Source organism: Xenorhabdus sp. KJ12.1, from assembly GCF_963876495.1.
Lineage (GTDB): Bacteria > Pseudomonadota > Gammaproteobacteria > Enterobacterales > Enterobacteriaceae > Xenorhabdus > Xenorhabdus stockiae.
On sequence record NZ_CAWNQH010000035.1, the window covers coordinates 57,672 to 115,342 of the forward strand.

49 protein-coding genes and 1 pseudogene (2 of these 50 cut by a window edge) are annotated in these 57,671 nt (G+C 43.7%); 20 read left to right on the forward strand and 30 right to left on the reverse strand.

What is annotated here, in order from left to right; all coding sequences use genetic code 11:
- On the forward strand, window positions 1-2,959 hold the 3' portion of the coding sequence (locus AACS92_RS03950; RefSeq protein ID WP_099110047.1) for a TonB-dependent receptor domain-containing protein. The gene continues 20 nt to the left of window position 1, outside the view; the window shows 2,959 of its 2,979 coding nt (coding positions 21-2,979); its start codon lies off the left edge, out of view; its stop codon occupies window positions 2,957-2,959.
- Between the two features lie 8 nt (window positions 2,960-2,967).
- A complete protein-coding gene (locus AACS92_RS03955) occupies window positions 2,968-3,792 on the forward strand; it encodes an energy transducer TonB (RefSeq protein WP_099110048.1) in 825 nt (274 codons plus the stop codon).
- A gap of 182 nt (window positions 3,793-3,974) precedes the next feature.
- Here AACS92_RS03955 and mnmE read toward each other — a convergent pair whose 3' ends face one another.
- The 5 genes from mnmE to rpmH form a co-directional block, all read right to left on the reverse strand.
- Window positions 3,975-5,339, reverse strand: coding sequence for a tRNA uridine-5-carboxymethylaminomethyl(34) synthesis GTPase MnmE (gene mnmE, locus AACS92_RS03960; protein ID WP_099110049.1), 1,365 nt, complete (start codon window positions 5,337-5,339; stop codon window positions 3,975-3,977).
- 99 nt (window positions 5,340-5,438) lie between these two features.
- Window positions 5,439-7,088: a membrane protein insertase YidC gene (gene yidC, locus AACS92_RS03965; protein WP_099110050.1), complete on the reverse strand. Its 1,650-nt coding sequence runs from the start codon at window positions 7,086-7,088 to the stop codon at window positions 5,439-5,441.
- A 2-nt stretch (window positions 7,089-7,090) separates the two neighbouring features.
- A complete protein-coding gene (gene yidD, locus AACS92_RS03970; protein ID WP_086954857.1) occupies window positions 7,091-7,351 on the reverse strand; it encodes a membrane protein insertion efficiency factor YidD in 261 nt (86 codons plus the stop codon).
- Window positions 7,315-7,674 (reverse strand): ribonuclease P protein component, encoded by a 360-nt coding sequence (gene rnpA / locus AACS92_RS03975; RefSeq protein WP_099110051.1) that lies wholly within the window; start codon window positions 7,672-7,674, stop codon window positions 7,315-7,317. The genes yidD and rnpA overlap by 37 nt, the downstream gene beginning before the upstream one ends.
- An 18-nt stretch (window positions 7,675-7,692) precedes the next feature.
- Window positions 7,693-7,833, reverse strand: a complete 141-nt coding sequence (gene rpmH / locus AACS92_RS03980) for a 50S ribosomal protein L34 (protein WP_038267117.1) — start codon at window positions 7,831-7,833, stop codon at window positions 7,693-7,695.
- 760 nt (window positions 7,834-8,593) lie between these two features.
- Between rpmH and dnaA the strand changes: the two genes are divergently transcribed.
- From dnaA to gyrB, 4 genes are read left to right on the forward strand one after another with little or no spacing between them, the layout of a single operon-like run.
- Window positions 8,594-9,982, forward strand: coding sequence for a chromosomal replication initiator protein DnaA (gene dnaA / locus AACS92_RS03985; RefSeq protein ID WP_099110102.1), 1,389 nt, complete (start codon window positions 8,594-8,596; stop codon window positions 9,980-9,982).
- Window positions 9,983-9,986: 4 nt separating this feature from the next.
- Entirely contained in the window at window positions 9,987-11,087 is a 1,101-nt protein-coding gene (gene dnaN, locus AACS92_RS03990) for a DNA polymerase III subunit beta (protein ID WP_099110052.1), read from the forward strand.
- Window positions 11,088-11,117: 30 nt separating this feature from the next.
- Window positions 11,118-12,245, forward strand: coding sequence for a DNA replication/repair protein RecF (recF, locus tag AACS92_RS03995; RefSeq protein WP_099110053.1), 1,128 nt, complete (start codon window positions 11,118-11,120; stop codon window positions 12,243-12,245).
- 39 nt (window positions 12,246-12,284) lie between these two features.
- Window positions 12,285-14,699 (forward strand): DNA topoisomerase (ATP-hydrolyzing) subunit B, encoded by a 2,415-nt coding sequence (gene gyrB / locus AACS92_RS04000; RefSeq protein ID WP_099110054.1) that lies wholly within the window; start codon window positions 12,285-12,287, stop codon window positions 14,697-14,699.
- A 334-nt stretch (window positions 14,700-15,033) separates the two neighbouring features.
- Here the strand turns inward: gyrB and asd are convergent, their stop codons facing one another.
- Window positions 15,034-16,140 carry an aspartate-semialdehyde dehydrogenase gene (gene asd, locus AACS92_RS04005; RefSeq protein WP_099110055.1) on the reverse strand — a complete coding sequence of 369 codons (1,107 nt, stop codon included), beginning with the start codon at window positions 16,138-16,140 and terminating at the stop codon, window positions 15,034-15,036.
- A 466-nt stretch (window positions 16,141-16,606) separates the two neighbouring features.
- On the opposite strand from asd, the gene AACS92_RS04010 reads away from it, so the two are divergent.
- The 8 genes from AACS92_RS04010 (at window position 16,607) to AACS92_RS04045 (ending at window position 27,950) form a co-directional block, all read left to right on the forward strand.
- Window positions 16,607-17,242, forward strand: a complete 636-nt coding sequence (locus AACS92_RS04010) for an NfeD family protein (RefSeq protein ID WP_099110056.1) — start codon at window positions 16,607-16,609, stop codon at window positions 17,240-17,242.
- A 178-nt stretch (window positions 17,243-17,420) separates the two neighbouring features.
- On the forward strand, window positions 17,421-19,643 hold the full coding sequence (locus AACS92_RS04015; RefSeq protein WP_099110103.1) for a flotillin family protein: 2,223 nt from the start codon (window positions 17,421-17,423) through the stop codon (window positions 19,641-19,643).
- A 94-nt stretch (window positions 19,644-19,737) separates the two neighbouring features.
- Window positions 19,738-24,693, forward strand: coding sequence for a DNA repair ATPase (locus AACS92_RS04020; RefSeq protein ID WP_099110057.1), 4,956 nt, complete (start codon window positions 19,738-19,740; stop codon window positions 24,691-24,693).
- Between the two features lie 23 nt (window positions 24,694-24,716).
- Entirely contained in the window at window positions 24,717-25,280 is a 564-nt protein-coding gene (locus AACS92_RS04025; protein ID WP_241537941.1) for a LemA family protein, read from the forward strand.
- A gap of 22 nt (window positions 25,281-25,302) precedes the next feature.
- Complete coding sequence (locus AACS92_RS04030) at window positions 25,303-26,388, forward strand: hypothetical protein (protein ID WP_099110058.1); 1,086 nt, start codon at window positions 25,303-25,305, stop codon at window positions 26,386-26,388.
- A gap of 2 nt (window positions 26,389-26,390) precedes the next feature.
- Entirely contained in the window at window positions 26,391-26,930 is a 540-nt protein-coding gene (locus tag AACS92_RS04035; protein WP_099110059.1) for a LemA family protein, read from the forward strand.
- 9 nt (window positions 26,931-26,939) lie between these two features.
- Entirely contained in the window at window positions 26,940-27,332 is a 393-nt protein-coding gene (locus AACS92_RS04040) for a hypothetical protein (protein WP_099110060.1), read from the forward strand.
- A gap of 33 nt (window positions 27,333-27,365) precedes the next feature.
- Window positions 27,366-27,950, forward strand: a complete 585-nt coding sequence (locus AACS92_RS04045; protein WP_369800388.1) for a rhomboid family intramembrane serine protease — start codon at window positions 27,366-27,368, stop codon at window positions 27,948-27,950.
- Window positions 27,951-27,980: 30 nt separating this feature from the next.
- Here the strand turns inward: AACS92_RS04045 and AACS92_RS04050 are convergent, their stop codons facing one another.
- The 5 genes from AACS92_RS04050 to AACS92_RS04070 all read right to left on the reverse strand — a co-directional run bounded on the left by AACS92_RS04050 (window position 27,981) and on the right by AACS92_RS04070 (window position 34,831).
- A complete protein-coding gene (locus AACS92_RS04050) occupies window positions 27,981-29,429 on the reverse strand; it encodes a flavin-containing monooxygenase (protein WP_099110062.1) in 1,449 nt (482 codons plus the stop codon).
- A 236-nt stretch (window positions 29,430-29,665) separates the two neighbouring features.
- Window positions 29,666-30,631, reverse strand: a complete 966-nt coding sequence (locus tag AACS92_RS04055) for a PDR/VanB family oxidoreductase (protein ID WP_099110063.1) — start codon at window positions 30,629-30,631, stop codon at window positions 29,666-29,668.
- A gap of 10 nt (window positions 30,632-30,641) precedes the next feature.
- The gene (locus AACS92_RS04060) at window positions 30,642-31,763 is read right to left on the reverse strand and encodes an aromatic ring-hydroxylating oxygenase subunit alpha (protein ID WP_099110064.1); all 1,122 of its coding nucleotides are present in this window, start codon (window positions 31,761-31,763) and stop codon (window positions 30,642-30,644) included.
- A 42-nt stretch (window positions 31,764-31,805) separates the two neighbouring features.
- Window positions 31,806-33,419, reverse strand: a complete 1,614-nt coding sequence (locus AACS92_RS04065; RefSeq protein WP_099110065.1) for a BCCT family transporter — start codon at window positions 33,417-33,419, stop codon at window positions 31,806-31,808.
- A 326-nt stretch (window positions 33,420-33,745) separates the two neighbouring features.
- Window positions 33,746-34,831 carry a tartrate dehydrogenase gene (locus AACS92_RS04070; protein ID WP_099110066.1) on the reverse strand — a complete coding sequence of 362 codons (1,086 nt, stop codon included), beginning with the start codon at window positions 34,829-34,831 and terminating at the stop codon, window positions 33,746-33,748.
- A gap of 104 nt (window positions 34,832-34,935) precedes the next feature.
- Between AACS92_RS04070 and AACS92_RS04075 the strand changes: the two genes are divergently transcribed.
- The 3 genes from AACS92_RS04075 to AACS92_RS04085 all read left to right on the forward strand — a co-directional run bounded on the left by AACS92_RS04075 (window position 34,936) and on the right by AACS92_RS04085 (window position 37,553).
- The gene (locus AACS92_RS04075) at window positions 34,936-35,841 is read left to right on the forward strand and encodes a LysR substrate-binding domain-containing protein (RefSeq protein ID WP_099110067.1); all 906 of its coding nucleotides are present in this window, start codon (window positions 34,936-34,938) and stop codon (window positions 35,839-35,841) included.
- A 74-nt stretch (window positions 35,842-35,915) separates the two neighbouring features.
- Window positions 35,916-36,851 carry a LysR family transcriptional regulator gene (locus AACS92_RS04080; protein WP_099110068.1) on the forward strand — a complete coding sequence of 312 codons (936 nt, stop codon included), beginning with the start codon at window positions 35,916-35,918 and terminating at the stop codon, window positions 36,849-36,851.
- A 69-nt stretch (window positions 36,852-36,920) separates the two neighbouring features.
- On the forward strand, window positions 36,921-37,553 hold the full coding sequence (locus tag AACS92_RS04085) for a LysE family translocator (RefSeq protein ID WP_099110069.1): 633 nt from the start codon (window positions 36,921-36,923) through the stop codon (window positions 37,551-37,553).
- 49 nt (window positions 37,554-37,602) lie between these two features.
- On the opposite strand, the gene AACS92_RS04090 is transcribed toward AACS92_RS04085, so the two are convergent.
- From AACS92_RS04090 to AACS92_RS04100, 3 genes are all read right to left on the reverse strand, one after another.
- Window positions 37,603-37,812, reverse strand: a complete 210-nt coding sequence (locus tag AACS92_RS04090; RefSeq protein WP_099110070.1) for a hypothetical protein — start codon at window positions 37,810-37,812, stop codon at window positions 37,603-37,605.
- Window positions 37,813-37,902: 90 nt separating this feature from the next.
- On the reverse strand, window positions 37,903-38,544 hold the full coding sequence (locus AACS92_RS04095) for a CPBP family intramembrane glutamic endopeptidase (RefSeq protein ID WP_099110071.1): 642 nt from the start codon (window positions 38,542-38,544) through the stop codon (window positions 37,903-37,905).
- A 145-nt stretch (window positions 38,545-38,689) separates the two neighbouring features.
- Entirely contained in the window at window positions 38,690-39,109 is a 420-nt protein-coding gene (locus tag AACS92_RS04100; protein WP_339373540.1) for a Fic family protein, read from the reverse strand.
- 218 nt (window positions 39,110-39,327) lie between these two features.
- On the opposite strand from AACS92_RS04100, the gene AACS92_RS04105 reads away from it, so the two are divergent.
- Entirely contained in the window at window positions 39,328-39,624 is a 297-nt protein-coding gene (locus tag AACS92_RS04105) for a TM2 domain-containing protein (RefSeq protein ID WP_099110073.1), read from the forward strand.
- Between the two features lie 70 nt (window positions 39,625-39,694).
- Window positions 39,695-39,769, forward strand: a pseudogene (locus AACS92_RS04110) (SEC-C metal-binding domain-containing protein); the annotation flags it as partial.
- Window positions 39,770-40,884: 1,115 nt separating this feature from the next.
- On the opposite strand, the gene glmS reads toward AACS92_RS04110, so the two are convergent.
- From glmS to asnC, 15 genes are all read right to left on the reverse strand, one after another.
- Window positions 40,885-42,714 carry a glutamine--fructose-6-phosphate transaminase (isomerizing) gene (gene glmS / locus AACS92_RS04115; protein WP_099110075.1) on the reverse strand — a complete coding sequence of 610 codons (1,830 nt, stop codon included), beginning with the start codon at window positions 42,712-42,714 and terminating at the stop codon, window positions 40,885-40,887.
- Window positions 42,715-42,852: 138 nt separating this feature from the next.
- Window positions 42,853-44,283 (reverse strand): bifunctional UDP-N-acetylglucosamine diphosphorylase/glucosamine-1-phosphate N-acetyltransferase GlmU, encoded by a 1,431-nt coding sequence (gene glmU / locus AACS92_RS04120; protein ID WP_099110076.1) that lies wholly within the window; start codon window positions 44,281-44,283, stop codon window positions 42,853-42,855.
- Window positions 44,284-44,516: 233 nt separating this feature from the next.
- A complete protein-coding gene (locus AACS92_RS04125) occupies window positions 44,517-44,939 on the reverse strand; it encodes a F0F1 ATP synthase subunit epsilon (protein ID WP_099110077.1) in 423 nt (140 codons plus the stop codon).
- Between the two features lie 21 nt (window positions 44,940-44,960).
- On the reverse strand, window positions 44,961-46,343 hold the full coding sequence (gene atpD, locus AACS92_RS04130) for a F0F1 ATP synthase subunit beta (RefSeq protein WP_099110078.1): 1,383 nt from the start codon (window positions 46,341-46,343) through the stop codon (window positions 44,961-44,963).
- Between the two features lie 34 nt (window positions 46,344-46,377).
- Window positions 46,378-47,241 (reverse strand): F0F1 ATP synthase subunit gamma, encoded by an 864-nt coding sequence (atpG, locus tag AACS92_RS04135; RefSeq protein WP_099110079.1) that lies wholly within the window; start codon window positions 47,239-47,241, stop codon window positions 46,378-46,380.
- Between the two features lie 72 nt (window positions 47,242-47,313).
- Window positions 47,314-48,855 carry a F0F1 ATP synthase subunit alpha gene (gene atpA, locus AACS92_RS04140; protein ID WP_099110080.1) on the reverse strand — a complete coding sequence of 514 codons (1,542 nt, stop codon included), beginning with the start codon at window positions 48,853-48,855 and terminating at the stop codon, window positions 47,314-47,316.
- A gap of 14 nt (window positions 48,856-48,869) precedes the next feature.
- On the reverse strand, window positions 48,870-49,403 hold the full coding sequence (gene atpH / locus AACS92_RS04145) for a F0F1 ATP synthase subunit delta (protein ID WP_099110081.1): 534 nt from the start codon (window positions 49,401-49,403) through the stop codon (window positions 48,870-48,872).
- A gap of 12 nt (window positions 49,404-49,415) precedes the next feature.
- Window positions 49,416-49,886, reverse strand: coding sequence for a F0F1 ATP synthase subunit B (gene atpF, locus AACS92_RS04150; protein ID WP_099110082.1), 471 nt, complete (start codon window positions 49,884-49,886; stop codon window positions 49,416-49,418).
- 54 nt (window positions 49,887-49,940) lie between these two features.
- Complete coding sequence (atpE, locus tag AACS92_RS04155; protein WP_038266976.1) at window positions 49,941-50,183, reverse strand: F0F1 ATP synthase subunit C; 243 nt, start codon at window positions 50,181-50,183, stop codon at window positions 49,941-49,943.
- 49 nt (window positions 50,184-50,232) lie between these two features.
- Entirely contained in the window at window positions 50,233-51,057 is an 825-nt protein-coding gene (gene atpB / locus AACS92_RS04160) for a F0F1 ATP synthase subunit A (RefSeq protein ID WP_099110083.1), read from the reverse strand.
- A gap of 31 nt (window positions 51,058-51,088) precedes the next feature.
- A complete protein-coding gene (gene atpI / locus AACS92_RS04165) occupies window positions 51,089-51,466 on the reverse strand; it encodes a F0F1 ATP synthase subunit I (RefSeq protein ID WP_099110084.1) in 378 nt (125 codons plus the stop codon).
- A 615-nt stretch (window positions 51,467-52,081) separates the two neighbouring features.
- A complete protein-coding gene (gene rsmG, locus AACS92_RS04170) occupies window positions 52,082-52,696 on the reverse strand; it encodes a 16S rRNA (guanine(527)-N(7))-methyltransferase RsmG (RefSeq protein WP_099110085.1) in 615 nt (204 codons plus the stop codon).
- A gap of 12 nt (window positions 52,697-52,708) precedes the next feature.
- Window positions 52,709-54,598, reverse strand: a complete 1,890-nt coding sequence (mnmG, locus tag AACS92_RS04175; RefSeq protein ID WP_099110086.1) for a tRNA uridine-5-carboxymethylaminomethyl(34) synthesis enzyme MnmG — start codon at window positions 54,596-54,598, stop codon at window positions 52,709-52,711.
- Window positions 54,599-54,971: 373 nt separating this feature from the next.
- Entirely contained in the window at window positions 54,972-55,412 is a 441-nt protein-coding gene (gene mioC / locus AACS92_RS04180) for an FMN-binding protein MioC (RefSeq protein WP_099110087.1), read from the reverse strand.
- 92 nt (window positions 55,413-55,504) lie between these two features.
- Complete coding sequence (gene asnC, locus AACS92_RS04185) at window positions 55,505-55,966, reverse strand: transcriptional regulator AsnC (protein ID WP_099110088.1); 462 nt, start codon at window positions 55,964-55,966, stop codon at window positions 55,505-55,507.
- 166 nt (window positions 55,967-56,132) lie between these two features.
- Here asnC and asnA point away from each other — a divergent pair, with 166 nt between their 5' ends.
- A complete protein-coding gene (gene asnA / locus AACS92_RS04190; RefSeq protein WP_099110089.1) occupies window positions 56,133-57,125 on the forward strand; it encodes an aspartate--ammonia ligase in 993 nt (330 codons plus the stop codon).
- Window positions 57,126-57,152: 27 nt separating this feature from the next.
- Here the strand turns inward: asnA and viaA are convergent, their stop codons facing one another.
- On the reverse strand, window positions 57,153-57,671 hold the final stretch of the coding sequence (gene viaA, locus AACS92_RS04195; RefSeq protein ID WP_099110090.1) for an ATPase RavA stimulator ViaA. The gene runs 939 nt beyond the window's last position; the window shows 519 of its 1,458 coding nt (coding positions 940-1,458); its start codon lies beyond the right edge, outside the window — the gene reads right to left on this strand; the stop codon is at window positions 57,153-57,155.

Genomic DNA, 57,671 nt, shown 5'->3' on the forward strand with positions numbered 1-57,671 from the left:
CGGACTAACTCCCATCACAATCGCTCTGTCACTGGCATTTTCACTGGCAGCGCCTCCTTTGTTTGCTGAATCCAAACCTGCCACTACAACGTCAGACGGCAAAACTGATTTAGGTAAAATCCGGGTGACAGATAACAGAGAGAAAGATGAAGCCGGTTATGATGCGGTTTATGACAAAGATATCTCCAATATTTATATCGGTAAAAAAGAGATAGAACGCTATAAAGGGGCATCCCCTGCTGATGTCATTAAAGGTGCTGTTGGTGTTTACAGTGGTGATGCCCGCAATAGCGGTGCCTTAGATATCAATATTCGAGGTATTCAGGGGCAAGGGCGTGTTCCCGTCACGATTGATGGAACGGAACAGGCGATTACCGTTGGACGTGGCTATAACGGTGCTAATAATCGCAATTATATTGATCCTAACTTAATCAGCAGCATTGAAATTGAGAAAGGGCCTTCCCTGAATCGCAGGGTGAAAGGTTCTGTCGGGGGAGCAGTCTCCATCAAAACACTCAATATTGATGATGTCGTACCGGATGGTGAAACATTTGGTATCAATACCAAACTGGAAACCAGTAGTAACTCAGTCAAAGAACGCACTCCGACTTTGTCACTGGGACAGGATTACCGCGATGTTCCCAATTTTATACACAATGGAATTGAATCTGATCCTGCACTAAAAATCACTCCTCACTCATCAAAAGACAATAAATTGTTCGGCTTCAAAGATAATGCCTTTCGCGTTGCCGTGGGAACGCGGCAAGAGTATTTTGATTTGATGCTGGCCTATGCTTACCGCCATAAAGGTAACTATTTTGCAGGTAAAGGTGGTGCACATCGCTATGATGCAGCAGCAACAGAAGCCGATATAAACTTAATGCTCAACCCAAAAGCGAGTTTAGATCCTTACCTCCCTTTTGCAGCACGCATTTATCGCCCCGGTAATGAAGTTCCCAATACTTCCAGTAAAATGCAATCGGTGTTAATCAAAAACACCTGGCACTTCACCGATGATCAGGCACTACAACTTGCTTTCCGCAATACCCGTATGGAGTTCGGCGATATTATGCCTTCAAGGCTGGCATCGGTGCTTGCTGAGGAAAATAGGGTTCCTCAATGGCCGCTGGCTAACTCTCGCCAACAGGCGGCTAACCTGAATTATAAATGGCATCCTACTGCAAACCCCTACATTGATTTTGATATGAATCTGTGGGCAACCCGCACGACAAGTAACACCAATACTTCAGGTGGATATCCGCGTAGTCCGGTTACCAGAGACTATGATTGGGACGGAGGAAAAGGCAGGAGCACTAATATTGATGGGACCTTAATCAATACAGCCGTCACCAATGCCCAAAATAATCGTTGGGGTGTAGATATTTCCAATAAATTCGAACTGACCCGAAATTTGGATCTTACTCTGATGGGAAATTTCCAACGTGAACGTTTAGGTTCTGATGATGATATCAGCCATACTGATAATCTGTATTTCTTTCAGTCCCCAGCAAGAAAAGGGCAGCGTCAGGAAATCAATCTCGCTTTTAACTTTGACTGGCGTCCTGCATCATGGCTGGCATTGAGTGCTGGTGCTAAACGTGTTTCCTATTGGTCTCAAGATAACTTTCTCAATGAAAGACGTTCTGCCAGAGATGAAAATTATAAAAAAATTGGTGATATCACCGCGCATTCAATGAGTTATTGGCGAACATTGACAACCGAAGAAGCTGATGTAGTGCGAGAAAAAGAGCGCTATATAAAATCTATTGCAGCTTCAAAAATGAACTTCGTGGAGAAATTTAAACTCCTCAGGAAGGTGGATGATAAGTATCCGGAGATTGGTGAAACTTACTCTGATAATCGTGATAAACAGACTCGTAGGATGGTTAAAGAAGAATTCACTTGGTCTTATGATCCCAATAACGGAAAACTCAATAAGAGCAATAACCCCTATTTCAACGGCCAACTAAATATGAATGAAAGGGTTATAGACCCAATCAGTGGTAAAGAAGCCTATAAATATGAGTATAGTGCCGGGGGTTTAGGTCATAAGATATCCACTCAAGATGTTGAGGATCCTTGGGAACCAGCTCCAAAACGTAAATCTCATGCATGGGCGCCAACATTTTCAGCTACTGCCTATATCACTGACGATCTCCGGGCCTATACCCGCTATGCCGAAGCAGTAAGAATGCCCAGTATTTTTGAAGATACTGTCGGTTTTTCTGGCGTTAAAGAAAATTACATCGGTTTGAAATTTAAACCAGAACGAGCCAAAACCATAGAAACAGGTTTCGTTTATGATTTCAGTCAGTTAGTGAATGCTGAGCGTAATGCTGATGTCAAACTCTCCTATTACAACACGGTTATTGAAAATGTGTTCGACCGGAATAATACCTATAATTTCACCCAATTAGATAAACAAAAACTGGCAGGTTTAGAATTGCAGGCTCGCTACGACAACGGCAGTTTCTTTACTGATATGGGTTTGGTCTACAACATGAAAAATAAGGTGTGTGACAATAACTCTGCCGCAAGAATGGATTCTCAGAATCGTTACGGTATTCCCGAATGTATTGATGGTGGTTTCCCGGGCGGTTACTTGCGTACTTCCATTCAACCAAAATATACCGCTAACCTTAATGTCGGCGGACGCCTGTTTGATGAAAAACTGGAACTCGGTAGCCGGATGCTCTACCACAGCAGAGCAGAAAACAAAGATGAAAAATGGTTAATGGATGTTTTGCCGAATGAATATAAAGGGATATCCAACAACCCTATGCGCTGGAACTCCGTCTTCACCGTTGATGCCTATGTCAGCTACCAGATCACCCCTGCGATATCAATGGAACTGACTGGCACAAACTTAACTAACCGCTATTATCTTGATCCACTGACTCGCTCAATGATACCGGCACCGGGCAGAACCTTTAAGCTCAGCCTCACTAGTCAGTTTTAAGGGATAATATGATCAATACAGCCATATCAGATAATTCAGTGAACGGCTTGCAGTTAACGCTCAGTAAGCGTTTTCTGGTTGGTATTATTATCGCTGTTTCATTGCATATCAGTCTGATATGGCTGTTAAACCGACATACAGAGCCGAACGATGACAGTGCCCATTATCTTAATCAGAATTCTCCTTTGACAAGTTTTTCAATCACAATGGTGGCGGCCTCAGCATTAGCAGAAGAGCCGGAGCCAGTTGAATTATCTCAGCCAGTTCTGACTGTTGCTGAATCACCGACAGCTCCGGTAATTGCACTGGATAAAATCGTTCAAACAGAAAAAAAGATCGATACTCCGGCCGAACCAACAAAAACTCAAAAACCTAAAAAACAGCCAAAAGAAAAACCGAAAGAAAATAGAGAAAAGAAATCTGTTCCGTCATCTCAGGCATCCCAAAATACCCCAGAGGAATTTGAAACGGATGGCACTGATCAGGCCAACTCACAAAGTGGAATGAGTCAGGCGACAACTTCTCAACCTTTAGTGGGTCAGGGTAATAGTGAGTCAGATAATTACTATGCAAGGCTCCGGCAGGAAATTGAGAGCCACAAGCGTTATCCCCGCAAAGCAAAACGAATGAAGCAGGAAGGTACAGTCATCGTCAACTTTATACTTCAAGATGATGGTTCAATCACTGCCGCCAAAATCATTCAATCCTCGGGCCATAGTGCAATGGATAATGAAGCACTAAAAGCGCTCAGTCTTGCTAAATCTATTGGCCCGAAACCAACAACACTGGCAGCTGATATCACACTACAAATCAGCTTTGAGCTGGTTCGATAATATACATGCCATAACCGACCTACTGAGCAATAACCAGCCAAATGTCACTGATTGAAAAAATCAACATCCTGTCCTCAGAGGCAATGCTAAGTAGTGCTCCGAAATATCAAAATCGGAGCGCATACGAAGCAGAAAATTTCAAATTTACTCAATGAAATTTACTTTTCTGATTTATCAGAACATCACTTCCCGATACAAAAACTTGAAAAAATCCGTCCAAGCAAATCATCAGACGTAAATTCTCCGGTGATTTCAGTCAATGCCTGTTGTGCCAACCGAAGTTCTTCCGCTAATAATTCCCCGGAACGAGCGAATACCAATTGTTGATGGCCTTCCTGCAAATGTTCTGCTGCGGTATTCAATGCCTGTAAATGACGGCGTCGTGCGAGGAACCCGCCTTCGGTATTACTGTTAAAGCCCATCGCTTCTTTGAGGTGATCACGCAGCAGATTAATTCCTTCATCTGCAAGAGCAGAAAGACGAATTAACGTGTAGCCATTAATTTCTGATATGCCGCTGGCTTCACCTGTCATATCTGTTTTATTACGGATAATCGTTACAGGCAGGGATTCTGGTAGCTTAGCCATAAATTCCGGCCAGATTTTTTCAGGTTCGATGGCATCCGTCGTCGTACTGTCTACCATAAACAACACGCGATCCGCCTGTTCGATTTCCTGCCATGCCCGCTCAATACCAATGCGTTCCACTTCATCGCTGGCTTCGCGCAAACCAGCAGTATCAATCACATGCAGGGGCATTCCATCAATATGAATATGTTCGCGTAAAACATCACGAGTTGTACCTGCAATATCCGTCACAATCGCTGCTTCACGCCCCGCCAGCGCATTCAGCAGGCTGGATTTACCTGCATTCGGGCGGCCAGCAATAACAACTTTCATCCCTTCACGCAACAGGCTACCCTGACGAGCCTGCGAACGAACCTGTTCAAGCTCCGCAATCACTTCATCCAGCTTGGCTTCTATCTTGCCATCAGAAAGAAAATCAATTTCTTCATCGGGAAAATCAATCGCTGCTTCAACATAGATGCGCAGGTTAGTCAGTTCTTCCACCATTTGGTGAACCTGATTGGAAAATGTTCCCTGTAGGGAGTTCATCGCAGAGCGCGCGGCCTGTTCAGAACTGGCATCAATCAGATCGGCAATCGCCTCAGCCTGCGCCAAATCAAGTTTATCGTTCAGGAAAGCACGTTCAGAAAACTCACCGGGATTAGCGATTCGCACACCGGAAATAGTCAGAATGCGTTTCAGTAGTAAATCAAGAATAACCGGGCCGCCGTGCCCCTGAAGTTCCAGTACGTCTTCACCCGTAAAGGAATTAGGGCCGGGGAAATAAAGGGCGATACCCTGATCTAAAACTGAGCTATCTACATCACGAAATGGCAGATAATCGGCATAGCGGGGTTTCGGGAGTTTCCCTAATACCACCTCAGCAACTGCCGCAGCTTTGGGACCAGAAATACGCAGGATACCAACACCACCTCGTCCCGGAGGGGTGGCCTGAGCAACTATCGTATCGGTGGTATTCATGGAATTCTCTCTTTTACCAATTTGCCAATAAATGGAAATAATAAAGGCGGCCAATGACCGCCTTCTACTTATTTTTTAAAAGACCCGTTTCTCAAGAAATTATTTCTTGGTCAGATCGATTTGCTTTTCTTTCTTCTCTTTCTTTTCGCGGGTATGCAGACCGCGTTTTTCCAGACTGCGGAAAATAACCTGCTGCTGGATAATGGTTACCAGGTTACTGACGATGTAGTACAGCACCAGACCAGATGGGAACCACAGGAAGAAAACAGTGAACACGACAGGCATGTAAGTCATGATCTTCTGCTGCATTGGGTCAGTAACCGTCGTTGGTGACAGTTTCTGGATCACAAACATAGTCACACCCATCAGCAATGGCAGAATGTAGTATGGATCCTGTGCAGACAGGTCATTAATCCAGCCGATAAATGGTGCATGGCGCAGTTCAACAGAGCCCATCAGCATATAATACAATGCAAGGAAGATTGGCATCTGAATAACCAGAGGTAAACAGCCGCCCAGCGGGTTTACTTTCTCTGTTTTGTACAACGCCATCATTTCCTGACTCATGCGCTGACGGTCGTCGCCATATTTCTCACGCATTGCAGTGATTTTCGGCTGCAACAGGCGCATCTTCGCCATAGAAGTGTATTGCGCTTTAGTCAGCGGGTACATGATACCACGCACGATAAAGGTAATAGCGATGATGGAGAAGCCCCAGTTACCAATGAACTCGTGCAGGAATTTCAGTAACTTGAACAGAGGCTGAGAAATAAACCACAACCAACCGTAATCAACTGTCAGATCCAGATGTGGTGCAACAGCAGCCATTTTATCCTGAATTTCAGGACCGACCCACAGAGTAGAAGCGATGTTCTGCTTACTATTTGGTGCAATATTGATGGTTTCACCTTTGTACCCGATAATCGCCATTTTCTGGTTTTTCAGGTCAATGGTGTAGAAATTGCTGGTTTTACCTTCTCCAGGAACCCACGCAGTGGCGAAATATTGCTGTAGCATCGCTACCCAGCCGCCTTGTGTGGTTACTGAAAGTGGTTTACTTTCAATTTCATCAAATTTGTATTTTTCGTATTTTTCTTGATCAGATGAGTAAGCCGCACCACGATAAGTATGCAGAGCAAAATTGCTGCTGCCGGTATCGCGATGTTTCGGCAGATCAACACTCTGCTTCAACTGACCGAAGAATGCCATCTGCAACGGCTTGTCAGTCACGTTATCAATGCTGTAATCAACAGAGACAGCATAGTTACCGCGTTTCAATACGAAAGTTTTGACATATACAACACCATCCGGCGCGGTATAAGTCATAGGAATACGCAACTCATCCTGACCTTCAGCCAAAACGTAGTTGTTCTGAGCAGCAGTATAAAGAGGACGTTCAGCCTGATTATCCGGGCCATTAGTGCCTGTTAAGCCACTTTGAGCCTGATAAGTAAATTCTGGGGTTGTTTCCAGAAGCTTGAACGGCATCTTGGAACCGAGGGTATCCGGATAGGCCAACAGGTCAGCCTCTTCGATATCACCACCACGGGTATTGATGTGCAACGAAAGCACATCCGTTTTCACGGTGATCAGTTTACCTTGCCCACTGACTGCTTCATTACTCAGCGTATTGGTTTGCTGCGAGACCTGTACTGTTGGTTGTGGGTTCTTATCATTCTCCCACGCCTGCCAGACCAGGAACGAAACAAACAGCAGAGCGATGAGAAGAAGATTGCGTTGCGAATCCATCGTTAATGTTCTCTGTTATCTTCGTTTTTTTTAGGTGGGACAGGATCATCACCACCTTCGTGTAAAGGGTGGCATTTTAATATGCGTTTCACCGTTAACCAACTGCCTTTCATCATGCCAAACCTACGCAGTGCCTCAATGCCATATTGGGAACAGGTAGGATTGAAACGACAACGAGGCCCCAGCAGTGGACTAATCACTAACTGATAACCTCTGATTAAAGCAATCAAGAGGCGCGAGCCAAGCGACAGTGACGACGCCATAATTTGCCCAACGTTTCCGTTAGCTCACGGTTATCAAGCTCAGCGACCCCTTTCCTCACCAAAATCACAAAATCCATTGACGGTAATTTATGTTGGTTTAAACGAAAACTTTCACGGGCTAATCGCTTAATACGATTTCGCTCATGGGCGCGTTTAACATTTTTTTTGGCGACGGTCAGACCGATACGGGGATGCCCCAGCTGATTAAGGCGTCCAAGAATCGTTATCTCTGCGGAACTTGCCCGTTGTGGCTGCTGGAAAACATAAGTGAAATGCTCGGGAGTTAACAAACGTAACTCCCTCGGAAAAGCGAGCTTAACCACGTGGAATGGTTAGCTTTATTACTTAGAAACAGTCAGACGAGCACGGCCTTTCGCACGACGGCGAGCCAGAACCTGACGACCATTTTTAGTGGCCATACGTGCGCGGAAGCCGTGAGTACGGTTACGCTTCAGTACGGATGGTTGAAAAGTGCGTTTCATAGCGATTTCTACCTAACTTAAAATTTGTAACTGATTCAGCAAATGCGTTGGCGACCAGTGGAAATAAGTAGACACCGATGCCTCAATCGCAACATCAATATATAGAAAGAGGCAGGATTGTAATAAAATGTACTACCCTTAGTCAATTCCAAGATGACGCGAGCCTGACCGCGTTTCAGCGGGCGCCAGACTTGTTGCTACCCAAAGTTTTTGCTATCTAAGGTGTTAATCCTGACTTCCACCAGCCACAGCCGGAAAAAATCGTTTGGCATCACACACAGGGTGCAAGATTATACGGACTGTGCAATAAAGCGCAAGGATCCTACACGGATCCTGCTATTTGAATAGTAATTATACTCTTGCTTTCCTTTTGAATTTTAAACGATAGCTAAATGGAATTTGCTATATACCATGATTCCACTACAGTATCTTCTATGGGCTTTATCTTCTCCGCGTACCAAAGCGTGGTGATCTCCCTGTGGATAAAAAGCATCAAAGCTGTGTAAAAGAATGAGGATTTATGTCGTCTTTTGCGTTATGATCACCGGTCACGATTCCGATCTCGCTGTACGGATCGTTGGGAGAGCGATGAAACTAGAAATCGCCACAAGGTACTGCGAGTCTTCTCATCGATAAATGTTCTCATCGGTAATATTTTTATCGAGAGCACCTTTATCGATAAAGAGTAATGCCTTGTGCCCAGTATAACGCATCTATTATTCCAGTTTCTTTTATTGGTCTTGTTTTAGGGGAGTTCGCCGTGTCACTTTCGCTTTGGCAGCAATGTCTTGCCCGATTGCAGGATGAGTTACCTGCCACAGAATTCAGTATGTGGATACGACCCCTTCAGGCAGAACTAAGTGATAACACTTTGGCTCTTTATGCACCCAACCGCTTTGTGCTGGATTGGGTCAGAGAGAAATATATAAATAATATCAATTTGTTATTAAATGATTTCTGTGGTCCTGAAGTACCGTTACTGCGTTTTGAAGTAGGTAATAAGCCTGTTTCAGCAAGCCAGTCTACATCTCAGAAAATCATTGCTGATATGCCGGTGGTTGCTGCTCCATCCAGTTTATCTGTACGCCCTAGCTGGGATAATGCAAAAGCGCAGCCTGAGTTATCTTATCGTTCGAATGTGAATCCAAAGCATACATTCGATAACTTTGTCGAAGGTAAATCCAACCAACTCGCCAGAGCCGCAGCCAGGCAAGTTGCCGATAATCCGGGCGGAGCTTATAACCCTCTGTTCCTGTATGGCGGCACTGGTTTAGGTAAAACCCACCTTTTACATGCTGTCGGTAACAGCATCATGGCGCGCAAAGCCAATGCAAAAGTGGTATACATGCACTCTGAACGGTTTGTTCAGGATATGGTTAAAGCTTTGCAGAACAATGCGATAGAAGAATTTAAACGCTATTATCGCTCAGTAGATGCCCTGCTTATCGATGATATTCAATTTTTCGCTAATAAAGAGCGATCCCAAGAAGAATTCTTTCATACGTTCAATGCCCTGCTGGAAGGTAATCAACAGATTATTCTGACATCAGATCGCTATCCAAAAGAGATTAATGGCGTTGAAGATCGGTTAAAATCCCGTTTTGGCTGGGGTCTGACCGTTGCCATAGAACCACCGGAGCTGGAAACCCGTGTTGCGATTCTGATGAAGAAAGCAGACGAAAACCAGATTCAGTTGCCGGGAGAAGTGGCCTTCTTTATAGCTAAACGCCTGCGATCCAACGTTCGTGAACTCGAAGGCGCTTTGAATCGGGTTATCGCTAATGCCAATTTTACGGGTCGGGCGATTACTATTGATTTTGTACGCGAAGCATTACGTGACTTATTGGCTCTACAGGAAAAGCTGGTAACGATTGATAATATTCAGAAAACGGTTGCTGAATATTACAAAATCAAAGTTGCCGATCTGCTTTCCAAGCGCCGTTCACGCTCCGTTGCCCGTCCAAGACAGATGGCAATGGCGCTGGCAAAAGAGCTGACAAACCACAGCTTGCCCGAAATCGGGGATGCCTTTGGTGGTCGTGACCATACTACGGTACTTCACGCATGTCGTAAAATCGAACAACTGCGTGAAGAGAGTCATGATATCAAAGAAGATTTTTCTAACTTAATCAGAACATTGTCTTCCTAGCGCTATGAAATTTATCATTGAACGTGAGCAATTATTAAAACCCCTGCAACAGGTCAGCAGCCCTTTAGGCGGCCGCCCTACCCTGCCTATTTTAGGTAATTTATTGTTGCAGGTGACAGAAGGCTCCCTGTTACTGACAGGTACAGATTTAGAAATGGAAATGAAGGCTCGGGTGACGCTCACTCAGCCACATGAACAGGGTGCGACCACCATTCCGGCGCGTAAATTCTTTGATATCTGGCGCGGGTTGCCTGACGGTGCCGAAATCAGCGTTGAGCTGGATGGTGATCGCATACTGGTTCGATCCGGCCGTAGCCGCTTTTCGCTCTCTACTCTGCCTGCTTCCGATTTCCCCAATCTGGATGACTGGCAAAGTGAAGTTGAATTCTCACTCCCGCAAGCAACACTGAAACGCCTGATTGAGTCTACCCAGTTCTCAATGGCGCATCAGGATGTTCGCTATTATCTGAACGGTATGCTGTTCGAAACTGAAGGGGAAGAACTGCGTACTGTTGCCACAGATGGCCACCGTCTGGCTGTCTGCTCCATGAATATTGGACAGAGTCTGCCTTCACACTCGGTGATTGTTCCACGTAAAGGCGTTATTGAATTGATGCGATTACTGGATGGCGGAGATAACCCGCTTCAATTGCAGATCGGCAGCAACAATATCCGCGCCCACGTTGGTGACTTCATATTTACATCAAAACTGGTTGATGGGCGTTTTCCTGACTATCGCCGTGTCCTGCCGAAAAATCCGGATAAGACACTGATAGCAAACTGTGACACGCTTAAGCAGGCATTTTCACGAGCAGCGATTTTATCCAACGAAAAATTTCGTGGGGTTCGCATCTACCTGAGCGAAAATCAGCTCAGAATTACTGCCAATAACCCGGAGCAGGAAGAAGCAGAAGAGATTGTTGATGTCAGCTATCAGGGCACGGAAATGGAAATCGGCTTTAATGTCAGCTACGTACTGGATGTTCTCAATGCACTGAAATGCGAGCAGGTAAGTTTGCTGCTGACGGATGCCACATCCAGTGTAAAAATAGAGAATTCAGCCAGCCAGGCCGCGACATATGTCGTGATGCCGATGCGCCTGTAAATAATACGCCTGTATATTAACTCATTGAACATGATTCTCTCGCGTTTATTGATCCGCGATTTTCGTAATATCGCCAATGCCGACCTGCCATTGGCGACGGGCTTTAATTTTCTGGTCGGGCCGAATGGCAGCGGAAAAACGAGCGTACTGGAATCCATTTACACATTGGGTCACGGGCGCGCTTTTCGTAGCATTCAGGCGGGAAGAGTCATCCGCCATGATAGTGAAGAATTCATTCTTCATGGAAGACTAGAACAGCAATCCCACGAGCGAACGTTATCCGTTGGGCTGAGCAAAAACCGTCAGGGTGACAGCAAAGTCAGAATAGATGGCAGTGATGGGCATAAAATTGCAGAGCTGGCGAAAATGCTGCCGATGCAGCTTATCACTCCGGAAGGTTTTACGTTGTTAAATGGCGGCCCGAAATACCGTCGGGCTTTTATCGACTGGGGTTGCTTTCATAATGAACCGCGTTTTTTTGCTGGCTGGGCTAATCTGAAAAGGTTGCTCAAACAACGGAATGCGGCATTACGGCAAGTCACCCGCTATAGCCAGATCCAGCATTGGGATCATGAGCTGGCACCATTGGCAACTCAGATAAGCCAATGGCGGGCTGAATATATTGCAGGTATTGCGGAAGATATTGAGAAAACCTGTAAACAGTTTTTACCTGAATTCACTCTCAATATCTCTTTTCAGCAGGGCTGGGACAAAGAGAGTGAATATGCAGAACTACTCGCGCGGCAGTTTGAGCGCGATAAAGCATTAACCTATACCGCATCCGGCCCCCACAAGGCCGATCTGCGGATCAGGGCAGACGGCACATCTGTAGAGGATATGCTCTCACGTGGTCAGCTTAAGTTACTGATGTGTGCTCTTAGGTTAGCGCAGGGTGAATATTTCACCCGACAGAGCGGGCAAAAATGCCTGTATCTGCTTGATGATTTTGCCTCTGAATTGGATGCCGGCCGTCGTAAGTTATTAGCCGAGCGTCTGAAATCTACGCAGGCTCAGGTGTTTGTCAGTGCCATTACACCCGAGCAGGTTGCAGACATGATTGACGTAAATAGCAGGATGTTTAGCGTAGAACATGGCAAAATATGCCCTATGGATTTCGAATTCAGCCAACAGAACGACGATTCGAAAGACGAAGGGTAAGAGGTTCAACCACAGGATTAAGATAAGCGAGAAACGTTGATGTCGAATACATATGACTCCTCAAGTATCAAGGTATTAAAAGGGCTGGATGCTGTTCGTAAACGTCCAGGCATGTATATCGGCGATACCGATGATGGTACTGGCCTGCACCACATGGTCTTCGAGGTTGTTGACAACGCTATCGACGAAGCCCTCGCAGGTCATTGTGACAAAATAGTTGTTACTATCCATGCAGATAACTCTGTTTCTGTACAGGATGATGGCCGCGGTATTCCTACCGGCATACACGAAGAAGAAGGTGTTTCAGCAGCGGAAGTCATCATGACCGTGCTGCATGCGGGGGGTAAGTTCGATGACAACTCCTATAAAGTTTCCGGCGGTCTGCATGGCGTAGGGGTTTCTGTTGTTAACGCCTTATCTGAAAAACTGGAACTGACTATCCGTCGTGACGGCAAAGTGCACGAACAGACTTACCAGCATGGGGTTCCACAGTCACCACTGAAAGTGGTCGGTGATACAGAACAAACGGGAACAACCGTGCGTTTCTGGCCTAGTATGGATACGTTCAAAGTTAACACCGAGTTCGAATACGATATTCTGGCAAAACGTCTGCGCGAATTGTCATTCCTGAACTCCGGTGTTTCCATCCGTTTAGTTGATAAACGTACCAATGCTGAAGATCTCTTCCATTACGAAGGCGGAATCAAGGCATTTGTTGAATACCTGAGCCGCAATAAAAACCCGATTCACCAGAATGTCTTCTATTTCTCCACCGAGAAAGACGGTATCGGTGTTGAAATTTCTATGCAATGGAATGACGGTTTTCAGGAAAATATTTACTGCTTCACCAACAACATTCCTCAGCGCGATGGGGGTACTCACTTAGTGGGCTTCCGTACCGCGATGACCCGTACCCTCAACAGTTACATGGATAAAGAGGGTTACAACAAAAAATCCAAAGTCAGCGCGACCGGTGATGATGCCCGTGAAGGCCTGATTGCCGTTATCTCGGTGAAAGTTCCGGATCCGAAGTTCTCTTCCCAGACCAAAGACAAGCTGGTTTCCTCTGAAGTGAAAACCGCCGTTGAAACGCTGATGAATGAGAAGCTGGTGGAATACCTGCTGGAAAACCCGAACGATGCCAAAACCGTTGTCGGTAAAATCATTGATGCAGCCCGTGCCCGTGAAGCAGCACGTAAAGCGCGTGAGATGACCCGCCGTAAAGGTGCTCTGGATTTAGCTGGTCTGCCGGGCAAACTGGCTGACTGTCAGGAACGTGATCCGGCTCACTCTGAACTCTACTTAGTGGAGGGTGATTCTGCGGGCGGTTCTGCAAAACAGGGGCGTAACCGTAAGAATCAGGCAATCCTGCCACTGAAAGGTAAGATCCTGAACGTTGAAAAAGCGCGTTTTGACAAAATGCTCTCTTCACAGGAAGTGGCAACCCTGATTACCGCACTGGGCTGTGGTATCGGCCGTGATGAGTACAACCCGGACAAACTGCGTTATCACAGCATTATCATCATGACCGATGCCGATGTTGATGGTTCCCATATCCGTACTCTGTTGCTGACATTCTTCTATCGCCAGATGCCTGAGATCATTGAGCGTGGTTATGTCTATATTGCCCAGCCACCACTGTACAAAGTGAAGAAAGGCAAACAAGAACAATACATCAAAGATGATGATGCAATGGAAGCGTATCAGATGTCCATCGCACTGGATGGCGCATCACTGTATACCAATCCACATGCTCCGGCTCTGAAAGGTGAAGCACTGGAACAGCTGGTCACTGAATTCAATGCCGCGCAAAAAATCATCAAACGTATGGAGCGTTTGTATCCTCAGGCGTTACTGAGCAATCTGGTCTATCATCCGAAACTGACAGAAGATACCTTAACCGATCAGACCAAAGTGGAAGAGTGGGTCAGTGCCCTGACTATTCGCCTGAATGATAAAGAGCAGCATGGCAGCACTTACAGCTATCAGATCCATGAAAACCGCGAACGTCAGGTTTATGAGCCGGTTCTGTGTATCCGTACCCACGGTGTTGATACCAACTACAATCTGGATTTCGATTTCATTCATGGTGGCGAATACCGTCGCATCAGCAAACTGGGTGAATTGATCAGCAACCTAATTGAAGAAGGTGCTTACATTGAACGTGGTGAGCGCCGTCAGCCTGTGAGCAGCTTTGAACAAGCGCTGGAATGGCTGAGCAAAGAATCACGCCGCGGTCTTTCTATTCAGCGCTATAAAGGTCTGGGAGAAATGAACCCTGAGCAATTGTGGGAAACCACGATGAACCCGGAAACCCGCCGTATGATGCGTGTTACTGTGAAAGATGCCATTGCAACGGATCAACTGTTCACCACCCTGATGGGCGATGCGGTTGAACCTCGCCGTGCATTTATCGAAGAGAATGCGCTGAAAGCAGCGAATATTGATATTTAATATTCATCTATTAACCCAGATAACAACCGTTATCTGGGTTAATGATATAAAAACCCCTACCAATCTGTTATTTCCAGTAAAATTAAAAAACATCAGAATAGATAAACCCCTTCTCAATAAAAAAATGATAATAGTGGATTTTATTTATCCACTATAAAATGAAATCATAATGGATGAAACAATTTAAGCATTCACTGATCATCATGATCTTAATTAATATTCTTCCAATTCTTATTTTTGGAAGATTTGTATTTAGTAGTCACCGCCAATATTATCATTCATCGATTCTATTGGCGGGTTAATCCAATTATCACCTTGGATGATTAAATCACTTCTACAACAAAATACGCAACATACGGCGAAGTGGCTCCGCCGCTCCCCACAATAGCTGATCACCAACCGTAAAGGCTGACAGATATTCAGGCCCCATATTCAGCTTACGCAGGCGTCCTACAGGTGTATTCAAAGTCCCTGTCACTGCAGCCGGTGTTAATTCACGCATTGTTAGTTCACGATCATTCGGAATAACGCGAACCCACTCATTATGGGAGGCCAGCAGCGTCTCAATTTCGTGGATCGGGATATCTCGTTTCAGTTTCAGGGTAAATGACTGACTATGGCAGCGCAATGCGCCAACGCGGACACACAGACCATCAACCGGAATAACATTGTTACCTGTGTTCAGGATCTTGTTAGTTTCCGCCTGACCTTTCCACTCTTCGCGGCTCTGGCCATTTTCCAACTGCTTATCAATCCACGGGATCAAACTTCCCGCCAGCGGAACACCAAATTGATCTGTCGGCAACGTGCCACTGCGAGTAAAGTCTGTAACGCGCTTTTCAATATCCAAAATAGCAGAAGCCGGATTTTGCAGTTCACCCGCAACCTGATTGTGCAGCATACCCATTTGCGTCAATAGTTCGCGCATATGACGAGCACCACCGCCGGAAGCGGCCTGATAAGTTGAAACTGACGCCCACTCAATCAAGTTATTAGCAAACAAACCACCCAATGACATCAACATCAGGCTGACAGTACAGTTACCACCAACAAACGTTTTAATGCCTTTATTCAGGCTGTCCTGAATGTGCTGATGGTTAACAGGATCAAGGATAATGACTGCATCATCATTCATACGCAGTGCAGAAGCTGCATCAATCCAATACCCTTGCCAGCCCGTTGCTCTCAGTTTAGGGTAAATGTTATTGGTATAATCTCCCCCCTGACAGCTGATAATAATATCCAGTGCTTTGAGTGCTTCAAGATCAAAAGCATCCTGCAATACACCTGATTTACCTGTAAATTCCGGCGCTGCTTGCCCGTGTTGGGAAGTGGTAAAGAAGACGGGGTTAATCTCATTAAAATCCCCTTCCTCGATCATCCTCTGCATCAATACTGAACCAACCATGCCACGCCAGCCGATAAAACCTACATTTTTCATCATCTTTACCCTGTCTTAAAAAAGTCGTTGTCAGCACCCCTGACACCACTAAAGCTGACAAAATATGTGAAAAGGTGCAAGTAAATTTATGCACTACAGGGATAACAGTTTTGTGATGTTAAGCACCATTTTTTACAGCTCATCTTAGTTCTTTTTCAGCCAGTATAATTAGCTATCGAAAAATGATTAATTAACTTATAATTTATATTATTAATTATATCAAATGATATTCCGTTCTGAATTTACATCTTAAATACCCTTACACTTATTTTTATTTCCATACAGAATAACAACCAATCAAGAAAATAAATTATTTTATCCTTCACTATAAAAATATAAATAAATAACAATTTTCAATTATTACAATAAGATTGAAAAAAACCATCTCTTCCTCTATTCAGTTATTTTGAAAACTGATTTAATTGAGTATTATTAAAAATTATTATCATCCAGAGATAGCATTCCAATGGAGCTTTTTTTACAAAACTGCTTAGCTTTCCCGGTGGTTATTTTCAGCGGGCTATTACTTATTGTTTTATTTTATTGGATTTGTGCTGCTTTTGGCTTATTAGACATTGATATTCTTAATATCGATGTAGATGGTTTCGATGCCTCTGATGCTTCTGTTCTGGCTGGATGGTTAACAAAACTTGGCCTGAGCGGAATTCCCGTCACCATTATTATCACTCTGATTACTCTGATCGGCTGGCCTCTGGGCTATTTCAGCGAACATTTAATGCTGCGTTTCATTGAAACTGATTTAATCCGTTACTTACTTGGTACAGTGGCGCTGTTTATCGTTGGTTTTATTGCCCTATTACTGACAACCATGCTCCTGCGCCCGTTACAACCGAAACTCGCCAAACTTAATCGTTCCAACAGTGTTGATAATTTAATCGGGAAAATCGCTGAAGTCCGTTCTCCCATAGTCACCGAACAACGGGGCGAAGCACTGATGAATAACAATGGTGCCAGCCTTATCTTGCAGATTCGTGCGCCAGAAAGTGATGGCATTGTCCGCGGGGATCGTGTCGTCCTTATTAGCTACGACGCCACAACGAACAGCTATTCCGTTGTCAGTGAAGATGAATTCAGATTGTGACAACGTTCTTGCTACTAAACCCAGTATCGTAAATTTTGCTATCTGACATGCCTCACTCTACATTCCGGTCATGGATGAATAGCAGCTTAAACTCCGGGGAATTACGTTAACCCCGAACAGGTTTGCTCGACAATGTTTGCCCTAAAACAAAATGGAGAAACACATACACATGTCAGATATTAACTTGGCTGATTTCATGCCTTTCCTGATAATTATTGCGACAATTATTATCGTCATTCTGGGTTTCTTTGGGCTTTTCAAAGCGTTTTATATCAAAGTCCCACAGGGAACCGCCCTGATCGTTAACGATATGTCAGCTCAGCCCAAAGTGCATTTCACCGGTGCACTGGTCTATCCCGTTATTTATAAGAAAGAATTTATGCGCATCTCCCTGCTGACGCTGGAAGTGGATCGTCGGGGTAAAGATGGCCTGATCTGTAAAGATAACCTGCGTGCAGACATTACGGTTGCTTTCTATCTGCGCGTCAATGAAACCACGGAAGATGTCCTGAAAGTGGCAAAATCTATCGGTGTTGAGCGCGCATCTGACCATAACGCAGTCAACGCCCTGTTTAGCGCAAAATTCTCAGAAGCCCTGAAAACGGTTGGTAAACAATTCGAACTATCAAAACTGTTTGAAGACCGCCAGAACTTCCGCGACCGTATTGTTGATGTGATCGGCAAAGATTTAAATGGTTATGCTCTGGAAGACGTTGCCATCGATTATCTGGAACAAACGCCGAAAAATTCGCTGGACCCGAACAATATTTTCGATGCCGAAGGTATCCGTAAGATCACTGAAATTACGGCAATTCATAATATTGAAACCAACCAGAAAGAGCGGGATCAGGAACTGGCTATCCAGAAGAAAAACGTGGAAACCCGCGAAGCCAGCCTTGCTTTAGAGCGCCAACAGGCTGATGCCGAAGCCCGCCAGAAACGTGAAATTGAAAGCATTCGTGCCCGTGAAACAGCCGAAACCCTGAAAGTCAAAGAAGAAGAGCGTCTGAAAGCAGAGCAGGCCCGTATTCAGACCCAACAGGAAATTGAAATTCGCGAAGAGAACCGCCTGCGTGAAGTGGAGGTGGCGCAACAAAACCGCGAACGGGCCGTAATCATTGAGATGGAAAAGGTCACTCGCGCGCAAGAGCTGGAAATTGTCTCCCGCGAGCGTGAAGTCGAACTCCAGCGCATCGAAAAAGAGAAAGCACTGGAAGAAGAGCGCAAAAATATCTCCAACGTCATTCGTGAACGTGTCGCAGTAGAAAAAACCGTTGCGCAGGAAGAAGAGCGTATTAAAGAAGTCCGCATGATTTCTGAGGCTGATCGCAAGAAACAAATCACCATTATTGATGCTCAGGCCAAGGCAGAGCAGGAGCTGGTTCGGCAGGTGAAACAGGCCGAAGCGGATGAGAACAGTGCAAAATACAAAGCACTGGAAATCAGCACCATGGCACAGGCAGAACTCGAAGCCGCCGCTAAACAGTCTGAAGCGAAAAAACGGATGGCTGAAGGTATTGAAGCGGAAGAAGCGGCTCTGGGTCTGGCTGAAGCCCGTATTCGTCAGGCTAAAGCTGAAGCAGAAGAGAAAGAAGGTCTGGTTCAGGCCAATATCATTGCCGAGAAATTACTGGCAGAAGCTCGTGGTACACAGGAAAAAGGTCTGGCTGAAGCGCGGGTCATGGAAGCTCAGGCTGATGCCTCTGAAAAACAAGGGCTGGCAGAAGCTAAAGTTCTGGAAGAGAAACTGTCAGCTCAGGCTCGTGGTGACGAGCAGCAAGCTCACGCCAAAGAAAAACTGGGTCTGGTGGATGCCAAAGTACTGGAAGAAAAACTGACAGCACAGGCTCGCGGTGAAGGCCAGCTGGGTACAGCACAGGCTGAAGTTATCCGCCAGCGCCTGAAAGCAGAAGCTGATGGTCTGACCGATAAATTCACTGCCATGGGCAACCTTAACGATACTGCCCGTGATCACGAAGAATTCCGTATGCGTCTTGAGAAAGACTTTGAGCAGGCCATGTCTGCCATTGCCGCCAATAAAGAGATCGCCAAGGAACAGGCAGAAGTGCTGGCAGCCGCGCTCAGCAAAACTAACATTGATATCGTGGGTGGCGACGGTAGTTTCTTCAATACCTTCTCCAAAGCGCTTACTGTCGGCAAAGCCATTAATGGCGTGGTGGACAAAAGCCCATTAGTCAAATCAGCCGTTGATAAGCTGCTGACGGGTAAAGGCGATAAAGGCATTGTAGAAAAATTTGTGGAAAAAGAAGTCGGTGAGAAAAAACTGGATTTCAACGCCCTGCTACAAAATCCGGAAGTCCAGTCTCTGGTCAATATGTTCAGTGGCAGTCAAAAAGATCAGACGCCAAAAAACCCGAATAAAGATAATTCCGAAGAGTAATCAGTCATACCCACCGGCATAGCAACTATGCCGGTGGGTAATTATATGCCCTGAAACCCGAATTAATCTCATAAAGCAAGGAAACACTTACGCCATGTCAGATAGCCAACTGAATGATAATCAAGTAAACACCCGCGAACAGGAATTGTTGGATAACGCCGTCGCTGAAGGTGGAGCCTATGATATCTTACGCAATCGTCTGTCTGAACAAGGCCAGCAGCTACACGAAAAAGTCAGCCTGCTGAATAGCCGCCGTCTGGAAGAATTTGGCAAAAATCAGACAGATATTATTGGTCGTATCCGTATCCGCACAGAAAATAACTGCGTTGCTAGGGATATTGTCCGCGTCGGTGACTGGCTACTGTTTGGCTACAATGTTTTCCTTGGCTTGAAAAAAGAAACGCGGGTCGAAGATGTTTTCTCCCTGTACAAACTAAAAAAAGAAAATGATGAATATGATGTTGAATCCGTCCCGTTATCGGGCACGTTTCTTAACATCACCAGCTTTGTGCAGGATTTCCACGAACTCTATACCTACTATAAAAACACCCAATTACTGGAACTGGTTGAGCGGGATGGCAAACTCCTTGCCAGTTTCCAGATTGGTGAGCGTATCACCGATATCCGCGTATTCCGCTGGGCAATCTCCAGCGATAAAACCGAAATCAGGTACATCGATAATCGCGGTGAACGTGATATTGCCCTGCCTCCGGCCTATGATTTTGAATGGCAGCGAACAACACGGGAAAATACCGTTCATGGTCGCTATCCACATATGAACATTCTCGATACGGTATTTGTGGAAACGATTGGTGGCGATCTGACCATCAAATGTGAAAACAATACCGAAGATGGGTTGGGTATTTATCGGGAAGCGGTGTTGGATAAAACCCAATCACTGGATGATGCGCAGATCGAATATGCTCAGACAGGCAGTCTGGTCTTGCTGAAAATTCTGCCTTATCGCGAGGATACATGGCGTTATCTGGTTTACAACACGCTGACTCAGACGGTACAACGCATTGATGCCATTGGATTAGCTTGTATTCAGCTACCGGAAGATCACGGTATTATTTTCCCCGGTGGCTACTATCTGCAAAACGGCGAGTACAAAACCTTTGATCAGCCCATGGACGGAATGCGTTTCAGGCGGGTTCGCCGCTCCCCGAATGGCGAAGATGTTATGTATATCTTCTATGAGCCAAAACTCGGTCGGCTGGCACTGTTCAATTACAACCTGATCGAACGTAAGCTACAAAACCCGCTGTTCGGGCACGGTTATGCCATGCTGGAAGATGGCCAGATGGTACTGTTCGAAGGCCAGTCAGATGAGCCAACACGCATCCATCCGATGCAAATCTGGCAAACCCCTTTCTATTCTGATGAATATGCCGCCCGCCAACCGGCAAAAAACAGCTTTCTGGGACGTATCGGCAATGCTGAACTGGTGCGGGGAATTTCCGATCTTTACCATATAGCTAAGGAAATTGAACAACAGCAGATCTCTTCTCAGCTTTATGAAAAACTTTGTCAGGATACCCGCCGTCTGGTGGATATCTACTATTGGCTAAGTGACGAACAGAGCCTGCATATTGCAGCACTTCTCAAAGAGATCGCCAATACCGGCGAACGCGTATTGGATGAATACGAAAAAGTCGAAAGTATTCGTCGTCAATCCGTCCGGGCGATGAATGAGGCCACATCGCATCAAAAAGAGCTGATGATTGCCATGCTGCCGGAAAGCTGGACTGAAACTCAGCAATATATTGATGCCTTAAACAACCTGAGTATCCAGCGTGGTCACTTAATTACCCTGCGTGACCACCGTTATATTGACCTCGTCCGCCTTGATGAAATGGAAGCACAACTGGCTGACAGTCAACAACGTATTTCACTGGCAACCGCAGATTTCCTCGCCAGCAACAAAGCATTACAGCCTTTCAATCAACAGTTACAAATACTGGATAAGCAAATACAAGAAGCGGCTAACAGCGCCCAATTGACAGAACCATTGGCGGGCATGGAGAAAATGTCAGCCGATCTGGATATACTGTCAAACCTGATGGCTTCACTGAAATTTGAAGATACAACCCAGCAAACGCATATTATTGAATCCATCTCTGAAATTTACGCCCTGCTGAATCAGGCCAAAGCCAGACTGCAACAGCGCCGCAAAGAAAAAGGCGCTGTTGAATCCGTCGCACAATTTAGTGCTCAATTTAAATTGTTCAGTCAGGGGATCACCAACGCCCTGACACTTTCCACTGACCCCGAACGTTGTGAAGAACAACTCTCACGCCTGTTAGTTCAGCTGGAAGAACTTGAAAGCCAGTTCAGTGACCACGATGAATTCCTGAATGACATTCTGGATAAACGCGAAGAGTTGCTGGAAACATTTGAAACGCACAAACAATCACTGCTGGATGAGCGCCAGCGCAAAGCTCAGAATTTACAGGTTGCAGCAGAACGCTTACTGGACAGCATCAATCGCAGAACAGCCAAATTTTCTTCTCTTGATGAACTGAACGCCTTCTTTGCTGCTGATACTCTGTCGCTGAAAGCCCGTGAAATTATCGGGCGTCTGCGTGATCTGAAAGACAGTGTTAAAGCGGATGATATTGATGCCAAATTCAGGGCCGCACACGATCAGGCGATCCGCAGCCTGCGGGATAAAAAGGATATCTACGAAGATGGCGGCAATATTATCAAACTTGGGCCTCGTCACCGTTTCAGTGTTAATACACAGGAACTGGATCTGACCATCCTGCCACGAGGCGACAAATTATATCTGCATTTAACCGGTACAGATTATCAGGAGCCGATAAACAGCCCGGAACTTGAATCGTTGAAACCCTACTGGGCGATTTCCCTTGAATCTGAATCCCCCTCAGTCTATCGGGCAGAATACCTTGCTTATTCACTTATCTACGCAGCCAGCAAAGAGCAGGCCGGATTAACACTGGATGGGCTAAAATCCCTGATTAGCCAGCCGGATATGCTGGAAAAAACCGTACGTGATTTTGCCGCTCCCCGTTATAAAGAAGGGTATGAAAAAGGGATTCATGATCATGATGCCATCGCCATTCTGCGCAAACTCATTCCTGTAGGGGAAAGTGCCGATCTTCTTCGTTTCAATCCCCATGCCAGAGCGATTGCTGTTCTGTTCTGGGAGCAAGTTCAGCAAGAAAAACAGCCATCTTTGTGGCCGGAACGCGCTCGCACCTGCACCAATATTTATCAACTGTTCCGTAATGATGCCGGTTTACGGGATCTGGAAGCCGAAATAGAAGCAGAAATAAGCCTGTTCCTTGAACGCCATCCAATCAGGTGTGAACCCTATCAACAAACACAAGCCGCTGAATATCTGTGTCTGGCGCTGAGTCGCATGACAGTAGAATTTACTTTCAGTAAATATGCCCGAACCTTGCTGGAAGGCCTGCAATCTGCGCTGGAAAAAGCGCATATGTGGGGTGATTTCATTCACTCACAGCAGAATCTCGGCCAGCGCTTTGCTCAACGCTGGACGCTGGTGGAGAACTGGCTGAACGGGCTTTGCTCCTTAGCTGAGTTTGCACCACTAAAAGATTATATTTCGGAAGCTGTCGCCCTGACCGTACTGGATAAATCACTTAACGTGCGCTTCAGTGAAGTCGATCTGCACTTTACTGTCACCAATTTAATTGGCGAACATCCTTCCATCATTAACCAGACGCTGACGCTCAGCCTTGATGACTATTTCGGCCGCATGAGAAAACAGCGCAAGGTATTTATCCCCGCTTATCATCATTATCAGGAATTACGTCAGGGTGTCCTGAATCAGCAGCGCCAATCCCTAAAGCTGCATGAATTCAAGGCCCGACCACTGAGTTCATTTGTCCGCAATAAACTGATCAACGATGTTTATCTGCCATTAATCGGCGATAATCTTGCTAAACAAATTGGAGCTGTCGGAGAAGGTAAAAGAACAGATCTGATGGGAATGTTGTTGATGATCTCCCCACCGGGCTACGGTAAAACCACCCTAATGGAATACATCGCTAACCGTCTTGGCCTGATCTTCATGAAGATTAACGCTCCGGCATTAGGGCATGATGTACTATCACTCGATCCGGCTCAGGCACCGAATGCTACAGCTCGTCAGGAACTGGAAAAGCTGAATCTGGCACTGGAAATGGGCAATAACGTGATGCTGTATATTGATGATATTCAGCATACCAATCCTGAATTTCTGCAAAAATTTATTTCCTTGTGTGACGGAACGCGGCGTATAGAAGGTGTCTGGAAAGGTAAAACCAAAACTTACGATATGCGCGGTAAAAAATTCTGCGTCGTTATGTCCGGTAACCCCTATACCGAATCCGGTGAGCTATTCAAAATCCCTGATATGCTGGCAAACCGTGCCGATATTTATAACCTCGGTGAAGTACTGGGAGGTATGGAAGAAGCCTTCACGCTGAGCTATATCGAAAACAGCCTGACTTCAAATCCGGTATTGGCTCCGCTGGCATTACGCGATATGAACGATCTTTACCTGTTTATCGATAAAGCAATGGGCAAGTCCTTCTCCGGCAATGCCTTAAGTTACCCATATAGTGATGCTGAAATTACTGAAATTGTCGCAATCCTTGAACGGCTGTTAATCATGAGAAGTGTCGTTTTCAAAGTTAACCAGCAATATATTGCCAGTGCCGCCCAGTCAGACAAATACCGGACAGAACCACCGTTCAAACTACAGGGCAGTTACCGCAATATGAATAAACTCAGTGAAAAAGTTTCTGCGGTCATGAATGAAGCTGAAATACAGCGCATTCTGGATGATCACTATCTGGGAGAAGCACAACTACTGACCAGTGGAGCAGAAGAAAACTTACTTAAACTGGCCGAACTTCGTGGCACCCTGACACCAGAAGAAGAACTGCGCTGGCAGCAGATAAAGCGTGATTTTATGCGCAATAAAGCATTGGGTGGCGATAACGCTGATGTAGGCGATCGGGTTGTAGCTCAGCTTGCTGATTTGGTTGAGAGTGTTCAGGCATTAGGGCATAACTAAAAAGAATTTATAAAGGAAATAATGTGGAAAAATTAATTGCTGTTATCGTGATTTTCCTCCTGATGACAGGGCTAATAAGTGCAGGGATCTCACTGTATAACCGTTTGGTTCTACTGCGTAACAATGTAGATAACGCTTTTGCCAATATAGACGTTATCCTGAAACAGCGTGCCGACCAGATCCCTGCGTTAGTTTCGATAGTTAATAAAGCCATGCAGCATGAAAATGAAATTTTTACTGCCCTCAGTCATGCCCGACAGAATTATTTAACTGCAAATTCACTACCTGAAAAAATCGATGCTTCCAACCAAATGACTAACGCCCTAAAAACGGTGTTTGCGATTTCAGAAAACTACCCCACATTAATCTCCGGTAAAAGTTTTATCAAACTTCAGAAAACCGTCAGCGACGTTGAAGATAAAATCGTCCACCGCCGTGAAACGTTTAATGATGCTGTGACAACCTACAATATTGGCATTCAGGTTTTTCCTGCTCTTATCATGGCAAAAGCCCTGCAATACCAATCTATGCCTCTGCTGGAAATTTCCGCGGAAGAAATAAAATACAATGGAATTAAATTCGATTAAACAAAATAAAAGCAGGTAATGGATGACTACGATTATCATGGCACTCGTTTTTAGTGCCATATTGAGTGGTACTACTTTACACGTATTATCATCAAATTTTAACTTTCGAATTACGCTAAAATGGATGGCAATAACAATCGTCGTCAGCAGTTTTTTAGCCTGTATCGTAACTTATCTTGATAAAGATAATATATTGTATGTACTTTCTTTTTTCTTTGCACTCCCTTTTCTTGCATCATTTTCCGTCCCGGCTGGAGAATTTATAAGCAATATTATCAGCCTGAAAAATGATATAAGACAAGGTAAAACAACGGTCTTAAAAACGATCATTCAATTAATATTAACTGCTGTAGCTATTGGTATGATTTACGCAATGAATTTCTTAGATAATCTCATCACCTTCGGATTGTTTGCCATATTTTTTGCCACTGCCTTAATTTTAGTTTGGCGAGAAAAAACACCTAAGAAGCAGTTTTTCAAACTGCAACAAATACTCCCCACATCCAAGATAGGTTCAATGGCAATGGGGTTAGTTGAAGTACAAGGGAGAGCAATCGCAGAAAAACAGCGGTTAGTTACCGCACCACTGAGCAAAAAGAAATGTATTGCTTACCTCTATACGGAGTATAAAGAAACTAAGGACTCCGAAGGAAAAACATATTATAAAACCATTGCTGATAAAACTTATTGTGCACCTTTCAATATTCAGGATGAAACAGGTTCAGTCGCTGTTATTACACATGATTTATCATTAGTCTCTCTGCCACCTACCCTAAAATATGAGAAAAACAAGGTTCGCTATGTTGAACGGGCAATATTCAATCATGACATGATCATGCTGATTGGTGCTGCAACCGAAAAAAATATCCCCGGAAAAGGCAACCAAATCGTTATTCAAAAAGATATCGAAAATAACATATTGGCAGCCTCACGTGTTGAATCTGTGACACACTGGAATAAACATCGTCTATTGGTCAGATCGGCTCTGGTTTTCAGTTTGGCCGCAGTATTTTTAATTGCGGTTATTTTAACTATCCCTTATGAGTATCACGAACAAAAACTAACGATTATGTTTAATAAATCGCCTTTATTCAGCTGGTTATTTTAATAATGAATGCTCTAATTTCAGCTTTTATCATTATTATCATGTCAGTTCTTTTGTTTTACTATCTGATGGATACCTACAATAAAGTGGTTGCATTAAAAAACTATACCGAAAAAGCATTTGCCAATATTGATGTACTTTTACAGCAAAGGGCAAACGAAATACCAAAATTGGTGAATATTGTTGAAAAAGTCATGTTACATCAGAAATCTCTGCTACTAAAACTAACTCAATCACGAGAACTCTATTTAAATCATCATCAAGTCGAACAAAAAATAGTTATTAATAATCAACTCACTGATTACTTAAAACAGATTATGTCAGTGACAGAAAGTTATCCTGAATTGCAGACAATAAATAATCTGAATAAATTACAAAAACGTATAACTTTGCTGGAAGCAAAAATCGCTGATCGCCGTGAGTTTTTCAATGAAAGTGTAGCTTTGTATAATACCGGAATACAAACATTACCCAACTTGATATTCGCTAAAATTCTGGGTTATAAACCACGCACCATGCTTAATTCCCATACAATCGGCGAGTGAGGATATTCCATGCTGACCATCCCTTTCAATCTGTTTGGATTTGCCGATAGTATTGTGCAAGGACCAGTATTTATCATTTTTATTTCTACCTTTGGCATGATTATTCCTTTATTTTTTTTAGGTATTTTGAAAAGAATCCCTATTTTAAGAGTCTTATCTAATATTGCTGCGGGTACAATTGCTTTGGGAGTTTTCCCTAACCTTGGTATATTAAGTATACTTTTATTTTTAGGGATAGGTGGTGTACACCTGTTTTTTGTCAGTACAGTCATTTTTCTAAGCTGTTTTTTATTTATTGCTTTTAATTATCAGGAGTTAGCAAATTATATAAATAGCTTTTCTCCTATTGATAACCCCAAAATAACTGGCAAGAAACCCAGAAAAAAACGGCGAAAAAAGTAGTAGAATCGATATCTTAAACAGGAGGAGATGATGATGGCTATATGGTTTAAACAACGTCTTTATATCCTGACAGGGCTAACCTCACTGCTTATCCTCCTCCAATTACTTAATACCTTAACCGATGGAGCATTAAGTAATTTTGGTATTATCCCCCGATATATTCAGGGGTTGATTGGCATTCCTCTGTCTCCGCTTCTGCATGGTAGCTGGTCACATCTGTTCAGTAACCTGCCTGCTTTATTAATCCTGAGTGCATTACTGATGGCTCACTCCATCCGATATTACATTCTGGCCAGTCTGTTCATTATTTTTACGGAAGGAATGTTAGTCTGGCTATTCGGGCGTAGTGCCATTCATGTTGGTGCCAGCGGCTGGATTTTTGGTCTGTGGGGTTTATTACTGGCTAACGCCTTTTTTCTCAAACGAGCCAAAGATTTCTTTTTCGCGATTGTTGTCTTTATCTACTATGGCGGAATCGCAATTAATCTGTTCCCATGGCATGCCTACGTTTCAACAGAAAGTCATTTTTTTGGTGCTATATCCGGGATCGCCTTCTCCTGGCTTTCGAAAAAACAGTTTATTAAAAAGCACAAAGATAACCTGATTACCCGCAGATGACAGTCCGTTACGATAACGGACTGTTGATAATTATGTCCACTCCAAAGCCGGATCATCTACTGGTTGACGTAAAACCTGTTTATCTTTTTGATAATCATGTGACACACGCCAGTTTTCGCTGCGTCCCTGACGGGGAAGAGCATCACCGCTTCGTTTTACATAACTGGATTTCAGCGCCCCGAAAATATTCTCATCCACCACAATCTCATCCGGCTGCGCATGTGGAGTCACAACCATAGCCTGACGACGATCCATTTCATGGAACAGACGACATATATAATCCGCTGAAAGATCAATTTTTAATGTCCAGGCATTATTAATGTACCCAAACAGGTAAGCAAAATTAGGAATATCCCTAATCAATGTTCCCTTATAAAACATAATGTTACTAGGATCTATCGGTTGCCCATCAATGGAAAGCCCAATCCCCCCCATAAGCTGTAATTGTAAACCTGTCGCTGTTACGATGATATCTGCCGGTAACTCCTTACCAGACTGCAACAAAATGCCATTCTCAGTAATATGCTTAATATGATCAGTAACAATCGATGCTTTTCCTTCTCTTATTATCTTAAAAAAATTACTGTCGGGCACAAAACACAATCGTTCATCCCACGGCATGTACTCAGGCGTAAGATTTTTCATGTCAAAATCAGGGCCAACTTTCCTTTGGGCTAGTCCCAGCAAAAATGCTCTCAACATATTGGGAAAATATCGGCTTATCTTATACAGGTAACTGAAAAATAATATATTACGCTCTCTGCTCAGGGCGTAAATCCAACGTTGAGGAATAATGCCTTTAAAAAATTCAGCGAATTTATCCCTGCCCGGTATTGAAAAAATATAACTGGGAGAACGCTGTAGCATAGTAATATGCTCTGTATCATTAGCCATTGCCGGCAATAAAGTTACCGCTGTCGCACCACTTCCAATCACAACAACCCGTTTCCGTTTGTAATCTAAAGTCTCAGGCCAATGTTGCGGATGAACCACCGGGCCCTTGAAATCTTCAAGTCCGGGAAGTTTGGGGGAATGAGGCTCATCATGGTTAAAGTAACCTGTCGCACCAATCAGAAAATTGCAGGTAAACTGCCGGGTTTCACCGCTGGCCTCATCAATTGCTGTAATCTCCCATTGACGGCTTTTATTTGACCAATTAATGAGGATTATTTTTATTCCAAACTGAATTTTTTTATCAATTTTATACTCCTCCATCGCTGAACGGAGATAACGTTTGATTGAAGGCCCATCAGCAAAAATACTGGTTTCTGTCCAGGGACTAAATTTATAGCCATAACTCATCATATCCGAATCAGTACGAATACCCGGATAACGGAATAAATCCCATGTTCCACCAATTGCACGACGACGCTCTAATATCCACACTTTCTTATCAGGGCATTCTCTGGCCAGATGGCATGCCATACCGATACCAGAAACACCAGCCCCCATAATCAAAACATCGTAATGATTATTCATATTCCCCCCTATAAGGTATTTTCTGACGAGGACATTTTCCCACCATCGCAACATGTTATTTTTTATTCAATAAAACAACCATTTGTATTTATGAGGGGGGACTAACATTAATCGAGGCCGGGGGAGGGATAGAATTTGTACAGCAATGATGGTGATAAAAATAAGCCAGCGCGGTCAGCAACAATGTGGAATATAGAGCTACTGAATATTCCGCGTAGCCCTAGGAAAGACTTTCATTATAAATCAATCACTAGCCGTTTACCTTTCGCTCTGGAACAGCAAATCAGCAAAGATGTCTGGCTCTCTCTTTCTTCATCACTAAAATAGTGATCACGATGATCAGCCTCACCTTCTAAAATCGCCGTTTCACAAGTTCCGCAGATCCCTTCTCGGCATAAACTTTCAACCACTGCGGCGTTATTTCTTTCAATAACTTGCAGAATTGTCGATTCACTATCGACCTCCAGTTCAATTCCTGATCTGGCAAGCACAAGGGTAAAAGCATCCCCGGTTTTATCTTCAACCGCAAACTGCTCAAAATGTAACTGATATTGGGGAAATCCGGCTTTTTGTGCCGCTTGTTTTACACCTTCACTCAATGAATTTGAACCGCATGTATAAATGTGGCTTCCTTCAGGCAATTTAGCGATGAAAGTCTCCAGCTCAATACGGGAACCTTCAGATGAAACATGGCAAACAACTTTATCTTTAAATTCTGATGTCATTAATTCCTGCCAGAATGCGTTTTCATTGGCATTCCGGTAACAATAATGAAGTTCATAATCTGCATTTTGCTGTTCCAGCTGATGCAGGTGAGACATAAATGGCGTGATCCCGATTCCACCCGCAATTAAGATATGTTTTTTGGCTTCAGGCACGATTGAGAATAAATTATTAGGCTCAGAAACAAAGAGTTTATCCCCAATAGTGACTTTTTCATGCATAAATGCCGAACCACCGCGTGAACGCGCTTCCCGCTTAATTGCAATTTGATAACGTTGTTCATCAAAAGGAGAATTGAGCAACGAATAGGCATTACTATAATTACTGCTACCATCCTGCATTTGCACAAAAATATGACTGCCAGCAGTAAACGAAGGTAAATGCGTATTTTGATCAGGTATTAACGTGAAACGCTTAATGGTTGGCGTTATTGTTTCAATATCACTGACAATGACACCAACCATTTGATAACTAGCCATAAACTACACCTCATTCTTCATGGTAGATTTGCGCAATAAGATTATGGAAATAAGCGATACCATGCTCACTCATCCCACTTCCTGTGCTATCTGCCATGATGCGCCCCTGACCACGATAGCCACGGGATTTCAGCCCTTTTTGTACGCTTTCAACCAAACGAAGATCTTCCGGGCGAAAAACATCGCGATACCATTCGATCAAATCGTTTTGCTCCTGCGTCAGGTCCTCATTGGTAAAGTAAATATCGTAGTGTTGTAGCGTTGTTTCCGCATCAACCGGAAATTCATAAATAACCGTCATCATGCCTTTAATGGGCGTAACGTTGTACATAGTACAAGGCCATAACCAAAAACCATGGAATGAAGATTCACCTTCAAATTTGAAAGATTGCTCTGAGGGAACAGCATAACCAAATTGCAATGACCAGTTATCACGCATAGTATGCCAGTAGCGATCAACCTGAACAGAAGTAGAAAAACCCGGATGGGCCGGAGCACAGTGATAACATTCCAGATAGTTATCAACAATACTTTTCCAGTTAGCAGGAGTTGATGTCGTGAAACGGGCAGCCAGTTTTAAATCGTAAACTTCAGGGCAGGCTTCCAATACTTTGGCTCCTAATCCCGGCAACTGTTGTTCAACTGTACCGGCATTCACATCCATATTAATAAAGACAAAACCAGCGTATTCCTCCAGTTTAACAGGAGTCAGAGTCGCTAATTCTTTATCAAAATTGGCCACATTTTCGCAATTACGCGCGTGTGCTAAGGTGCCATCAAGTTTAAAGGCCCACGCGTGATAAGGGCAGGTGATCACATTTTTTGCCTTACCTTCCCCTTTTAATAACTGGTGTCCACGATGAGGACAAACGTTAAAAAATGCCCGTAATACTTTGTCACGCCCACGCACGATGACAATGTTTTCACCAATAATTTCGCGCGTAATGTAATCATTCGGGTTAGCCAACTCGCTGATGTGTGCAACACAGATCCAACTCTTAGCGAAAATCGCTTCTTTCTCATAATCAAATACACTCTGAGAAGTATAGAAACGGGCTGGCATGGTATAAGCTTCAGTCGGGTTTGCACAAAAATCTCTTGGCAATGTGAAATCAGGATGTTGGATGCTCATATCAATTCCTTAATCTTCTTATGACGTTCATTGACTGTTTTGTTAGTTATTGCTGTCGTGGATGAAGGTATTGTTAGTATTTTTTACTTTTATCGGCACCGGAATAACAACATTCTCCTGCTGTTCAGAAGTATCAATAAGATGGGCAGGAATATGTGCGTAATCTTGTTTTATCCAGCGAATAAAACCATAGACCTTAAATAATAGGATCACCAGAAAGGGGAGTGCTGTCAGCACTACCGTTGTTTTCATTGTTTCCAGAGAAGCTTGTGTAAACAAAATCGAAAGGGGAATGAGTGTAATCACCACACACCAGAAAAGACGTAAATTCCGGCTGGGGTCCTGACCTTCACTTAAATTACGGGTACTGGTTGCTGCCATCGTATAGGCCACTGCATCCATATGTGAGGCCAGAAAAATAATCATAATGCAAAGATAGGCAATAAGGAAAAACTGGCCGAATGGCAACGCATTCAATAGTTGATGAACCGCGGTTTCACCACCTAACGTATTTAATATTTCAGGGACATTAATGGTTCCGGTAATAAATTGGTGCATAGCATAACTTTCCAGAACACCAAAGAAAAACCAACAGCCAAACGTACTGCCTAATAACAATGCCCAAATCACTTCCTTAATTTTTCGCCCGTGAGAGACCCTCGTCACAAACATCGCAACACCGGGAGTATATGAAATCCACCACAGCCAATAGAAAACAGTCCAGCTACGGGTAAATTGGCCATCCCCCATTGGATCGGTAAACAAGCTCATTTGTAGGAAGTTCTGCGTCGTCAGACCAATGGTATGAATAATATTATTAATGATAAATTCTGTCGGCCCTGCCATCAGAACCAGAAACGCAAACCCCAATGCACCCCAACCCACCATCTGGCTTAATCGCCGCATACCATTATCAATGCCAATATAAGAACTTAAGCTGAAAATTAATGCGGCTAATAATGTGATTCCGGCCTGAACCATAAAATTGTTCGGTATGCCGGTTAACACTGAAAGCCCACCACTTAATGTCGATGCAGTCACCACTAACGAAATCGTTAATGCGCCTACCGTCGCAATTAAGAATGTCATATCAACCAAACGCCCCCAAAAACCCTGAGGATTGATTTTGATAATGGCAGAAATGATCCCTGACAGGCTCAGACCTTTATTTTTTCTGACATGAAAATGGTAAGCCATGACCAATGAAGCCAAAGCATAAGTAGCCCAGGCACTGACTCCCCAATGAAAAAAAGAGTAACTGATACTGTATTCCAGAGCCTTAGGAGTGTGAGGAGCAATATTCAGACCGGGGGTTTTATAATAATAAGCCCACTCCATCACCCCCCAATATAACGTCGATGAACCAAGCCCCGCACAAATAAACATGCATAACCACGGTGCTGTGGCATATTTGGGCTTCCCTTCGCCAAGACGAATATTGCCGTATTTACTCAGAGCCAGATAAAGGACAAACATCAAAGCGACAAGCACTAAAATCTGAATGGTTGACCCAAGCAAACGAGTCAGACCATTAAAAATTGCATTAGCAATAACACTTGTTTTTTCAGGAAATGCACCGAGTGTTATTGCTATCACAATAATACAGACCAGACTGATGACAATTAACGGAATATCTTTCTTTGGGTTGCTCAGCATAAAACCTCCGCTTTACCATTTTGTATATCTCCTTATTTTTTATGGAATACACAAAATTGCCTGTTATCGTTGTTATGGACAGGACAAAAGGAAAACGTGCAACTAAGTAAGAACAAAACTTATCGCTTCTTTTTGTTAACAATAAAAATATAGTGTCGCTACACTATTTAAACAATTAGCTAAACAGTAAATAGATAAAACACATATCGTAATTAATGTTTTGTGATGTTAGTTCAGAATCAGTCTGAAATCAGATAATAAAAAACCATATCCTCAATAAAGAATATGGTTTTTAGAAAATAATGTTTTTTTAGAAAAGAATAATTTTAAGCATTCAAATTCCCAACGATGGCTTCTCCCACCTGCTGTGTTGATGCCTTTCCTTTCATATCCGGGGTCACAATGCCTTGCACGATTACCGCTTCAATCGCCGCTAAGATATCATCATGAGCATCCTGATAACGTTTATCTCCATCACCTAAAAACTGTAACATCATGGCTCCGGCCCAGATCATAGCAATCGGGTTAGCAATATTTTTGCCATAAATATCCGGTGCAGAGCCGTGAACAGGTTCGAACAAAGAAGGGAAATTCCTTTCCGGATTTAGATTAGCAGAAGGGGAAATTCCAATAGTTCCGGTACATGCCGGCCCAAGATCGGAAAGAATATCGCCAAATAAATTGGAAGCGACAACAACATCAAACCGCTCTGGATTCAACACAAAGCGGGCACAAAGAATATCAATATGTTGTTTATCCCATTTAATATCAGGGTACTGTTTTGCCATCTCTTCAACGCGCTCATCCCAGTAAGGCATACTTATCGATAACCCATTGGATTTCGTTGCAGAAGTTAATAATTTACGGGGACGACTCTGGGCTAATTCAAATGCATATTTCAGAATGCGATCAACCCCACGGCGGGTAAAAACCGACTCCTGAATCACCACTTCATGCTCTGTTCCTTCATTAAAACGCCCCCCAATAGCAGAATATTCCCCTTCAGTATTTTCTCGGACGACATAGAAATCGATATCTTCCGGTTTCTTATTCGCTAACGGGCAAGGCACTCCCGGTAACAAACGTACAGGACGCAAATTAACATACTGCTGAAAATCACGGCGAAACTTAAGTAATGATCCCCAAAGTGATATATGATCAGGCACAGTTTCAGGCCAGCCTACCGCGCCAAAATAAATGGCATCAAATTGCATTAATTGATTAAACCAGTCATCCGGCATCATTTTGCCGTGCCTGAGATAATAATCGCAGCTGGCCCATTCAAAATATTCAAACGATAAATGAAGATCCCATTTTTCAGCCACCGCCTGCAAAACCCGAATACCTTCAGGAAGCACTTCATGACCAATTCCATCACCCGGAATTGCTGCAATTTTAAACGTTTTTTTCATCGAGTATATCTCATTTATCAGGGTACAGAATTGACTTTCTGGATATCTTATAATTGACTGATTTGTATTCAATACTAAAAATGTAGAAACATAATTTACAATCTATGAATAATCTTCCCTTTTTACAGGATCTACGCGTTTTTCTTTTAGTGGCGAAAAGGGCCAGTTTTGCCGCCGCTGCGGAAGAGATCGGTGCCTCTCCCGCTTTTATCAGTAAGCGCATTGCGATATTAGAGAATGTATTGAATGTCAGTCTGTTACACCGAACCACACGTCGGGTATCCATCACAGAAGATGGTGAGCGGATTTATGAATGGGCGCAGCATATTCTGAACGATGTTAACCAGATGATGGATGAGCTCTGTGAACTTCGGCAAGAACCTCAGGGAAAGATCAGAATTACCAGTAGTTTTGGCTTTGGCCGGAAGTTCGTTGCTCCGGCATTATCAGCATTGATCCAGACTTATCCACAGCTCGATCTTCGTTTTGATGTGGAAGATCGTCTTGTTGATCTGGCGACCGAAGGGATTGATCTCGATATTCGTATTGGTGATGAGATTGATGACAATCTTATTGCCCGCAAACTGGCATCTAACCGCCGGATCCTCTGTGCATCACCGGATTATCTTGCCCGTCATTCAGTGCCAAAATCAATTAATGAACTCCCTTCTCATGCCTGTCTGGTGATCAAAGAGCGGGATCATCCGTTCGGGATCTGGAAACTACAAAACAGCACAGGAGTTCAATCAATAAAAGTCACTGGACCAATGTCATCCAATCACGGTGAGATCATTCACCAGTGGTGTCTGGATGGACACGGTATTATCCTGCGATCATATTGGGATGTCAGAGAGAGTATTAAATCAGGCGCTTTGGTACACATTCTGCCGGAATATTACCAATCCGCGAATATTTGGGCGGTTTACGTTACACGCTTGGCTATGTCCGCCCGTATCAGAGTGACAGTTGAATTTTTAGAGCGTTATTTTAAGGAGCATTATTTGGAATAGAGTGATACTTCTCATAGATAAGCACACTCTTATTACATAAAATCATTGTCCATTTAATATATGGAAATCACACCTTGAATAATTATAAATTGCTCCCTGCGCTGGTATCAATACTGAAAACACTTAACCTGACCGAGTCTGCAAAACAGTTAAATGTTACCCAGTCTGCAATGAGTAAAACATTAAATCAGCTACGTGAAGATTTTCATGACAGAATTATTGTGCGTGAAGGCAATCAGTTCATCCTGACGAAAAAAGGAGAAAAACTGAAAGCACAACTTCCGGCCTTACTTCAACAGTTAAATAATCTGTATTCACCCGAATTAATGGAACCAAGTCTTTGCAACAGAAAGTTTACTTTAGCTTCCAGCGATTATGTTGCTCAGGCTATTTTACCTTCTATATTGAGCCATATTGAAAAAGAAGCACCTAATGTAAGTATTGAATATAAACAGTGGCATAAAGATAACCTGTATAACTTAGCTGAGCAGGATGTGGATTTAGTAGCAACAATTGCTGATTCAGTACCCGATAATTTATACGGGAATTTAATGGCGGAAGAACCGCTTATAGTGGTATTCAGGAACGACCATCCTAATTCTGATAACAATATGACGGTCAGCAACTATATTAATGGCCGACATATTCTCATCAGTGGCGGCGGAGATAAAAACAGTCCGATTGATCAACAATTAGCAATAATAAACCGGAAACGTCGTATTTTCGCAACAGTTCCTTTTTTCCAATCAGCCATTGAGTTGGTATTAAAAACGGACACAATGCTGACCATGCCACTGCATATCGCAGCTGATTTTTCTCAGCGATATGATTTAAAAATAAAAACCTTACCTATTGATATCAAGCCACAACAATACTACTTACTCTGGCATGCTAAACACCATGAAGACCCAGAGCATAAATGGTTCAGAGAACTTTGCTTACCTTTAATTAAAAGTCACCTTGAAAGAACAATAAAATACGGTATGAAATTAATTCATACCAACAAGTAAATTTATTATATTTACACGCAGATTAATGGCATTAATATACTATTCAGCCAATCCAGGGATATATATATAATGCCATCAATAGAAACACTCATCACATTTATTGGAATATCATCATTTTTATGCTTCTTACCGGGGCCGGATAATATTTTAGTCTTAAGTCAATCAGCCCTGAATGGACGGAAAACAGGCATATCCATTACCATTGGATTATGTGTTGGGTTAATAATACAGACATCTTTAGTCTCATTAGGTATTGCCGCAATAATACGGGAAAATGCTATCACTTTTGAGTTTATTAGAGGGCTTGGAGTACTTTACTTAACCTATCTGGCATGGAAAGCTTTTAATGCCAAGCCTGTTAGCCTCAATGATAGTTCTAAGCTTTTCAGTAAAAGCAGAAAACTCATTAAAAAAGGGCTGATAATGAATTTATCAAACCCAAAAGTGATTATTTTCTTTTTGGCTTTTCTACCTCAGTTTATCAGCAACTGCGAAGATGCGATCCCTGTTTCACTTCAATTATTATACTTGGGATTGATATTTATCGCCGTGGCTTTTATTTCATTTGCGATGATATCTTACTTGTCTGGTTTTTTACATGAATTTATCGAGAATGATTCATCAGTACAAACTATTTTAAATAAAGTGACAAGTGTTATTTTTATTGGTTTAGCGATTAATTTGTTAATGATCCAGATTTGAAAAGATATAGTTAACATGACTCATTATATATAATTAAGCAGAGGATTATTTATGTAAACAGAAAAAACAAAATAACACATATAATTATAAAGATCGCTAAGGTTGCAGCAGCCCCAATAATAACATTTAAAATATAAGCAGCTATAGCGGTAATTACAAAATAAACTATAATAGCAATAATATTACTGACGATAAATTTTTTTAAAAAATCTAAAGTGAAATCCTTAGACCAGTTTTTTCCAGATTTTTTGTTATTCATTTTTTGTTTCCTTTTATAATAATAAAAAATTTAACCACTGAAAATAAAAAATAAGAGCAGGGTATGCCATTTACCATACCCTTTGTTGAATTAAGAATAATATGATACCGATAGTATATTGTTAAACGCGTGTAATGCCATAGGTACAATCAGAGAACGGGTGTGTATCCTGACGTGACACAGAATAACGGAAAATACGAATATAAATATAAAAGTGGTGGATGATGAATATTGTACATGTCCAGCTGAAAATAACAATGATATTATTAAAATGGCTATCTGTTTTCCCCTTTTTCCATATCCCATACCTGCATTTAATAAAAATCCACGGAATATAATTTCTTCAACAATCGGAGCAGCTATGCAAATAGAAATTACATATAGGAAAAAAATAAAAACAGATAAATCAGAAGCATGTGAAGTCCAAGATTCTTCTATCCCAAGAATATCATTTATCCAAATCAGAGCAAGAATTGCTAGCACGGGTAATATGAGATCTGCCAATCGTAATTTCCCGATAGGCATTAAGTTAAATTTTTTCTGATAGCTGCGCCAGCAAAGGAGTGAATAAGGCAACCAGATCAGAATACATAATACTGGGATACCTAAGTCAGAACGGTATAACTCTACTGCATTAGGAAAGAAAACCGACAGGAAAGACAAGGCAAACCAGCCGATATAAACTGCTATGCAAATTAATGAATGAGTAACTCTGTCTGTGTATTGCATCATGCTTTAGGGTAACTTCCGTTTAAATGATGATGTTATACCATGAAATTCGCTAAATTATAGTTGTAAAATCCTATTAGGATTGGTCTAATTTCTCGAATTCACAAGGAGCTAAAAGTGATCTAACAAAAATTAAAAACAGCCAATTTTATCTAACCCTCCAATATCCCCCTTTTTTCGCACCAACCCGAATTAAATACCCATATTCCTGCAATACTTTAATATTTCGTTCTATTGTTCTAGGAGTAACCCCTAAATCATCAGCTAGTTGAGATATTGTTATAGCTGGATGATTAATAATAATAGACAGGACTTTTTTCGCAGTCGCGTTCAGTTGTTGTGTATTTTCTTCCGACATTTGTACCGACATTTGTACCGACATTTCTTCCGACTCTAAGATAGTATCCGGCTGTTCTGTATCAATACTTTCCTTAAGTGCTTCAGCTAATTTTTCCAGTATAAAATCAATAAATACTGTGCAATCACTGGCCTTATCACATTCTCTAAGCACCTGATAATATGCCTGCTGCTGATAATGAATAATGGTTTCAACCGGCAACCATGCCAACTCCGAGCGCCATTCACTCAAAATCAACGTTTGCCATAGATGAGCAAATGGATGAGTAAATGACAAAAATCGTCGACACGATAAAAAATTTCTACTAGCTTAACCATAGCTTGTTCTCCCTCAGAGCAGTTTTTCAACATTTACCAAAACTTTCTTCTGAAACAGGCAGTTAGTCGATTTTTATCCAAAACTCAGGTTAATTAAAAGGATTAAGCTCAATGTCGAGTATGGTGTTTTGCCGCGGGTGCGGTAATAAAATTCACGAAACAGCTAAAGCGTGTCCAAACTGTGGTGCAATACAAGGAACTGTAGGAACTAAAAACCGTCTCGCTGCTGCACTCTTAGCGTTTTTTCTAGGAGGATTTGGCGTTCATAAGTTTTATCTGGGTAAAATTGCGCAAGGCTTTTTATATCTAATTTTCTGTTGGACGTTCATCCCTTACTTCATTTCTTTCATTGAATTCATTATTTACCTGTGCAACTCCGATGAAGAGTTTGCCCGTAAGTATGGTTAATTAACTAAGAAGTTTAATGAAAATGGAATAAGCAGTACCGAAAGCATACATCAGCAAAAATAAAATAGAGCGATTTAAAATGAAAGTTGGTCGGAACGATCCTTGTCCCTGTGGCAGCGGGAAAAAATACAAACGTTGTTGTATGGATAGCGTTTCAAAGCAACAGGCGAAATTGTTAGATGATATTTCGCAATTCGCTGCTATGAACCCAAATCTGACGCTAGATGAGCTAAATGCGGTTACTCAACATAGAGTAAATGAGCATAATAATCGGCCTAATACTGAGTTTTGTGGCCTATCACCAACCCAAATGAACAATTGGATGTATGCGCCATTCGATCAATTGTCTTGTGTCACCATCAACACGCCGGATGATTTATCAAGTAGCCCAGTGATGCGCTATTTAGGGTTAATCTTAGATGAAGCGATGCAGAATGAAGGCTCATTTAAAGCGACCACCAAAGGTAACTTACCCACAAAACTGGTAAAACAAGCCTGTGATTTGTTGCCTGAATTTCCAGTGGCTAAGTTTATTAGGATCAATGAATTTTCTGGTAGTAATGAAGATAAATTTAATGCACTGCATTACACTCGGATATTGGCAGAAATTGCTGGCATTATTTACCGTAGAAGTGGTCGCTACTATGTGAAAAAAGATGCGCAGAAGCAATATCAAACCCATGGCATTAATGCCTTTTTCTTACCTATGCTAGAAGCCGCAACCACACAGTATAATTGGGGCTACTTGGACAATTGGGAAGACATTGATATACGCACTTTCTGGCTGTTTATGGTTTGGCGTCTACAATGCCATGGTTCTGTTGATCAATTAAGTGAAGAAGTCACTACTGCATTCCCTGCTTTACTTCATCAGTTCATACCGGATGAGTACTTTTCACCAACAGAGTCACTCAAAATGGTGATTGAATCTCGCTTTATCGCGCGTTTTTTGCAGTTTTGGGGATTTGTAACGATTGAATATAAATGGGGTCCTATTGAAAACGCATTACCCAGAAAAGCAGATATCCTGCCATTGCTGACGCAGACTTTCCGGTTTGCAGTTTGATACGCTCACGCGGTATAGGATTTAAACCCCAAAACCCTGCACAGCTGGATTTTGGGGCAGTACTTTCTTTATCAACGGATTGGTGATCCAGACTTGCTATTAAGCGCCGCTAATCCGAGTAATAAAATCCGGTCAGTTTTCACATGACCGGATTTAGAAAGAATTAACTTTTATTATATATGGTGATTAAACCATCACTCCACTGTCACAGACTTCGCCAAGTTCCTCGGCTGATCCACATCTGTTCCTTTGATCAAGGCAACGTGGTAAGACAGCAATTGCAGTGGCACGGTGTAGAAGATCGGGGCGATCAGTTCTTCTACGTGTGGCAGGGAGATGATCTTCATGTTTTCACTGTCGGTGAAACCGGCATCCTGATCGGCGAAGACGTACAACTGACCACCACGGGCGCGGACTTCTTCGATGTTAGATTTCAGTTTTTCCAGCAGTTCGTTGTTTGGTGCAACGATGATGACCGGCATATCAGCATCAATCAGTGCCAGTGGGCCGTGTTTCAGTTCACCCGCTGCGTAAGCTTCTGCGTGGATGTAGGAGATCTCTTTCAGTTTCAGCGCACCTTCAACCGCGATCGGATATTGATCGCCGCGGCCGAGGAATAATGCGTGGTGTTTCTCAGAGAAGTCTTCTGCCAGTGCTTCAATCACTTTGTCTTTCGACAACATGCTTTCAATGCGGCTTGGTAACGCATGCAGGGCATGAACGATATTCTGCTCCAGAGAGTCATCAGCACCTTTCAAGCGTCCCATGTAAGCCACCAGCATCAGCAATACGGTTAGCTGAGTAGTGAATGCTTTGGTGGATGCTACACCGATTTCTGCGCCCGCTTTGGTCATCAGGGCAAAGTCTGATTCGCGTACCAGAGAAGAGCCTGCAACGTTACAGATGGTCAGGGAAGTCAGGTAACCCAGTTCTTTGGATAAACGCAGTGCTGCCAGTGTGTCCGCTGTTTCACCGGATTGAGACAGGGTGATCAACAGGCTACCTTTACGGCAGGCTGGTTTGCGGTAACGGAATTCAGAGGCGATTTCTACATCACATGGAATACCCGCCAGTGATTCAAACCAGTAGCGGGAAACCATACCAGCATTGAAAGACGTTCCGCAGGCAACAATCTGGATATGTTCTACCTGAGACAGTAATTCTGCTGCATTAGCTCCCAGCTCGGACAGATTAACTTCACCATGACTCACACGGCCTTCCAGCGTGTTTTTAATCGCCATTGGCTGTTCGTAAATCTCTTTCTGCATATAGTGACGGTAAACACCTTTGTCACCTGCATCGTACTGAACGTTAGATTCAATCTGCTCACGTTCAACGGCTTCACCCTGCACATCAAAAATGCGAACAGTGCGGCGGGTGATTTCGGCAACGTCGCCTTCTTCCAGATAGATAAAGCGGCGAGTCACTGGCAGTAATGCCAGCTGGTCAGATGCCAGAAAGTTTTCACCAACGCCCAGACCAATCACTAATGGGCTACCGGAGCGCGCAGCTACCAGCACATCTGGCTGACGGCTATCCATAATGACGGTGCCATAAGCGCCGCGCAATTGTGGGATAACACGCTGTACGATTTCCAGCAATGAGCCACCTTGTTGCTGTTCCCAGTGAACAAGATGAGCAATGGTTTCAGTATCGGTATCTGAAGAGAAACCATAACCACGTGCTTTCAGTTCTTCACGCAGTTCTTCATGGTTTTCAATAATGCCGTTATGCACAACTGCAATATGCTCAGAAGTATGAGGGTGAGCGTTGCGTTCGTTTGGCTCTCCGTGCGTCGCCCAACGGGTATGAGCAATACCTGTACCACCGATAACAGGCTGTTTATCAGCTTCATCAGCCAACATCTGTACTTTGCCCACTTCACGCAGACGAGTCATCTGATTTTCGCTGTCAACGACAGCCATACCCGCAGAGTCATAACCACGGTATTCCAGACGACGAAGACCTTCGATCAGTATTTCTGCTATATCACGCTGTGCTACTGCACCAACGATTCCACACATGTGTTTTTATTCCTAAAAATAGGGCTGTAAACGCCCTTTTTATGTCTCACAACCTGATTGTGTTCCGGCAAATCTCGTTCTGGATTTACCGGTCCCCGAGCTTTGTAGAGATGGGGTTTTATTATGGGTATATCTTATTTATTTTTTCTTAACAGGACGTTTCCAGTCCCTAATATGAGTTTGCTTAACACGGCTGATAACCAGCTCATTTTCAGCAACATCTTTTGTTACGGTGGTTCCTGCGCCGATAGTGACACCTTTAGCAATGTTTACAGGGGCAACAAGCTGGCTGTCAGAACCCACAAATACGTCATCACCAATGATAGTCTTAAATTTGTTGGCGCCATCATAGTTACAGGTAATGGTTCCTGCACCGATATTTACATTACTTCCAATTTCAGAATCACCCAAATAAGTCAGGTGCCCTGCTTTGGAACCTTTGCCAAGGGAGGATTTTTTCATTTCAACGAAATTGCCGACATGGGCTTTTTCCGCCAGTTTAGAACCCGGACGCAAGCGAGCAAAAGGCCCTACGGTACATTCAGCCGCGAGTTCAGAGTCTTCTATTACAGTATAAGGGCTGATTACCGCACCATCACCGATAACGCAGTTTTTCAGAATACAGCCAGAACCTACCTGAACGTTATTCCCCAATACGACATGACCTTCAATAATGACATTGGTATCAATGGTAATATCGCGGCCATGCTCTAATGTTCCTCGCAGATCGAAACGAGCCGGGTCGAGTAACATGACACCCGCCAGCAATAATTTCTCCGCTTGTTCAGACTGGTAAATACGTTCTAATGCAGAAAGCTGAAGACGGTTGTTAACCCCTTCCATTTCACTTAAACGGCTTGGATGCACAGCTTTAATCTGACGGCCTTCCTGATGTGCAAGTGCAATAACGTCTGTCAGGTAGTATTCACCCTGCGCATTATTGTTTTCCAGTTTGGATAACCAGCGTTTCAAATCACCACCGTTTGCAACCAGAATGCCGGTGTTGATTTCGTTGATTTTACGCTGCTCGTCAGTCGCATCTTTTTGTTCGATGATCCCTGTGACTTCACCATTTTCACGGATGATACGACCATATCCGGTCGGGTTATCCAAAATAGCGGTTAATAATCCAATACCGCCTTCTGGTTTAGCTTCAATCAAACGTTCTAACGTATCCTGAGCAATCAGTGGTACATCGCCGTAGAGGATCAGAATATCTTCATCATCGGCAAAATGTGGAGCCGCCTGCTGCATCGCGTGACCAGTACCTAGCTGTTCTGCTTGCAATACCCAGCTCAGGTTTTGATTAGCGTTTTTCTGGCCTGAAAGAGTTTGTTTCATCAGGTCGCCGCCATGCCCATATACCAGATGAACATTTTGGGTACCCAATGCCATTGCAGTATCAATGACATGCTGAACCATCGGCTTTCCTGCCAGTGAGTGCAGGACTTTAGGGAGGTCAGAATACATGCGGGTTCCTTTTCCCGCAGCCAGTATCACAACACTTTTTGCACTCGTTGATTTGGAAGTTATTGGCTTGGAAACAGTTGCGTTGGATGTAATAGACATAAGAAACCTGACAATTCCGATTTTAAGTATAAAAGTAAACCTGTTTACGAAATAAATTGCTACATATTTCGTAATGCAAAAAAGCCAGTTAGTCATGCTAACTGGCTTTTTATTTACTGCCTTACCCTCTGTCTTTCCAATTATCTCAATGCAATTCGAAATCCATTGGGTATTTACCTTTTATCTCTCAAATTTAACTTTATCAGTTACTATTTGAAATTTATTGGGTAATCCTACATCAGCTTTTTCGTCAGTTCGATTACACGAAGTTTTGCAATCGCTTTCGACAATTCAGCAGATGCCTGAGCATAATCAACATCGCCGTGGGAATTACGGACATGTTCTTCCGCCTTGCGCTTGGCTTCAAGCACTTTGGCTTCATCCAAATCCTTACCACGGATCGCTGTATCGGCCAGTACGATCACGCCGTTTGGCTGAACTTCCAGAATACCACCTGACAGGTAGATAAACTCTTCTTCACCAAACTGCTTAACAATACGTATCATGCCCGGTTTTATGGCAGTAAGCAGCGGGGTGTGCTGAGGATAAATCCCCAACTCACCTTCACTACCAGTCACCTGAATTTTCTGTACCAGCCCTTCAAACATCAGTTTTTCAGCGCTGACTACGTTCAGGGAGAACGTCATTGCAGCCATATCAACCTCCCGTCAGCCGTATTAAAGCTTCTTAGCTTTTTCTATAGCTTCTTCGATGGTACCAACCATGTAGAACGCCTGCTCTGGCAGGTGGTCATAATCACCGTTCAGGATGCCTTTGAAGCCACGGATGGTGTCTTTCAGAGAAACGAATTTACCTGGTGAACCGGTAAATACTTCTGCAACGAAGAATGGCTGAGACAGGAAGCGCTGGATCTTACGAGCACGAGCAACAACCAGTTTGTCATCTTCTGACAGTTCGTCCATACCCAGAATCGCGATGATGTCTTTCAGTTCCTGATAACGTTGCAGGATAGACTGAACGCCACGAGCTACATCATAGTGCTCTTGACCAACAACGAGTGGATCAAGCTGACGGCTGGTTGAATCCAGTGGGTCAACCGCTGGGTAGATACCCAGAGATGCGATCTGACGGCTCAGTACAACGGTTGCATCCAAGTGAGCAAAGGTTGTTGCTGGTGATGGGTCAGTCAAGTCATCCGCAGGAACGTAAACCGCCTGTACGGAAGTGATTGAACCAGTTTTGGTAGAGGTGATACGTTCTTGCAGAACACCCATCTCTTCCGCCAGCGTTGGCTGATAACCTACCGCAGATGGCATACGACCCAACAGTGCCGATACTTCGGTACCTGCCAGGGTATAACGGTAAATGTTATCGACGAACAACAGAACGTCACGGCCTTCATCACGGAATTTTTCCGCCATGGTCAGACCGGTCAGAGCAACACGCAGACGGTTTCCTGGTGGCTCATTCATCTGACCGTATACCAGAGATACTTTGTCCAGTACGTTGGAGTCTGTCATTTCATGATAGAAGTCGTTACCTTCACGAGTACGTTCACCTACACCCGCAAATACAGAGTAACCGGAGTGCTCGATCGCGATGTTACGGATCAGCTCCATCATGTTAACGGTTTTACCTACACCCGCACCACCGAACAGACCGACTTTACCACCTTTAGCGAATGGACAAATCAGGTCCATTACTTTGATACCGGTTTCCAGCAGTTCCTGAGAGTTAGATAACTCTTCATAGCTTGGTGCAGTACGGTGAATTGACCAGCGCTCTTGCTCGCCAATGTCACCTTTCATATCAATCGGGTCACCCAGTACGTTCATGATACGACCCAGAGTCGCTTCACCAACAGGGACTTCGATTGGATGACCTAAATCAGTCACTTCCAAATTACGGCGCAGACCATCAGAAGTACCCATTGCGATACAGCGAACGATACCGCCGCCTAACTGTTGCTGAACTTCCAGCACCAGTTTTTCTTCACCGTTTTTAACCTCAAGGGCATCGTATACTTTTGGTACGCTGTCCTGAGGGAATTCGACGTCCACCACGGCGCCGATTACCTGGATAATCTTTCCAGTAGCCATCTTGAATCCTCTACGTAATTCGTAAACCTAGCTGTTAAACCGCAGCTGCACCCGAAACGATTTCGGTGAGTTCCTGAGTAATGCTGGCCTGACGAGCTTTGTTGTAAACCAACTGCAACTCTTTGATCAGGTTGCCACCGTTATCAGTCGCGGCTTTCATCGCTACCATTCGTGCGGCCTGCTCACTAGCCAGGTTTTCAACGACGCCCTGATAAACTTGCGATTCTATATAGCGACGCAGCAAGGTATCCAACAGCGCCTTAGGATCTGGTTCATACAGATAATCCCAGGACTTCTTCTTCAGTGTTTCATCGTCTCCGGCTGGCAGAGGCAATAACTGAGTGATTGTCGGAACCTGAGACATTGTATTGTGGAACTTGTTTGTCACTATATACAGTTTATCCAGACGCCCTTCGTCATATGCTTGCATCATGACGCTGACTGGCCCGATCAATTCGGACAATGATGGGTTATCTCCCATCCCTGTTACCTGGGCAACAACGTTGCCACCAACAGAAGAAAAGAAAGAAACCGCTTTTGATCCAATAAGTGCCAAATCAACCTGGACTTTTTTATCAGACCAGTCTTTCATTTCTATCAGCAATTTTTTGAACAAGTTAATGTTCAAACCGCCACATAAACCACGGTCAGTAGAAACAACCACGTACCCAACGCGTTTAACTTCACGCTCTTCAAGGTATGGGTGTTTGTACTCCAGATTACCTAACGCAAGGTGTCCAATCACGCTGCGAATGGTATCTGCATAAGGACGGCTGGCCGCCATGCGGTCCTGCGTTTTACGCATTTTGGACGCGGCGACCATTTCCATCGCTTTAGTGATTTTCTGCGTGTTCTGCACACTGGCGATTTTGGTACGTATCTCTTTTGCGCCGGCCATTTCTGCTTCTCCGTATTCAACCAGACGGCCCGTGTTTTTTCATTAAACAGAATCAAACAGGGCCGAATAGTGTTACCAGGACTGAGTCGCCTTGAAGGATTCCAACAGAGCTTTCAGCTTCGCTTCGATCTCTCCGTTGTAATCGCCAGACTGGTCAATCTCTTTCAGAAGATCAGCATGTTCATGGCTAGCATACGCCAACAGCGCAGATTCGAAACTGACCACTTTCGCGATTTCGACATCTTCCAGATAGCCACGCTCAGCAGCAAACAGAGATAGAGCCTGTTGTGCAATAGACATTGGCTGATACTGTTTCTGTTTCAACAGCTCAGTTACTTTCTGACCGTGATCCAGCTGCTTACGAGTCGCATCATCCAGATCAGATGCAAACTGGGAGAATGCCGCCAGTTCGCGGTACTGAGCCAGAGCAGTACGGATACCACCAGACAGTTTCTTGATAATCTTAGTCTGAGCAGCACCACCTACACGGGATACGGAAATCCCTGGGTTAACCGCCGGACGAATACCTGCGTTGAACAGAGCAGATTCAAGGAAGATCTGACCATCAGTAATGGAGATAACGTTTGTCGGTACGAATGCAGAAACGTCACCAGCCTGTGTTTCGATGATTGGCAGTGCTGTCAGAGAACCTGTTTTGCCTTTCACTTCACCATTGGTGTACTTTTCAACATATTCAGCGTTAACACGCGCTGCACGCTCCAACAGACGGGAGTGCAGATAGAAAACGTCACCAGGGAATGCTTCACGTCCAGGTGGACGGCGCAGCAACAGAGAAATCTGACGGTAAGCAACAGCCTGTTTAGACAGGTCATCGTAAACAATCAGGGCATCTTCACCACGATCACGGAAGTATTCACCCATCGCACAGCCAGAATACGGTGCCAGATATTGCAGGGCAGCAGATTCAGAAGCAGATGCAACAACAACGATGGTGTTTTTCAGTGCGTCATGCTCTTCCAGTTTACGAACTACGTTAGCAATAGTAGAGGCTTTCTGACCAATCGCTACGTAAATACATTTGATACCGGAATCACGTTGGTTAATGATCGCATCAATCGCCAGTGCAGTTTTACCTGTCTGACGGTCACCGATAACCAGCTCACGCTGACCACGGCCGATTGGGATCATGGCATCAACAGATTTGTAACCTGTCTGGACAGGCTGGTCAACGGATTGACGATCAATAACGCCCGGAGCGATAACTTCTACTGGGGAGAAACCATCGTGCTCAACAGCACCTTTACCGTCGATTGGCTCACCCAGTGTGTTAACAACACGACCCAGCAAACCACGACCAACAGGTACTTCCAAAATACGGCCAGTACATTTGACTTTCATGCCTTCGGCCAAGTCAGCATACGGACCCATAACAACCGCACCCACGGAGTCTCGCTCCAGGTTCAGTGCAATTGCATAACGGTTGCCAGGCAGTGCGATCATCTCACCCTGCATGACATCGGCTAAACCGTGGACACGAATGATACCGTCGTTAACGGAAACAATCGTACCTTCATTGTGAGCTTCGCTCACCACATTGAACTGAGCAATACGCTGTTTGATCAGTTCGCTGATTTCGGTGGAATTCAGTTGCATATGCTCCAGTCCCCTTAAGACTGCAAGACGTCTGTTAAACGATCCAGACGGCCACGAATACTGCCATCGATCACCATGTCACCCGCACGGATAATCACGCCGGCAATAACAGACTTGTCAATTTTGCAATTCAGCTTCACTTTGCGTGACAGACGTTTTTCCATCGCCGCAGAAATTTTAGCCTGCTGCTGCTCATTCAGTTCGGACGCAGATATCACTTCAACATCAATTGTTGATTCCAGTGATGCACGCAATTGGATAAATTGCAGGAAGACTTCTGGCAATACCAGCAAGCGACCATTTTCTGCCATGACACGAATAAAGTTACGAGCATGCTCATCTACCTGATCATCACATAAAGTGATAAAGGTATTGGCTAACGTTTCCGGTGCTAATGAACCGGAAAGCAGCTCACCAACCTGCTCATTGCGGGTTACCTCTGCAACGAACGCCAGCATGTTCTGCCAGTGTTCGAGAAATTGGTGTTCCACAGCAAAGTCAAAAGCTGCTTTGGCGTAGGGGCGAGCTACAGTAGCAAATTCAGACATGCCCCTCCCTCCTTACAGTTCAGCGACCAGTTTATCAACGATGTCGCTGTTAGCAGCTTCATCCACGGAACGTTCGATGATCTTCTCGGCACCTGCGATAGCCAACAGCGCAACCTGTTTACGTAGCTCTTCACGAACACGCTTGCTTTCAGCTTCAACTTCAGCATGAGCCTGCGCTACTATTTTGCTACGTTCCAGCTCAGCTTCAGTCCTTGCATCATCAATAATCTGGGCTCTTTGTTTATTAGCCTGTTCGATGATAGCGTGTGCGTCTGCTTTCGCTTTTTTCAGTTGGTCGGTCGCATTGGCTTGCGCTAAGTCCAGGTTCTTTTTAGCACGCTCTGCTGAAGCCAAACCGTCAGCAATTTCTTTCTGACGCTTCTCGATGGCCGCCATGATTGGTGGCCATACATACTTCATACAGAACAAAACAAACAGGACAAACGCGATGGCCTGGCCGAGGATTGTTGCGTTAATATTCACGGCACAATACCTCTATTTCAATTAATGAATCGGCTTAATTTTCAGTTCTGTAAGTTACTTGGTACCGACAGCGAACATCATATACAAGCCCAGGCCCACAGCGATCATCGGGATGGCGTCAACCAGACCCATAACGATAAAGAACTGAGTACGCAGCAGAGGGATCAGATCAGGCTGACGAGCTGCACCTTCCAAGAATTTGCCCCCAAGGATGCCGATACCGATCGCAGCACCGATAGCAGCCAAACCCATCAGAATAGCGGCAGCTATGTACAGCAGATCCATGTTTATATCCATGACAGTCTCCAGTTTGTTTCAGTTAAAACACTATTAATGATTGATAAAATTAATGCTCTTCAGATGCCATCGACAGATAAACAATCGTCAGAACCATGAAAATAAAGGCTTGTAACGTAATAATCAGTATGTGGAAAATCGCCCATGGTAAGCTGAGCATCCACTGTGACCAAAACGGTAAGAGAGCCGCAATAAGAATAAAGATCAGTTCGCCGGCATACATATTACCAAACAGTCGCAGACCGAGTGATATAGGTTTAGACAGCAAGCTAACCCCTTCCAAAATTAAGTTAATAGGAATAAACAGAGGATGATTGAAAGGCTGTAACCCCAGCTCTTTCGCAAAACCACCGATTCCTTTCATCTTAATGCTATAGAATAGGATGAGGACAAAGACGCCAAGCGCCATCGACATAGTGACACTAACATCTGCTGTTGGAACAATACGCAGAGCAGGCAGGCCGAAGACATGTTCACCGATTAAAGGAATAAGATCGATTGGCAGCAAATCCAATGCGTTCATCAAAAACACCCAGACGAACACAGTCAAAGCCAGAGGGGCAATCACTTTGCTCTTTCCGTGATACATATCACGAACAGTGTTATCAACGAAACCGATAATCATTTCTACTGCAGTCTGGAATTTACCCGGCACGCCAGCAGTGGCATTAACGGCAACCTTCCTGAATACAAACAGAAACAACATCCCTAATACGACGGAGAAAAAAAGCGAGTCAATGTTCAACGTCCAGAACGTCGCTTCATAGCCACTAGCTTGGGGATTGACCAACTCAAAGGTACGCAAGTCTAACTGAAGGTGTCTCAGGTGATGACTTATATACTCTGAAGTTGAAACTTCTCCTGATGCAGACATGATGCTTTTTACCCTTTTATTGTTAAAAACACTAACCGTTCATTACGGCAGGTGCGATGATCTGCACAATCAGCACCGCTAAATAGGCCACACCAAGTGGTGCAAATGCCGCCTTGAACACCCCTAAGGCAACTATCAGCATAGCTATCGAGGTGATAACTTTAACCCCTTCACCAATAGCGAAGAACCATGCAATGCGTACAGGTACACCCTCTTCTTTTACCTTTTGAAAGTGAGTAAGCAGCATAAAAATGACATTTGGCAGCCAAAATGCTAACCCACCGGCAAAAGCAGAAACGCCCCATTCGATACTTCTGGTATAAAAAGCCGCACTGAGAATAACAAAAGTCATTAACTGCAAAAGCAACAGTTTCAGTGCAATTTTACCGCTATAAAGGGATACAGACATGACTTTTGTTTTCTCCCTGAAGTACACCATTACATATCAGGCTTTGCTGAATGTTGTATAAAACTGTCTTTGCTTAAGAGTGTCAAGTGACAAAAACGTGCAAATTATACGGGCAGACGAAATGAATTCAATCCATAAGTAGCGAAAAAGTGAATAATAATTTAAATTTCTAACTTTGATGGTAGATTGCTCACAAATACTATTTAGTATTTTGTAACTTTTAATCTATCGAGCCCAAAAACAAACGTGATACATATCACATTCAATCAAAACATTAATACCGTTTACCATTAAATTTGTGATGGCTGCCTTTTATTTTTTCTATATAAAATCAATTAATTAATATTATAGCTATAAAGTTTTATTCAATATATCAGCAAAAAATCTTAAAGGTTTATTTTGAACACTTTCTCTAAAATTTATTTATAAAGAAAATGGATGTCTCTTCTTAGAAAGAACAATTTGCTCAATATAAAATGAAAGTTATTTTTCTGTGATCTATCGGTAAATAAATATGAAAAGATAGGGAAGATAATTAGTAACGTCCGTAACAATATAACTGTGGCTGACGTCACTAATTATTTAAACTTTTATTGATAAACAACAAAATCTGTTTTACTTAAGTACCACCAAATGGCGCTGCCCTTCTTGCTCAGGAACCAAAAGCGGAATGACTGCATCAAGACTGATCCCCGAAGGTAACTGAGTCAACTCCTCTTCCGGCACTATGCCTTTCAGCGCATAAAAGCGCCCATCAGTGGCTTTAGGAAGGTGATGGCACCATGACAGCATATCCTGCAAAGATGCAAAAGCCCTGCTGATCACTCCATCAAAAAGCACCTCAGGAGTGAATTCCTCAACCCTGCTCTGTACTGGCTCAACGTTAGTGAGCCCTAACTCATGTTGAACCTGGCGTAGAAAACGGACGCGTTTCCCCAAACTATCCAGTAAGGTGAAATGAGAATCAGGCCGTACAATTGCCAGTGGAATGCCCGGTAAGCCGGGCCCTGTTCCAACATCAATAAAGCGAGTTCCCTGAAGGAATGGATTAACGACAATGCTATCCATAATATGGCGAACCAGCATTTGTTCCGGATCACGAACAGATGTCAGATTGTAAGCCTTGTTCCATTTGTTGAGCATATCAACGTAGGCAACAAGTTGCTGTTTTTGCTCCGACGATAAAATGATGTCTGTCTTCGCTAACAATGATTCCAATTTGTTAAACAAAACTTTGTCCTCTTAGGCACTACGACGCAATAAACCCTGTTTTTTCAACCATACCAGCAAGATGGAGATCGCTGCCGGTGTAATGCCAGAAATACGTGAAGCCTGACCAATTGTACTTGGTTTATGGTCATTCAGTTTTGCAACAACTTCATTCGAAAGTCCGTTGACTTGTTTGTAATCAAGATCAACAGGCAATACTGTGTTTTCGTTACGTAGCTGTTTTTCAATCTCTTCCAGCTGTCGGGCAATATAACCTTCGTATTTAACCTGGATCTCAACCTGATCTGCTGCCTGAGGTTCAGTCAGCCCCGGTGAAAAACGTGGCATTGATGTTAGCAATTCGTAGTTCATTTCCGGGCGACGGAGTAAATCTTCACCATTGGCTTCTTTGGACAATGGGGTTTTCAGCACTTGATTGATCTCATCCAGGCTTTCAGAGTGTGGATGAACCCAAATATTACTCAGACGCTGGCGCTCTTGCTCGATCATTTCAACTTTACGGGAATAATGTTCCCAACGCAGATCGTCGACTAATCCTAGTTCACGGCCTTGTTCTGTCAAACGTAGATCGGCGTTATCTTCACGTAACATCAAACGATATTCTGCGCGTGATGTGAACATCCGGTAAGGTTCTTTTGTTCCTAAGGTACATAAATCATCAACCAGCACACCGATATAAGCCTGATCACGACGAGGAAACCAACCGTCTTCTTCAGTAGCATAACGGGCAGCGTTTAGACCGGCCAATAATCCTTGAGCCGCGGCTTCTTCGTAACCGGTTGTACCGTTGATCTGGCCTGCAAAGAACAAACCATTAATAAATTTGCTTTCGAGTGTCTGTTTCAAATCCCGTGGATCGAAGAAGTCATATTCGATCGCGTAACCAGGACGGATAATCCGTGCATTTTCCATACCTTTCATGGAGTGGACTATCTGCATCTGTACGTCAAATGGCAGGCTGGTTGAAATCCCATTAGGATAAATTTCGTTGCTGGTAAGCCCTTCTGGCTCAAGGAAGATCTGGTGCGCATTACGATCGGCAAAACGCATCACTTTATCTTCGATAGAAGGGCAGTAGCGTGGGCCGATCCCTTCGATGATCCCCGCATACATCGGACTGCGATCCAAATTATTGCGGATCACTTCATGGGTTTTTTCGTTGGTATGAGTGATGTAACACGGGATCTGTTGTGGATGTTGATCCCTATTTCCCATGAAAGAAAATACAGGTGTTGGGTTATCACCAAATTGTTGTTCAAGTTGGCTGAAATCAATGGTTCTAGCATCGATACGAGGTGGTGTACCTGTTTTCAGTCGGGAAACGCGTAAGGGCAGTTCGCGTAAACGATGTGATAAAGCGATCGCCGGAGGATCACCGGCACGTCCGCCGCTGTAATTTTCTAGACCAATGTGAATTTTTCCATCAAGGAAAGTACCAACTGTCAGAACAACAGATTTTGCCCTGAATTTCAGCCCCATACGAGTAACAACACCGGTAACGGTATCATTTTCAACGATGAGATCTTCGACTGACTGCTGGAAGATCATCAAGTTAGGCTGGTTTTCCAGTGCAGTTCTTACAGCCTGTCGATACAGTACACGATCAGCTTGTGCACGTGTTGCACGAACTGCTGGGCCTTTGCTGGCATTAAGTGTTCTGAACTGAATGCCAGCCAGATCCGTTGCTTTTGCCATTAGGCCGCCAAGTGCATCGATCTCTTTTACCAGATGCCCTTTACCGATCCCACCAATGGCTGGATTACATGACATCTGGCCCAAAGTATCAATATTGTGAGTCAGTAATAAGGTTTGACGCCCCATACGTGCGGCTGCCATTGCTGCTTCAGTACCAGCGTGACCACCGCCGATAATGATGACGTCAAAATGTTCTGGATAAAACATGTGCGAACCTTCAATTGTAAGAATGCTAGTTTGCATTGGGGAGAGAATTCTACTCAAGTTTGGCCGTTAGACCAAGTAGGAGTGATCGTCATTATTTAAAATAAGATCTTTTTATTTAAAGATCTCTTTATTAGATCTTTTATTAGGATCGCGATCATCTGTGGATAAGTGGATTTTCCATAGAAAGATCATGATGCTGAAAAGGATCATTTGCTGTGAATGATCCGTGATCCAACTCAGTATAAGCTGGGATCTAAATAGCTAGTTATACACAACCGCTAGATTGAAACATGATTATTAAATGGATAACTACGGGTTAACCCCTGCTTTTTAGCTAAGTTATCCACAGTTGATCGCTAAAAAATTAATCTGATCAGAGTAACTTTGCCCATTCTTTGACCCATTCTTCAGCTGGATCTTCCGGAATTTCGTGTTGCAGGATGTCTATTTCCAGTCGATCGCCGATCCTTTTTGCTTGCTGATCTTCTAATAATTGTTCCAATGATCTTATTGCACCACAGAATGTGTCATATTCTGAACTTCCAATCCCGACAGCGCCAAATGTTACAAGACTCAGATCAGGTTTCTGCTGTACGATCTCATTGGCGAGAGGTTGAAGATTTTCAGGTAAATCCCCTGCCCCATGTGTTGATGTGACTACAATCCATAGCCCATTCAGAGGCAAATCATCCAGTGAAGGGCCATGTAGTATCTCTGTTGAAAAACCAAGATTATCCAAGATCTCTGCCATATGCTCAGCAACGTACTCAGCGCTGCCCATTGTGCTTCCGCTGATTAAGGTTATCGTGCTCATCATGATCCTTGCTAAATTTAAAGAGCAACTATTGTACGTTGTGAGTCTGTCGGGATCTACCTGTGGATAATATGGTTATAGGTTTTTCAGGATCAGGGTTTGATAGTCCTCATGATCGGGTTTTGTAGTGAGATCAGTGTTTCCGTTGACTGTATTTCGTCAATAGTTTGGATCTTGTTAATAAGTACATCTTGAAGAGATTCGATAGACCGGCACATGACTTTGATAAAAATACTGTAATGCCCTGTTGTGTAATAGACTTCAACGACTTCATCCAGCATATCGAGCTTTTGTAATGCTGCTGGGTAGTCTTTCGCGCTTTTCAGGATGATGCCAATAAAGCAGCATACGTCAAACCCAAGTTGTTTAGCACTAATATCAACCCGAGTGCCGGAAATAATTCCCGCCTGCTTCATTTTTTCTACGCGAACATGGATCGTGCCCGGGCTGACTGCGAATTTTTTGGCTAGTTCAGCGTAAGGTGTACGCGCGTTATCCATTAAAGCATGAAGTATGTCTCGGTCTAAATTATCGATCTGATAAATTTCTGCCATTTTTAATCCCTATTTTTAAATGATATTCATTTTTATAGTGTAAAAATTATCGTTTATCTGCATTAGTGTATATTTTTATTATCAGATATTGAATTTATACTCTGTTTTGTTGCTTAATATATATCAACAGGACACAGGGTCACTAAAAAATTTAGAGAGCAGCATCATGAAAACATCCTTTATTGAAAAACAGCAGCAGATTAGTTTTGTGAAATCTTACTTTTCACGTTTGCTAGAGAAGCAACTTGGTTTAATCGAAGTGCAGGGGCCAATTCTGAGCCGTCTTGGTGATGGTACGCAGGATAACCTGTCAGGCCACGAAAAAGCGGTACAGGTGAAGGTTAAGACACTGCCTGATGCTACGTTTGAAGTGGTTCATTCTCTGGCTAAATGGAAACGTAAGACACTAGGTCGCTTTGGTTTTCAGGCAGAACAAGGATTGTATACGCATATGAAAGCTCTGCGTCCTGATGAGGATCGCCTGACTCCTATCCATTCGGTCTTTGTTGATCAGTGGGATTGGGAAAAAGTAGTGGGTGAAGGTTGTCGTTCACTCGACTATTTAAAACAGACAGTGGGTAAAATCTACGAAGCGATAAAAGAAACACAACAAGCAGTAAGTAAGGAATTTGGTCTGGCACCGTTCCTGCCAGATCAAATTCACTTCATGCACAGTGAAGAGCTTCTGAAACGTTACCCAGATCTGGATGCCAAAGGTCGTGAGCGTGCGGCTGCAAAAGAATTTGGTGCTGTTTTCCTGATGGGAATCGGCGGTAAGCTGTCTGATGGTCAGGCACATGATGTTCGTGCACCGGACTATGACGATTGGACAACAGCAAACAGCGATGGTTTCCTTGGCCTGAACGGTGACATTATCGTCTGGAACCCTGTTTTGCAGGATGCTTTTGAAATTTCTTCAATGGGGATCCGTGTTGATGCTGAAGCGCTGGAGCGTCAGCTTGCACTGTCCGGTGATGAAGATCGCTTGCAGTACGACTGGCACCAGTCTCTGCTGAAAGGTGAGATGCCACAGTCTATCGGTGGTGGTATTGGTCAGTCCCGTTTAGTGATGCTGCTGCTGCAAATGGCGCATATTGGTCAGGTTCAGTGTGGTGTTTGGTCACCAGAAGTGATTGAATCTGTCGAAGGTGTCCTGTAATTCTGTTTTTTTGAAAGGATTAAGTTTTCAGTGCTGCCACTTTCGCAGTAAACGGCTTGTAATCCCGGTATCAAAGCGCCAGATGTAATCAAATATTCGCATGATGCCGGGTTTCCCGTAATTGGACAGAGAGACTGCATGGAAGCGGTGTTGTTGGTGCTGTTGCAGATTTTGTACCTGATGGATTAGATCGCCCGGTAAACGCTGGGCAATAAAATCTGAAATAACAACAGCGTCAGCATCTTTCCAGATGTATGTTTCCATTTTTCCTATTGCTATTTTCAGGCAGAAGGCCAGATCAGTTCCTCCCCTGAATGTTTGCCCCAGAAAATTCACTGCCTGAGTCAGCCCATTCTGCGATGTTAAGTCATAATGAATGATATCTGTGGAAAACAGCATGATATGACACTGGCGGTTATCAGCCAGTGCGATACGCATCAAAGCAAGGCAAAATGCTTTTGCACAACGTTCATTGAAGCCTCCCATCGAACCGGAAGTATCCACACAGACAATAAATGGTCCTCTGGGCTGCTTTTCGTTGTGATG

Coding starts and splice junctions, on each gene's coding strand:
- AACS92_RS03955 (WP_099110048.1), top strand. CDS start 2,968: ATGATCAATACAGCCATATCAGATAATTCAGTGAACGGCTTGCAGTTA.
- mnmE (WP_099110049.1), bottom strand. CDS start 5,339: ATGAATACCACCGATACGATAGTTGCTCAGGCCACCCCTCCGGGACGA.
- yidC (WP_099110050.1), bottom strand. CDS start 7,088: ATGGATTCGCAACGCAATCTTCTTCTCATCGCTCTGCTGTTTGTTTCG.
- yidD (WP_086954857.1), bottom strand. CDS start 7,351: ATGGCGTCGTCACTGTCGCTTGGCTCGCGCCTCTTGATTGCTTTAATC.
- rpmH (WP_038267117.1), bottom strand. CDS start 7,833: ATGAAACGCACTTTTCAACCATCCGTACTGAAGCGTAACCGTACTCAC.
- dnaN (WP_099110052.1), top strand. CDS start 9,987: ATGAAATTTATCATTGAACGTGAGCAATTATTAAAACCCCTGCAACAG.
- recF (WP_099110053.1), top strand. CDS start 11,118: ATGATTCTCTCGCGTTTATTGATCCGCGATTTTCGTAATATCGCCAAT.
- gyrB (WP_099110054.1), top strand. CDS start 12,285: ATGTCGAATACATATGACTCCTCAAGTATCAAGGTATTAAAAGGGCTG.
- asd (WP_099110055.1), bottom strand. CDS start 16,140: ATGAAAAATGTAGGTTTTATCGGCTGGCGTGGCATGGTTGGTTCAGTA.
- AACS92_RS04010 (WP_099110056.1), top strand. CDS start 16,607: ATGGAGCTTTTTTTACAAAACTGCTTAGCTTTCCCGGTGGTTATTTTC.
- AACS92_RS04020 (WP_099110057.1), top strand. CDS start 19,738: ATGTCAGATAGCCAACTGAATGATAATCAAGTAAACACCCGCGAACAG.
- AACS92_RS04030 (WP_099110058.1), top strand. CDS start 25,303: ATGACTACGATTATCATGGCACTCGTTTTTAGTGCCATATTGAGTGGT.
- AACS92_RS04035 (WP_099110059.1), top strand. CDS start 26,391: ATGAATGCTCTAATTTCAGCTTTTATCATTATTATCATGTCAGTTCTT.
- AACS92_RS04040 (WP_099110060.1), top strand. CDS start 26,940: ATGCTGACCATCCCTTTCAATCTGTTTGGATTTGCCGATAGTATTGTG.
- AACS92_RS04045 (WP_369800388.1), top strand. CDS start 27,366: ATGGCTATATGGTTTAAACAACGTCTTTATATCCTGACAGGGCTAACC.
- AACS92_RS04050 (WP_099110062.1), bottom strand. CDS start 29,429: ATGAATAATCATTACGATGTTTTGATTATGGGGGCTGGTGTTTCTGGT.
- AACS92_RS04055 (WP_099110063.1), bottom strand. CDS start 30,631: ATGGCTAGTTATCAAATGGTTGGTGTCATTGTCAGTGATATTGAAACA.
- AACS92_RS04060 (WP_099110064.1), bottom strand. CDS start 31,763: ATGAGCATCCAACATCCTGATTTCACATTGCCAAGAGATTTTTGTGCA.
- AACS92_RS04065 (WP_099110065.1), bottom strand. CDS start 33,419: ATGCTGAGCAACCCAAAGAAAGATATTCCGTTAATTGTCATCAGTCTG.
- AACS92_RS04070 (WP_099110066.1), bottom strand. CDS start 34,831: ATGAAAAAAACGTTTAAAATTGCAGCAATTCCGGGTGATGGAATTGGT.
- AACS92_RS04075 (WP_099110067.1), top strand. CDS start 34,936: ATGAATAATCTTCCCTTTTTACAGGATCTACGCGTTTTTCTTTTAGTG.
- AACS92_RS04085 (WP_099110069.1), top strand. CDS start 36,921: ATGCCATCAATAGAAACACTCATCACATTTATTGGAATATCATCATTT.
- AACS92_RS04090 (WP_099110070.1), bottom strand. CDS start 37,812: ATGAATAACAAAAAATCTGGAAAAAACTGGTCTAAGGATTTCACTTTA.
- AACS92_RS04095 (WP_099110071.1), bottom strand. CDS start 38,544: ATGATGCAATACACAGACAGAGTTACTCATTCATTAATTTGCATAGCA.
- AACS92_RS04105 (WP_099110073.1), top strand. CDS start 39,328: ATGTCGAGTATGGTGTTTTGCCGCGGGTGCGGTAATAAAATTCACGAA.
- glmS (WP_099110075.1), bottom strand. CDS start 42,714: ATGTGTGGAATCGTTGGTGCAGTAGCACAGCGTGATATAGCAGAAATA.
- glmU (WP_099110076.1), bottom strand. CDS start 44,283: ATGTCTATTACATCCAACGCAACTGTTTCCAAGCCAATAACTTCCAAA.
- AACS92_RS04125 (WP_099110077.1), bottom strand. CDS start 44,939: ATGGCTGCAATGACGTTCTCCCTGAACGTAGTCAGCGCTGAAAAACTG.
- atpD (WP_099110078.1), bottom strand. CDS start 46,343: ATGGCTACTGGAAAGATTATCCAGGTAATCGGCGCCGTGGTGGACGTC.
- atpG (WP_099110079.1), bottom strand. CDS start 47,241: ATGGCCGGCGCAAAAGAGATACGTACCAAAATCGCCAGTGTGCAGAAC.
- atpA (WP_099110080.1), bottom strand. CDS start 48,855: ATGCAACTGAATTCCACCGAAATCAGCGAACTGATCAAACAGCGTATT.
- atpH (WP_099110081.1), bottom strand. CDS start 49,403: ATGTCTGAATTTGCTACTGTAGCTCGCCCCTACGCCAAAGCAGCTTTT.
- atpE (WP_038266976.1), bottom strand. CDS start 50,183: ATGGATATAAACATGGATCTGCTGTACATAGCTGCCGCTATTCTGATG.
- atpB (WP_099110083.1), bottom strand. CDS start 51,057: ATGTCTGCATCAGGAGAAGTTTCAACTTCAGAGTATATAAGTCATCAC.
- atpI (WP_099110084.1), bottom strand. CDS start 51,466: ATGTCTGTATCCCTTTATAGCGGTAAAATTGCACTGAAACTGTTGCTT.
- mnmG (WP_099110086.1), bottom strand. CDS start 54,598: ATGTTTTATCCAGAACATTTTGACGTCATCATTATCGGCGGTGGTCAC.
- mioC (WP_099110087.1), bottom strand. CDS start 55,412: ATGAGCACGATAACCTTAATCAGCGGAAGCACAATGGGCAGCGCTGAG.
- asnC (WP_099110088.1), bottom strand. CDS start 55,966: ATGGCAGAAATTTATCAGATCGATAATTTAGACCGAGACATACTTCAT.
- asnA (WP_099110089.1), top strand. CDS start 56,133: ATGAAAACATCCTTTATTGAAAAACAGCAGCAGATTAGTTTTGTGAAA.